This window comes from Streptomyces sp. NPDC030143 (assembly GCF_055573695.1).
Genome location: NZ_JBVIAY010000026.1, coordinates 1 through 57,671 on the forward strand (window position 1 = coordinate 1; position 57,671 = coordinate 57,671).

Here is a 57,671-nt window from a genome sequence, read left to right on the forward strand (position 1 = left end):
GAGCGGACGATCGCCTGGCTGCACGGCTTCCGCCGACTGCGCATCCGCTGGGAGAGACGCGACGACATCCACGAAGCGTTCCTCGGCCTCGCCACCTGTCTGATCACCCACCGCCACGTCCAACGCCTTTGTTAGGACCTCTTAGCCAAAGCCGCTCGACAGGTGGCGGACTCCGTTCCTTGCAACAGCAGCTGCGGTAGCCGCGGGTTACGGCAGCTGTTGCGGGCCCGGCCCTGCGGTGGGCGAGCGCCGCGTGCACCTCACCGAGTAGAACATCGGGCAATGCCGCTCCCTGGGCATGCTGGAGGATCTCTTCTGCGACGGCGGACAGCTTGATGTCGGTGCGCTGGGAAACCTCCCGCAGCACCGTGAAGCCGTCGTTCGGAGGGATCTGCCCCAAAGCCGGGCCAGTGCGTACGGATCCGGCGGCGCCGGAACACGCAGCCTGCGAGTCGGCGGCCGGGACGGGTTATGCCGCGCCGTGATCCTTCCCTGCCCGGACTTGCCGGAGGTCTTCGTGCCCGGGGCCTGGATGTGGGACGAGGGGCAGGTGACGCCTGCCTCGCGCATGACGTGGGAGATGTGCAGGCACAGGCTGCGGCGTGAAGGAAGCGTGACCGTCACGTGTAGGTGACATGTCCGGCGGCTGCCCGTCGGAGGGCGGCAGGCATGCAATCGCCGCGGCGGTGCAGGCGTGAAGCATGAGGTGTGTCATCTACGGTGAGTCATCGGGCGAGCAGGAGCAGGTGGACTGCCGTCAGGTTGACGGTGGCCGTGCGGCGGTGCTGGACAGTGTGAAGCGGGTGGCGGAACGCGAGTTCTGTTGGGTGCATCTGGATGATCCCGGCCCGGGTGAACTGGAAGAACTGGCGGTCCCTCTCGGGTTGCATCCGCTGGCGGTCGAGGACGCCGGCGAGGCGCACCAACGCCCCAAGCGGGAGCGGTACGGCGACGTGCTGGCGGTGGCGCTGAAGACGCTGTGGTACGTCAAGGACGGCTGCGAGGTGGAGACCGGCGAGGTGATGGTCTTCACCGGTCCACGGTTCGCCCTGACCGTCCGTCATGGCCCGGCCGATCACACCGTCGAGGCGGCCCGGCGGCTCGGTGAGGACCCGACAATGGTGCGGTTCGGGCCCGTCGCCGTGCTGCACGCCGTCCTGGACACGGTGGTCGACTCCTACACCGAGGCTGCCGTCCAGGTCCGTGCCGATCTGACCGCGCTGGAGCGGCGCGTGTTCTCCCCGGAGCGCGAGGACCTCACCGAGGAGATCTACTCCCTCAAACGCGAGGTCCTGGAATTTCGCGACGCCGTCCAGCCGTTGGTCCCGGTGGTGCAGGACTTCGCCGGCCCCCATGCCGGATGGCCTGAGGAGGTGCTGCCGTACTTCCGTGACGTCGCCGATCACCTGCATCGCACCGACACCGAGGTCCGCTCGCTCGACGAGCTGCTCAACTCCGCTCTCGACGCCCACCTCGCGCGGGTGGGGACCTGGCAGAACGACGACATGCGCCGCATCTCCGCCTGGGCCGCCATCCTGGCCACCCCGACCCTCGTCGCCGGGATCTACGGCATGAACTTCGCCCACATGCCGGAACTGAGCTGGATGTACGGATACCCGCTCGCCATCGCCGTCATGGCCGGCGCGGCCGTGCTGTTGCACCGGACCTTTCGCCGCAACGGCTGGCTGTGAACCCTGCGGCCGGGGCCGGACACGCGAGCTTGCCGCGGCCTCGAGTCAGCTCTGGGCGAGCTGATCGGCCAGGCGACGGGCCTGGACCAGGAGTGTGCCGTGTGTCGCCAGCGCCTCGGGAATCGTCCCCGACCGCCCCTGGCAGCCTCCGGTGCAGTTCGTCGAGTGAGCGGCGCAGATCTTGGACGACCTCGTGCAGCGCCTGGTCGGCAGTTTCGTCATGACCGGCTCCGGCGAACCGGGCCTGGCTGTAGAGATCGATGGCGCGTGCGGTGTGCCGCAGAAAGTCGGCGTAGGGACCGGTGACTTGCTTTCCGGGGCGGGCAATGATCACCCAAGAGCAGATCCCGACGGTGCTGGACCATCCCGTGTACGACTTCGAGGGCAACAAGGTCGGTGACGCCAAGCACGTGTTTTCTCGACGACGCCACCGGCCGCCCGGAGTGGGTGAGTGTCAAGACGGGCCTGTTCGGCACCAGTGAGTCGTTCGTGCCGATCAAGGACGCGTCCGTATCAGCAGTGCTGCAGGCATCACCGGAAGAGTTGTTGTCCTGACGGAAAAGGAGTGACCGAATTGCGTGAGCACGTGCTGTGGATGCTTGCTCTGCGGGGTGGGGCGGCGCTGACCTTCGCGACGCTGGCCTTGGCCTGGCCCGCGGTGACCGTGACGGCACTGGCGTTGCTCTTCGGACTCTTCGCACTCGTCGACGGCCTCACCCTCCTGGTCAGCGCCCTGCGCCAGAAGATCAGGCGGGGTCGTTGCCCGGCATACGCGGTCGAAGGCGCCTTGGGCATCACAGCGGGGCTGATCAGCTCGGGCTGGCCGGGCATCACCGCGCCCGCGATGGGCGTCCTGGCCGGAGCGTGGTGTGTGACCACCGGCATCGCCGAACTCTGGGCGGCCGGAGAACAGCATCGTGCACGGCGCCACGAAGCGGTGCTGCTCCCGGCATCGTTGACGACCGGGTCCGCCTCGGTTATCACAGGGATCCTGCTCTTGGCCCTTTCGGACGCTACCGCGATCGCCATCAGCCGGGTCACAGGCACTTACGCGCTCATCGTCGGGGCCATGGCGGCCTTCACCGCCTGGCGGCTGTACGGCTCTGCCGTCTCCCGGACGGCATCACGGCGCACGCGACCCGCCTGAAACGCCGCGCCACCATTCCTGCCCCGCGTCGCGACATCTGCGCGACCCACGCCCTACCGTGGGTTGTTCCTGATGCCCGTCCCCGGCTCATGAGTCGCCCTTTGCCCCAGCCGCAGGCTTCCGCGACCGTCCGCACCCTGCACACCCCCACAGCGGCTTCCGGCAATCATCCACAGGTGCGGGGGGTACTCGATTAGCTCGCGGTTCCGCCCAGGCAGCAGGCGCCTGGCTGGGCCCGGTTGTTGAGCGGCGAACCTCCGGGGCCTCAAGCGGTCTCCACCACACCCCATAATCGGACCCCCGCTGGATACACCGACCTGACCAGTTCTATGCCGAAGGTAGGGCACGCCATGACAGCGGTGACGACAGATGCGCTTGTCCCCACGCTTGAGGACGCCCGTGATGCCCACACTGCGCTCATCGACCGTCTCCGGGCCGATATCGCCGTCCACGCCGCAGGCCCTCGACGGGAGATTCTGGAACGCCATATCGACCACACGTACGACTGCGTCGCCCGCATCGACGGACACATGCGTGAACTTCGCCCCCGCCGCGCGCTGCGGGACACGGCCGACCGGGTCCGCTTCAACGCCCGGGCAACTGTTCGGACGGCTGGGCTGCCACTCAAGATCGGTACGGCGATCATGACCGCCCTGCTGCATCATCGCAACGGGCCCAGCCCGCGCCAGATACTGAGACACACCGAGAACGAATATTCGGTCACCGCCCGGGCCTTGGCGGCCTGCCGGGCCGGGGAGAGCATCGCCGAACAGGCGCATGACCAGGTCGCCGCCGACCTGCTCGCCACGCTGCGTCGCCAGGACGAGGAACTGCTCGCGACGCTCGAGGACAGCCTCGCCCTGCAGGCCCGGGCCACGACGGCCACCGGCAGCGGCTACCGTACGCAACCCGGTGACGACCAACCGCCGGATGCCGCCACAAGCTCCATGCGCTCTGCCGTCAAACGGGTCCGAAAAGCCGCCGAGGGTGGTGCGCGGCAGGCTGCGCGCACCACCAAAGGCGCGCTCCGCCACATGCCAGAGGACGACGAGGACGCCAGGGAAGAGGAGCCGCCGATCCTGTGGTACGAGCACTTCAACGTCGCCGACATCATCCAGCGCCTGCCCAGGCTCTCCCAGGCGCAACTGTCCGCGCTCGACGGCTACGAGCGCGCCCACGCCGGCCGGCCGGAGATCCTGAAAGCCATCGAGCGGCTACGCGGCAGCGAACCGTGGCCAGGGTACGACGCCATGATTTCCGACCAGATCACCGCCCGGCTTCAGACTGCCACCCCCGCCGAAGCCCGGCAGGTGCTGGACTACGAAAGGCGCCACCGCCGGCGCGGCACACTCATCGCCATCGCCAAGGCACGCAGCATCGCATGACAGGACCACTCTTGATCGGTCCTGTGCGCCGAACGCCGGGGTCAAGCAGCAGCGGGGCATGCTCATGAATGCGGCCACGAGCACGGTGTGGAAGGCATGACGGAGGACGCCCCCTACGCCGCGGTCCGGCGGGGCTTGCGCTGGGCGATGTCCAGCAGCTCGCGGTTTCGGCGCTTCTGGGCCTCGGTAAGCGGCCGGGCCTTCGGGCCGTGGCGATCCAGTCCTCAGCGCACGCCTTGTGAACGGGCTCCCCCGAGTGGGAGCGTATCGGCGTGGGCCTGTCGCACAGCACGCAGGGGCGGTCCTGCCGGCGGTCGAAGTGCTGGCTGTCTCGCCAGTCGAGGAGAGCCGGGAGCTGGGACCAAGCTCGGCTCGAACAGTGGCTTCTTGCCTCGCGGGCGGGTCACGGCCGGAAATCGGGCAGCTGCTGGAACAGCTGCGCCACCAGGTCCGGCGTGGGCTTCCAGGGCACGACGTGGCGTTCGACGCACACGGAGGCCGGTGGAGGGATGACCAGTGCGACCGTGGGCCCGCCGTGGCGGCGGGCGGTGGCGATCAGGTTGGCCCGTACGGCCTGCTCGCAGTTCGTGGCATTCCTGTCAGGTTCTTCCGTTCAGACCTGCTTGATGTCCGGGAACAGGCCGGGGCCGTCCCGGTTTGAGCACCGGAGGGCAGCTTGCTCTGGGCCCAGGACCGGGGCATGTAGGCAAGGCGTGCGGGCCCGGCGGTCGGTCGGCAAATGTGTCGCGTGGTGCTGAGGGAGTCGGGATACTCCCTCGGTGACCCTTACTGCTCTGCCTGAACCGCTTCGACCTCGTGCCCTGAGGCCCGGAGATCTCGTCGTTATCGCATCGCTGTCCGGGCCGCTCCATGCCGTGTACGAGCCCGACCTCGAGCAGGCGGTGGTCGTGCTCGAGCGGATGGGATTCCGTGTGCGTCGGGCACCGCTCCTCGAAGCAGGGCGGCACCGTTGGTGGAGCGCGGCTCGGCCGGTGGAGATCGCCGAAGAGCTCAACGCTCTTCTGCGGGATCCCGAGGTGCGCGCGATCATCGCGCATGACGGCGGCCAGACGGCGCTCGGATACCTCGATCTGATCGACTTCGAGGCGATCACTGCCGATCCAAAGCCGATCCTCGGCTTCAGCGACATCTCGCTGCTGCATCTGGTGCTCTACGCGCGCACGGGTCTGGTCGGCTTCCATACCGACCTGGCCACCCCTGGACTCGGCGGACACTGGCAGCGCACGACTGCGGCGCGCAGGGCGAAACTCGAGGAGCTCTACTCGACGCTTCTGACCGGTACCGAGCCGATCGGCGCGCTGCCGGCCACCCCGACGTGGGAGTGCTGGCGTGCCGGTCGCACCGAAGGCCGGCTGATCGGCGGAGTGATCAACCGCATCGTGCTGAACCAGGCGACGTCCTACGCACTGCCGCTCGAAGGGTTCGACGGCGCGGTGCTGTTCTGGGAGGAGGCGGGAGGCCTGGCAGCGTATGTGTGGAGCTATCTGCAGGTACTGCGGCACGCCGGCATCCTCGATCGGATCTCCGGCATGGTCGTGGGCATCCCGGACGGGATCGACGGACTCGACTCGCCCGACGCGTCCCCGACCCTGCGCGAGATCGTCCTCGACGTCCTCGGCGACCGTGACATCCCGGTCCTGGGCAACGTCGAGTTCGGCCACGCGGGCCCGAATCTGCCGATGCCCGTCGGGATCCGTGTTGCTCTCGACGCGCAGCAGCGGACGTTGTCGCTGCTCGAACCGGCGGTACGCCCGCTCACGTTGACCGGCCAACCGGGCGTCTGAGCAACGCGGATCAGCGACCCGACGGCTTCGGCAGCATCCAACCTCCGCGCGCCACATCCACTGCCCCGCCGCAAGACGCAGGGTGGGGCCACTTCACCTCGCCGCCACCCCCAAGTACGCGCTGCCCTAGCCATGTCAGGGGGTGGGAGGACGGAGGGGGACGACGTTGTTGGGTGCCGTGGCTGTTGTTGCGCCCGCTGTTGGGTGAGAACCGCGCCGGCAAGAGCAAGTCGGGTCACCTGCTGTCGGAGCCTCTCAATCTCGTCGTTCTTGTTCGCGATGGTCTTCTTGAGTCTGGTGACGGTTTCCCGAAGTCGTCTCCCGGGTTCCGGAGTCTGCGGGGTCTCGTTGCGGACGCGTTCATAGAACTCGTTCTTCAGATCGGCGTGCCGTTTCATGAGGGCCATGCGGTGGACGTCAGCCTCGGCGGCGAGGGCAACGATGGTGAGGCTGCCGTTGGAGGCGGTGGCCTGTCCGCTCATGAGCCGGTCCATGGCTTTGCGGATGCGGGTGCGCTCGTCTTGGTGCTGTTGGTTCATGTGAGGGCCTTTGCGGGCTGTGCGGTGGTGTCGTGGGTGTCGGCCGTCTCGCGGAGGCGGTTGGCGTTGGCGCGCAGGCGTTTGCCGACCGGTCCGGGGGAGTGGGCGGCGAGCTGGTCGAGTTCGTCGGCGCGTTCGCGGAGTTGTCGGGCGTGGGTGTCGGTGCGGACGGTGTTGCCGCAGCCGGGTCGGTAGTCGTACTGCCGTGGGGCGGTAGCGCCGGGTTCGGGTTCGCAGAGCGCGTTGTCCTGCTTGAAGGCGCAGATCAGGAACGCGTCGGGGTTGTCATAGAGCACGATGCCGTCGCGGGCGAGGAAGGTGCTGGCTTTCCTAGCGAACGTGCGGGGGACGCTGCGGCCCTCGAAGCGAGGGGTGTGAGCGGCGGCGGTCAGGGCCCGGCGGGCGGCGGGTCCTGAGACGTTCTCCGGCGGCGACTCGGTCGCGCAGCCGGGCTGCGGTGTCGGCGGCGGCGAGGGCCGTCTCGACGTCGAGGATGGCGTGGATGCCTTGGCGGCCGCGGGCGCCGTAGCTGCTGGAGGTGCGGGCGTCGAGGACGGTGCGCATGTGGCCGTACTGGATGGCGAGCGCGATCAGTCCTCCGGGGCGCCGCGCGATATGCCAGGCCAGAGATCTTCTGAACCGGTTCAGTCTGATCGCGCCGTGAGGGTCGTCGGGGATGGTCTCGCCGGGGAGGCCCTGCGTCTCGGCCTCTCGGTTCACCCAATTCACGAAGGACTCGATGCGCAAGGTCAGGGTGTCCTGTCTCAGTGCGCCTGCGTGTCCGTGGCGGGAGCGGAATTCGTGGTGGGCGGTGCTGAGGAGGAGCTCGCCGTCGGGGACCATGCGTTCCAGCACGCGGATGACGCGGACCACCGGTGTGATCGCGGCCCAGGGCACCTGGCCAACTTGTCCGTTTTATCACCTCGGGTATGGCACGGTTATCCGAGCCGAGACACAGCGTGCCGCCGCGTCACCCGATCTGTGTAGATGTCTGGCCAGATTCTCCCCGGTCTAGACGGGAGGAGGCCCGGAGAGGCGCACTGTCCGTGGAAACCCGGGAGAGATGTCCGGTCTGACGGTGGCGACCGTCACCTCCGCGCCCTGCTGCGCGGCGAGCGCGAGCACCTTCTCGGTGAACTCCTCGCTCGCGCCCTCAAGGGTGATCTTCACGGAGAACCGGGTGAGAATCCGCTGGAGGGTCCCGTCTGTGAACCATCACCTGATCGGCGGCCATCTCGAAGAAGCTCACTGATCTTGAAGCTCGCCACAGAACGATTCCCGAAGTCACGCCGAAACGACTCCCTCAGAAACCGACACAGCCATCGAAGCCTCTCCCGGCCTGGGTCTACCTCTTCTTCGGACGGGCAAGGGGGACGACGGTGCGGGCGCCGCGCAGAGTTGCGCGCACGCAGCGGCTGAGGGTGTCACCTGCTCCGAGCTCGATGAACAGCCGTTGGCCAACCGGCGCCAAGCGGCTCACGGTCTCGGCGAAGTACACGGGTTTGGTGATGAGATCGGCGAGGGCAAGGAGGAAGTCGTCAGCGTCGCTGCAGGGGCGGCGCTGGACGGGAGAGTGCACCGCGACGCTCAGCGGTCGCTGGCGTAGGCCCTTGGCGTTGTCGAGGAAGCGGCCGTGGATGTCCTGGAGGCTGGGGTGGTGGGCCGCGTAGGGGACGTCAAGTTCGAACAGCCGACGAGTGTCACCCAGGGTGCGAAGGGCGGCTATAGCGGCTCGGGGGCCGCTGACGATCGTCTCCTTCGGAGAGTTGACACAGGCTATCGCCAGGTCTTCGCGGCCGATGTCGGCGAGCATGGCCTGGGTGCGCCCCGCCTCGGCCAGGATCAGGACCATGGCGCCCTCGCCGATGACGGGTCGGTAGGCGTCATTCAATGCGCATACGAGGTGAGCTCCTTCTGCGACAGTGAACGCTCCGGCGGTCACGAAGGCCGAGAATTCACCGAGGCTGTGGCCCACGATCAGGTCTGGGGTAATTCCCGTGGCGGCGAGGGCGTGGGCCGTAGCGACGGAGGCCGCGAAATGGGCCAACTGCGAGGTGCCGTAGGGAAGCGGCGGCGCATCCTGGGGGCAACGGTCGGCCAGCAGCACGTCACGAACCGGTCCGTATCCGTGCGTCGATGCCACCTCGTCGACCTCATCAAGGATCCGGTCGGTCTCTTTCCGGGCCGCGGGAGGCACTCCGAGGTCGTCGTCGTACAGGCTTGCCAGGGCGCCGCAGGGGGAGAGGCCCTGTCCCGGAAACAGGAAGACCACGCCACCGCGCGGCATATCGGACGGGTGCGGCATCATCGTCTGTCACCGTTTCCCGCACTCGGAAGGACGGGCGCCGGGGTGGCGCGCTGCCAGGTCGCGGTAAGGACCGGGTAGCCGTCGGCGGGAAGCGTGGCGAGGCTGAGACGGCCTAACTCCAGGCGAGCCGTGCGGGGCAGTTCAGCGCCGCTGAACTCGGCGGGACTGCCGACCATCGAACGGTGAATCACCATGTCACCGAGCCACTGGTAGGTACCGGCATAGCCGATGTAGCCCTCCTGGCCGGCGAGTTGGGCCGAAACGTGACCATCCGGCGTGTAGATGAGCATGCCCTGGACATCGGTCCCCAACGGATGAGCAATGGCCCCGTGGACATCGGTCGCCGTGAACGACTTCAGTTGCCACGCACCGATGACGCTATCGACCTCAATCTTGGTCAGCGTATCCATGGCTGCTTTCCCCTTTCTTCGCAGTAAGCCCGACATGTCAGCATGGGAGTTCCACCCTCGCGATCGGACACTGTCCGTCTACGCCCCGAAGGTGTGGTGGTCGGCGCCTTTGCCGGGATCTCGAGTGGGGTCAGTCGTCCGCCTGCCTGGCGTCTGTGCAGGCATTGGCGCTGCAGAAGGCTGCAGAAACGAGACAATCTCCGCTGCGTGCGGTGCTGCGGTCCGCCGGGCCGATCTGTCGAACGAATTCACCCAGAAAGCAACAGAAGAACTCAGCAGAGGGCGCAAGCGTAGCAGGGATCCACTACTAGATGAACGATTTCAGGGTGGTAGCTATCGGAGGCGATCAGTGAGCTTTTCAGCGGGGCCACTGATCGGGTGACGCCGTCGGCGTCCGCAACGCACGAGGCTCCCGTGCCGTTGAGGGAGGTGCGACGTCTCAACTCACCGGCAGAGTAGCCTCGTTGGTCCCTATCCTGCCGCACTCGACCTGCCCCATGCCCTGGTCGAGTGGGTCACCATGCTCATCGTCATCCGCGAGGGTGGCCGCCGCTGCAAGCTCCCGCCGCACCAGCGTGCCCTCGCCGGCCTGGTGTACCTGCGCAGGAACGACACCCTCGCACAGATCGCAGCCGACTTCGGCATATCCGTCGGCACCGCTCACGCCCCCACCACAGCCGTCATCCCCGCATCGTGAGTCCGGGCAGATAGGCGACCGGGCAGCCCATGTCCCTCGCGACTGCCAGCGGCAGGGCGCCGATAGAGGTGGGCTGCGAGCTGGGTCTTGCCGACGCCGCCCATGCCGACCAGCACTGCGCTGCCGCCATCGGCCAGCGCCTGGCGCAGCTGGTGCGCGGTGGCGCGGTCTTGGAAGCAGTCCGAGGGCCGGGGCACCACCCCGACCTGGTGCGGCCAGCTGACCGGGGGACGCGGCGTCGCGTAGTAGGCGACCTTGCCGACGGCACCGATGGCCAGGCGGGACCCCTCGGCGTGGGCCGGTGGAGTTCGTATGTACCACCACGCGATGGTCGGTCGCCGACGGCTCGACCACGTTGGTCACCATCGGCGGCTGCTACGGCACTGCCCTCGCGTGTGCGCGGTTCGGTGATGACTGGGTCACGAGCGTGGACGTGGACGCCGACTTGGCGAAGCGGCGTTCCCCGCAGAGGAACGAGGTTGCCAGGTGTTCTGCCCTGGGCGGGTTCGCGCCGGGGACGGAGCAGGTCAAGGCGGCGACGTGGGCGGCGAACGAGCAGGCGTCGGCGACCTCTTCGAGGCTCAGCCGGTCGAGTCGCCCGCCGAGGTGCCCGAGGGCGGCGAGGCGGTGCAGCAGGCCGGCATTGAAGGAGTCTCCGGCGCCGACGGTGTCGACGATGTCGATGGCCGGGGTCGGGACGGTGACGCGGTGGCCGTCGAGGGAAGCGAGTGCGCCGCGTCCGCCGAGGGTGATGACGACGAGTCGTGCGCCGGCGGCGTGCCAGGTGTCGCAAGCCTCTTCAAGGCCGGCACCGGGGAGGAGCAGCGCGAGGTCGTCCTCGCTGAGGCGGAGGATGTCGGCGAGGGCGCACCAGCGAGGAAGCCGCTCTTGGTAGGCCGAGGGCGGTACGAGCAGGGGGCGGACGTTGGGGTCGACGGATACGGTGACGTGCTCGCGGGCAGTGGCGAGGTGCTCCTCGATGTGGCCGGCGCCGGGCTGGCGTACCAGGGCCAGGGATCCGGTGTGCAGGCAGACCGCGTCGTCCTGCTGGGTGGCGGCGAGTTCGTCGGCGGTCCACTGCCAGTCGGCGGCGCTGTCGGCGTAGAAGGTGTAGGTGGCCTGGCCGGTCTCGTCGAGGTCGGTGACGGCGAGAGTGCTGGGCTCGGGGGCGCTCACGCTGCCGGTCAGGTCGACGCCGGAGGCGCTGAGTCGGTCCCGGAAGAGGGTGCCGAAGACGTCGTTGGAGAACCGTCCGAGGAAGCGGGTGGGGGTGCCGAGCCTGGCAAGGGCGACGGCGGTGTTGGCCGGGCCACCACCGGGCAGGGCGCGCAGCGCGAGTTCGCCGAGGCCGGACCGGTCAGGGTCGGCGAAGGTGTCGGCGACGCACTCGCCAAGGACGGTGACACTGCTGGGGGACCTGTGTCGGGTCATGGTGACTGTCTGCCTTTCTGAGGGAGGTCGCGGGCTGCCGCTCCCGTGCGTGGGTCCGGCAGGTACGTCGAGGTCAACGGGTAGGTCTACGACGGTGCCGTCCTCACCCGCTCGGAGTGAGGACGGCGTTTTGAGGCAGGTAAGGGCAGGCAGCGCGTGTTACGCGTCCTGCCCTTGGCTCGCCAGCAGGGGTTCCTGACGGATTCCGCCCGGGGTCAGGTTCCATGCCTCGACGGTGAAGTCGCTGCGGCCGGTGCCTGCCGTGCGGGCCTGCAGCCGCCAGGGTCCGTCAGCGAGTGGATAGAACCTGAGGGTGAGGACCTGGCCGTCGCCGAGATGGACCTCGGCGATCGAACGGTCCACGATCACGCGTAGCTCCACGGGGGTGCCGGCCATCGCCGTTGGGCACGGGACGGCGTACGAGCCTCCTCGTGCCCTCGCGTCCAGTGACGCGTGGCTGCGGTCCACGGTGAGCTGGCCGGTGGTGGGATCGAGGCTGATGTCGAGGTACTCGGTGTCGTCCGCGGCGGTGACCAGGCGCAGACCGCTGGTGCCGGTGGTGTCCGGGGTCAGGACGGCGGTGAGGTCGAAGGTGCGGCTGATCTGGCCCAGTTCGGCCGTCCCGGACTGTGTGAGGTGCCCGGTGCGGTGCAGTACGCGTTCGCCGCGCAACGCGAGCAGTTCGCGAGCGGGGCGTTGGACGACCGTTCCGTCGGCGGTGAGGGTCACCTCGCGAGGGAGGGTGAGGGTGCCTGCCCAGCCTGCTTCATGCGCCCAGGCGTCGTCGCGGGCCTCCCACGCCCAGCCCCACAGCAGCCAGCGGTCCTCCCCGGGGGTCTTCAGCAGGGCGGGGGCGTAGAAGTCGGGGCCGTGATCCAGCGGCACCGGTGCCGCGGTCGCCGTGAAGCGTCCGTCCTGCTCGCGGCCGGTGTGGACGGTCGTGTGGCTGGGGCCGCCCTGCGGGGTCCAGTCGCTGATGATCAGGACGCCGCTGTCGCCGAAGGTAGCGTACTGGGGGCACTCCCATCCGACCGGGCCGGAGCCGGCCGCGGCGTCGCTGGCGTGGAAGGGGCCGCGGTACTCCCAGTGCTCCAGGTCGTCGGACTCGTACAGCTGCGCCGCGGCGCGGTTGTCGGCGAGGGCCGAGCCGACCAGCATCCGCCAGCGGCCATCCTGCTGCCAGACGTAGGGGTCCCGGTACATGGTGGTGTCTGCGGGCGGCTCGGGGATGAGCAGCTCCGGGCGCTTGACCCAGGTGATTCCGCCGTCGTACGACTCGGCGGTGGTCACCGGCTGCCACCAGCGATCGGTGCGGTGGGCGGAGTAGAAGGCCACCATGCGGCCGTCGTCGGAGACGGCGTTTCCGGAGAAGCAGCCGTCGGCGTCGTAGCCGCCGGGAGTGGGGGTGAGGGCCACCGGGAGAGGCTCCCAGTTGACCAGGTCAGGGCTGCGGTAGTGGCCCCAGTGCACGTTCGAATGCCGCGGGCCGTACGGGTTGTACTGGAAGAAGACGTGGTAGTGCCCGTCGTGGAAGACCAGCCCGTTGGGGTCGTTGATCCAGTTGCGCGGGGGGCGCAGATGCACGGCCGGAAGGTGGGGGTCAGCAGGCGGCGTGGACACACGGGGCCTTTCTCGGGGTGCGCGAAGCACAGGGGAAGAGGAGAAGTGGAGAAGCGGCGCGTGGCGCGGGCGTGCGGGCTCAGCCCTTCACGCCCGTCGACGCGATGCTGTTCACGAACGACCGCTGGAACGCCACGAACAGGGCGAGGATCGGCACGGTGATCATGGAGGAGTACGCCATGATCTCGCCCCAGCTCACTTTCAGCTGGAAGAAGTAGGAGATGCCCACCATCACCGGCCGCAGTTCCTCGCTCTGCACGACCATGAGCGGCCAGAGGTAGGAGTTCCAGGCGGGGAGGAAGGTGAGGATGGCGACGGTGGCGATGGCCGGGCCGGACAGCGGCATGACGATCCGGCGGTAGATGGTGAACCAGCCGGCGCCGTCCACGATCGCCGCCTCGTCGATCTCCTTGGGGATGCTCTGGAAGTACTGGTGGAAGAAGAAGACCGAGAAGGCGTTGGCGACGAACGGCAGGATCTGCACCTGGTAGGTGTCCATCCAGCCGGTGGTGAACTCCAGGTGGAAGCCGTTGACGCGGAGCAGCGGCAGTTGGTTGATCCACCACACCAACGGGACGGCGAAGGTCTCGAACGGCACGATGAGGGTCGCGATGACGGCGGTCAGCAGGGCCTTGCGGCCGGGCATCCGCATCCGGGACAGGGCGAAGGCGGCCATGCTGTTGACGAGGATGCCGAGCAGCACGGTGACGGACGAGATCAGCACGGAGTTCAGCAGGAACTGCGCCGCCGGAACCCGCTCGAACACGCCGGTGTAGTTGCCGAGTGACAGGGCGCCGACCGGCAGGAAGGCGCGCAGGGAGCCCATGTCGCCGAATATCTGGTCGTCCGGCTTGAACGACGAGACCACCATGAAGAGCAGGGGAAGCACGAAGACCAGGGCCAGGACGACGCGGCCGGCGTGACCGCCGAGGTGCTTGAGGAAGGAGGGCACGATCAGTCCTTCTCCCGGGTCAGGAAACGCTGGACGAGGGACACGGTCAGGACGAGCACGAAGAAGACCAGCGAGAGGGCCGCCGCGTACGCGGTCTGCTGCTGCTCGTAGCCGGTGCGCACTGCCTGGTAGACGACAGTGGTGGTGGAGTCGAGGGGGCCGCCCTTGGTCATCACGTTGATCTGGGTGAAGAGGCCGAACGCCTGGAGGGTGATGGTGACCAGCACGAACGTGCGGGTGGCGCGCAGGCCGGGCCAGGTGACATGGCGGAAGCGGTGCCAGCGGGTGGCTCCGTCGAGGTCGGCGGCCTCGTACAGCTCGGCGGGGATGGTCTGCAGCCCGGCCAGCCAGATGACCATGTGGAAGCCGACGCCCTGCCACACCGACATCAGGATGACGGCGGGCATGGCGGTGGCCGGGTCGCCCAGCCAGTCCCGGCCCTCGACATGGCCGAGGGTGAGCGCCGAGATGACGTGGTTCACCAGACCGTCCCCCCGGTAGAGGAAGGTCCACAGCAGGGACACGACCACCATCGAGGTGACGACCGGCAGGAAGTAGACGGTGCGGAAGAAGTTGACGCCCCGCACCTTCGCGTTCACCAGCAGCGCCAGCACCAGGGCGAGCCCGGCCTGGAGCGGGACGACGACGGCGGTGAAGTACGCCGTGTTGCGCAGGGACTTGAAGAAGACCGGGTCGTCGAGGAGCCGGGTGAAGTTGTCGAGGCCCACGAAGCGGGCCGGGGTGGGCGAGATGAGCCGCGCGTCGGTGAAGGCCAGGGCGAAGGTGAGGGCGAGCGGTACGACGACGAAGACGATCAGCAGCACCACGGCCGGAGTGGCCATGCCGAGGGCGGTGAGGCTCTCACGGCGACGGGCGTTGGTCGTTCGGGTTCGCCGGACCGTGCGCAGCCGGGCGAGGGCTGCGATCATGGTGGTCACGGTAGCTCCAGGGGGTACCGGTCCGGTTCGGGCGTGCGGGGAAGGCGCGGTCGGGGCCCGAACCGGACCGGAGCGGGTCAGCCGGCGTAGTCGTTGTTCGACTTCAGGTCGTTGTCGATGTCCTTCACGGCCTGGCCGAGAGCGTCCTTGGGGTCGGCCCCGGCCAGGATGTCCTGGGTCGCCTTCTCGAACTCGGTGGCGATGTACGGGTACGCCGGGGTGACCGGGCGCACCACCGCGAACTTCCGTGCGAACTGGACGAACACGTTGAACTCCCCGCCCGGCTGGTAGCCGTCCACCTGCTTCACGGCGGCTTCGGTGGCCGGGATGGTCCCGGTGACCTTGGCGTAGTCGACGAAGTACTTGGTCTGGCGGGAGAACTTCAGCCATGCCTCGGCGCCGGCCTTGTTGGAGCAGGTGGAGCTCATGCCCCACTGCCAGGAGGCCCCGCCGATCTTGGGCCCGTCGCCGAAGTCGACGGGCGGGATGATCGCCAGGTCGTCGCCGAGCTTCTCGGCGTTCTTGGCGGCGTTCCAGCTGCCGTCCCAGTGGAGGGCGCTCTTGCCGGTCAAAAAGTCCTTGTTCGGGTCGGCCCCGGACTTCTTCGACAGGTAGCCCTTGCTCACCAGCGAGCGGAACCAGGTGGCCCAGTCCACGGCGTTCTTGCCGTCGAGGGTGCCCGAGGCGGTCTTGTAGCCGTCGCGGTCGATCAGGTCGCCGCCGAAGCTCTGCAGTTGGGGTGAGTACGCGTACGGGTACCACTCGCCGATCTGGCCGGTGCCCATCTCCAGCGGGTACTCGAACCTGCCGCTCTTCTTCAGCTTGGCGAGCGCGGAGTCGAACTCGTCCTTCGTCCAGGGCTTGTCGATGGTCGGGATGCGGATGCCGTACTTGTTCAGCACCGACTTGCGGGCGAAGAAGGTGAGGGAGACGTCGTAGTGGCCGAACGCGTAGACCTTGTCCTTGTAGCGGCCGACGGTGCTGGGCAGCTGGTCGTCCAGCGGGACCTCGCTGCCGGAGACGTCGATCGGGGCGAGATAGCCGCCCCAGGCCCAGTTCGGCACGTTCGGGCCGTCCACGTCGAGCAGGCAGGGCAGCTTGCGGGCGGATGCGGCGCCCACCACGGACTTGTTGTAGTCGCCCTGCGGGAACGCCTGCAGCTTGACCTTGTACTTGCCCTGGGAGCTGTTGAAGTCCTTGATGATCTTGTTGACGAGGTCGAGTTCGGCCGAGTTGCCGGCGTTGTGCGTCCACAGGGTCAGCGTGTCGCCGTCGGCTCCGGACGTGTTGCTGCCGCCGCTCCCGGTCGCGCATCCGGCGACCAGCGCGGTCGCCGCCGTGACGGCTACACTCGCTACTGCGAGGCGCCTGGTTCTGAACACCACGAGGGTTCCTCCATCTCACTGAGACGGGTCTTGCCGGACCCGCCTTGGCGACCGGTTGCGACGGTCGCTGTTCTTGGTGGTCGTCCCGCCGCCCGGAGGGTCAGTACTTCTGGCGGCGGGACAACCGTCTTCTGGTGCCCGGTGTCAGCTCCCGGCGGGGGCGCCGATGGAGGCGCGTTCCCGCAGCGGCATGGGCACACGGTGGACGACTGCTTCGAGCGGCCCCCTGCGGAGAATCAGCTCCACGGCGAGCCGACCCAATCGGTAGTGCGGCAGCTTCAACGTGGTGAGCGCCGGGCGCAGTACGGACGCGATGTCCTGGTCGTCGAAGGAGACCACCGACACGTCGCCGGGCACGGACAGACCTGCCTCGCCGAGCGCCTGGTAGGCGCCGAGAGACACCCGATCGGCCAGGCACACCAGCGCCCGGGGACGGTGGCCCGCCGCGAGCAGCGCGGAGACCTCCCGGTAGCCGTCCGGCGTGTCCCAGTCGCACTCGATGACACCGTCCAGGCGCGCGCCGCCCTCCCGCAGAACCTCCTCCAGACCGCGCATGCGCTCGTTGCCGGCGATGATCCCCTCGGGCGTGGCCGGAACGGCCTGGTGCCCACCGATCGCCCAGATGTCCTCGCGGTGACCGGCCGCGAGCAGGGCACGGGCCGCATCCCGGCCCGCCTCCAGCTCGTCCGGGACGACCGACGGCGCGTCGAAGCCGGGGGCCAGGCAGTTCAGCAGGACCACCCGGCGCCCGAAGAGCTCTTTGGGCGGAGTGACGTACCGGGTGAACATGGAGGCGTAGATCACCGCGTCGACCTGGCGGTCCAGCAGCGCGTGGACCAGCGACGACTCAGCCTCGCGATCGCCGCCCGCCTCCGTGATGAACAGCAGGTTGTCCCGCTCCCGGGCGGCCTCCATCGCGCCGCGGATCACCTCGCCCGCGAAGGGCGTCGTGGTGATCCGGTCCGACACGAACCCGATGGTCTGCGTCGACTTCGTCCGCAGGCTGCGCGCGGTGACGTTGGGGCGGTAGCCCAGCTCCTTCGCGGCGTCCAGCACCTTCTGGCGGGAGGCATCGGAGATGCGCATGTCGGTGCGACCGGACAGGGCGAACGACGCGGTCGTCGGCGAGACGCCCGCCTTACGGGCGACATCGGCCATGGTCACACGACGTTCAGACACGCTGCTCGGCTCCGTTGTTAAATCGGATTAGCAAGTTGCGAAGAGATTGATGCGCCCGTGGCCGGATGTCAACACCGCAGACATCTCGAATGAGAAACGGGTGAGATATATGCATATTTGTCCGTCTCTCTTGTGTCCCCAGGGTAAAACGGTATGCATTAGCTCTTGCATTAGCAGGGGCGGAGCGCGAACGATGCCGAGCCATCTCGCTTAAACCGATTTGGCAGTGCGTCAGACCTGCCGCGCACCACCCAGGAGCCCGCCCATGAGGAGAAGAACAGCCCTCACCGTCGTGTCCGCCGCCATCGGCGGGGCCGTCGTACCGCTCTCGTTCGCTTCCGCTTCCGCCGCCGCAGAGAGCCGACGCGGACCCCAAAGCCCCACCGCCCGCTGGGACTTCGACGAGCGCGGCGGCACGGTCGCCCGCGAGGCGGTCTCGGGCTCCGCCGACCCCATCGACTACGTCTTCGCAGACGCCCGCTACAAGCCGGACACCGACCCCGTCCGGCGGCGTGGAGTGCGCGGCCGGGCGCTGTACTTCGACGGCTACTCCACCGTCGTCACCGCCAAGGGCCCCGGCAAGCTGGACCCCGCACAGGGCCTGGCCATCGACGCGTGGATCGCCCCCTACGCGTACGAGCACGGCATCGACGGCAAGCCCCAGGCCCTGGTCAACCAGCACAACCCGGACGCGAAGACCGGGTTCCTGCTCGGTCTGCGCCGCTTCGGGCAGATCGTCTTTCAACTCGGCTTCGGCACCGACCTGATCGAGGTCAAGGGAGCACCGGACCAGCCGGCCATCAAGGGCCGATGGACACACGTCGCCGCCAGCTACGACCCGGCCGCACACCAGCTGCGCCTCTACCGTGACGGCCGCCTCATCGGCACCGCCACCACTCCCGAAAAGGCCCCCCAACTGGCCCCTGAAGAGCAGCTGTTGATCGGCCGGCACAACCGGCCCACGCTGCTGAACGGCGAGTTCCACGCCAACATGTACATGGGCCTGATGGACAGCCTCGTCATCCGCCCCGGCACCCTGGACGACACCACCGCCCAGAAGGAGCACGCCGATAAGGTCGCCGCGCTGCCGGGTGGCCGCGTGCCCCGCCCGGACCTGACGCTGAACCGGTCCCGCTTCGACGGCGACCGGCACCGCCCCCAGTTCCACATGCTGCCGCCCTGGCACTGGATGAACGAGCCGCACGCGCCCGTCTACTTCAAGGGCAAGTACCACATCTTCTACCAGCACGATCCGCTCGGCCCGTTCTGGGGCCAGATCCACTGGGGACACGCCGTCAGCACCGACATGGTGCACTGGCGGGACATGCCCATAGCCCTCGCCCCGGCAGGGGACTCGGTCGGGCCGGACGGGATCTGGTCGGGTTCGGCGTACGTCGACGGCGACCGGGGGCCGGTGCTCTTCTTCACCGGCGGCGACGACCGGCTGCCCTACCGTCAGCGCACCGGGATGGCCGTCTCCGCGTACAAGACCGACCACGACACGGACCTGCCCACCTGGAACATGAAGTCCGAGCCGGTCACCGAAGCCCCGGCCGGCCTCCCCGCCGGCCCCGGCACCGCATGGGCGGAGAACTTCCGCGACCCGTTCGTCTGGGAGGAGGACGGCGTCTGGTACCAGCTGGTCGGCAGCGGCATCGTCGACTACAACGGCAGCCAGGTCACCAAGAAGCACGGCGGAACCGCGCTCGTCTACACCGCGCGCAGGCCCGAGGGGCCCTGGACCTACCGGGGCCCGTTGCACTGGAACGACCTCACTGACGTCCCCGAGCCCGGAGAGGTCTGGGAGCTGCCGGTGCTCCTCCCGCTCCCCGGTCCGAAGGGCAAGCGCACCGGCAAACACATCCTGCTGGTCAGCCCCTGGTGGGAGGCGTTCAACCCCAACGCCGTCAGGCACACCTACTACTGGATCGGCACCTTCGACAAGCGCGCGTTCCGCTTCGTGCCCGACCACGACAAGCCCCGAGAGTTCGACTTCGGCGAGCACTTCACCGGCCCGTCCGGCTTCGTCACCCCCGACGGCCGCTCGGTGCTCTTCAGCATCACCCAGGACCGCCGCAGCGAACAGCAGCACGCCCAGTCCGGCTGGGCGCACAACGCCGGCATGCCGGTCAGCGTGTCGCTGCGCCAGGACGGAACCCTCGGAGTCGAGCCCATCGAAGAGGCGGCCGGACTGCGGGGCCGGCGACTGGTCAAGATCCGCCAGGTCTCAGTGGTGGAGGCTGACCGCGAACTCGTCGGCGTCTTTGGCGACATGCTGGACATCGAGGCCGTCATCGAGCCCCGCGACGCCACGACCGTCACCCTGGCCGTCCGGGCGAGCGCCGACGGCAGTGAGCGGACTCTGCTCTCCTATGACACGAGCAAGCACCGCTTCTCCATCGACCGCGGCCGCTCCAGTCTCGACCCGGACGTGCGCAAGGGCGTCCACGGCGGCAGGGTCGAACTCGTCGGCGGGCAGCTGCGGTTGAGGGTCCTGATCGACCGTTCGATGCTGGAGGCGTACGTCAACGGCACCAACAGCATCACCAGCCGCGTCTACCCGACCCGGAAGGACGCCACCGGCCTGCGGCTGACCAGCGAGGGCGGCTCCGCCCGGGTCGTCTCCCTGGACGTCTGGCGCATGAACGGCGCCTACGACACGCCCGTCGCCCCCGCCGCATACGACCCGCCGCGCCCGACGAACGTCGGCGCCCTCCCCAACCACGACTTCGCCACCGGCGACCTCACCGGATGGACCGTCGTATCGGGCACCACTTTCGGCGCCTCCAACGTGACCACCCGTACCGACTGGGGCTGGGGCGGACCCTTCTACCAGGCCGAGACGGCGGACGACCCGACCGGCCACCACCTGTGGGGCTTCAACCCGGACGCGGGCGGCGACGACGCCACAGGTGTGCTCCGCTCCGCCACCGTCGTCCTCGGCGGAGACGGCGTGGTCGACCTGCTCGTGTCCGGCGGCAACGACCTCGACCGGCTCTACGCGGCTGTCGTCCGCGCAGACGACGGCAAGGTGCTGGCCAAGGAAACCGGGCGTGGTGCCGAACAGTACCGCCGTGTCGTCTTCGACCTGTCCGAGCACATCGGCGAACGGGTCTACGTCGAGGTCGTCGACAAGGCGACCGGCGGCTGGGGCCACATCAACGTCGACGACGTCAACGTGCCCGTCCAGCGCTCCTGACCACCTGCCCACCCACGTTCCACGCTCCCGGGGCCCTGTCGTGGGCCCGCGACCAGGAGAACGCACCGATCAGCCTGCTCAACACACCTCACCACATCACCGGAGGTATGCATGCGCACGCGTTCATCAGCGACATCCAGGACAGGGCCCCCGGGCAGCCTGCTACGCACACTGCTCGTCCTTGTGGCTTGTCTCGGCATGACAACGCCCCTCATGTCGGGACAGGCCGGCGCCAGCGAGAGCACCCTGTCCAACCCCGGCTTCGAGACGGGCGACCTGAGCGGCTGGAGCACCACAGGAGGCGCCTTCGACGGATCCGTCACCAACCAGCCGGGCTGGGGATGGGGCTGCTGCTTCAACCAGCAGGGCACCTATCACCTCTGGGGATTCGCGGGCGGCGGTGATGCCCCCATAGGCACCGTCACCTCCGAGCCGTTCACCCTGACCGGCACGGGAATGGTCAGTGTCCTGGTTTCCGGCGGCCGTAACGACGACCAGCTGTACGTGGCTCTGACGACCCTGGACGGCACCGTCCTGCACAAGGCCACCGGCACCGACGACGAGGCGTACCGCCGCGTCACCTGGGACGCGCGAGAGCACCTGGGCGAGCAGTTACGCATCACGGCGGTCGACCGGGCCACCGGCGGCTGGGGACACATCAACCTGGACGACGTGAGAGTCGGTCTGGACGAGGCTCCGGACCCGGGCCTCGAGGGGCTCGCCGCCTACTGGGACTTCGCCGAGGGCCAGGGCACCGCGACCACGGAGCGGATCAGCCGGAGCGCGGATCCCATCAGCTACGTCTTCAACAACGCGGTCCACAAGCCGAACAGCGACCCGCTGTGGCGTACCAAGCGGCCAGAGGACGGCGTTCTCTCCGGCGCCCTTCTCTTCGACGGCTACTCCACCTGGGTCACCCGCGCCGCATCACAGACCCAACTCCCCACGGACGGCATGACCGTCGGCGCCTGGGTCGCACCACGCGCCTTCGAATGGGGCGACGAAGGCAAGCCCTCGGCCGTCGTCAACCAGCAGGACAAGGCAGCACGCCGAGGATTCTCGCTCGGCGTCGGCCGGCACGGTGTGTGGCAGTTCGGCATCGGCACCGGTGACGCCTGGTACGAGACGGCGGTCCCCCAGGCGGCAGCTCTCGCCGCGGGCAAGTGGGCGCACATCGCGGCGGTCTTCGCTCCGCGCGAGGGCACCATCAGCCTCTACCTGAACGGCGAGCAGGTCGCCCGGACGGTCATCCCCACCACGGCCCGCCTGGCCAAGGCCGACGTTCCCCTGCTCATCGGCCGCCACAACCAGCCCGCCATCATCAACGGCACCTTTGCCGTGAACATGTTCAACGGCCTGGTCGACGAGGTGAAGGTCCACACGGGCGCGCTCACCTCCGGATCCGTGCGGGCCGGCCACGAGCACGACGTGCGGACATTCGCCGGCGGCAGCATCCCCGAGGCCCGTATGGCCATGGACCGCTCACGCTACGACGGCGACCGCTACCGCCCGGGCTACCACTTCTCGGCCCCCAACCACTGGATGAACGAGCCCCACGCCCCCATCCAGGTCAACGGCAAGTACCACCTCTTCTACCAGCACAACTCCCACGGTCCCTACTGGCACAACATCGGCTGGGGGCACGCGGTCAGCGAGGATCTGGTGCACTGGCGTGACCTGCCCGTCGCCCTGGCTCCCACCGCGGGGAGCGTGGCACCGGACGGCGTCTGGTCCGGCGACGCGACCCTCGACGAGAACGGCGTCCCGGTCCTGCTGTTCACGGCCGGCAACGATTCCCAGCGCCCCAATCAGGCGACCGGACTCGCCCGCCCCGTCGACCCCGGCGACCCGGACCTGGCCGAGTGGAAGATGCACCCGACCCTGGTGACCAGCCAAACCGCCGATCTGGACGTCGGTGCTGGACGAAAGGTCCGCTTCGGAGACTTCCGCGACCAGGACGTGTGGAAGGAAGGCGACACCTGGTTCCAGTTGGTCGGCTCGGGAGTCCAGACCACCTCAGGCCGAAGCGTCGGCGGGACGGCGCTCCTCTACACCTCCAAGAACCTCACCGACTGGACCTACTCGGGGCCTCTGATGGTCGGTGACGTGGCGGCCCACCCCAAGACCGGCCAGGTCTGGGAGCTCCCCACCTTCCTCCCCATCGGCAAGGACGACCAGGGACGCCAGCGACGGGCGCTGCTCGTCAACCCGTCCTTCCCCGACGGCCCCGCCGAGTACAGCAGCAAGTACACCTACTACTGGGTCGGCACCTGGGACGCCCAGGCCCGCCGATGGACACCCGACACCACCGAGCCCAGGCTGCTCGACTACGGCGATCACTTCACCGGGCCCAGTGGCACGGTCGACGACAAGGGGCGCTCCCTCGTCTTCAGCATCGCGCAGGACCGGCGCACGGAGCGCGCCCACTACGACGCCGGCTGGGCCCACAACGCCGGACTCCCCGTCCAACTGTCCATGCGACCTGACGGAGACCTGGGAGTCAGTCCTGTCGAGGAGGTCTCCCGGCTCCATGTAGGTGAACCACTACTGAACATCAACCAACCGACCTCCGTCGCCGACGCCAACGCGCGCCTGGCAGACATCAAGGGGGACATGCTCCACATCAAGCTGACTCTGGAGCGGGGCAGCGCCGACACCTTCGGACTCGATGTGCTGCGCAGCCCCGGGGGCGAAGAGAAGACCCGTCTGTTGTACGACGCCCCAGCCGGACATCTGGGCGTCGACCGAACACGATCCGGAAACAACTCCAGCGTCGACGCCAACCCGGGCATCCAGAAGGGTCCGTTGACGCTCTCCGACGGAGAGTTGTCACTGGATGTGTTCCTGGACCGCTCGATGATCGAGGCGTACGCGAACGCGCACAAGTCCATCACCACCCGCGCCTACCCCTTCCGGCAGGACTCTCTCGGCCTGCGGCTCTTCGGCGACGGCAGTGTCGTCAAGTCCATGACAGTTTGGAAGATGGGTAACCTGACCGACTGACTCAGCGCCGTCCCCGCCCGCCGGCACCATCGACCCGGTCGGCATGCCAGTCGTGCCGACCGGGTCGATGAGTGCTGGCTATCCGATACTCCCGCCGCTCGGGTCGTCGGCTCGCCAAAAAGCGGTTCCGGCGGTGTCAGATCCCATGCTCCGACCGTGAAGGCAGCGGAGGCCACCCCTGTGGCTCCCAACTGGACGCGCCAAGGGACGTCACCGGCGGGGGAGACACGCAGGGTGCGGCCGGAGGCGGTGAAGATCTCCGCGACCGGGTGGTAGAGCAGAATCCGCAGGGTCGCGTTGGGCCCCTCGGGCGGAAGGCGCCAGCTGCCGCCCTTCGCGCGGTGATCGAGGGAGGCGTGGTCGCGGTCGACGACCATTTCGCCGGTGACCAGGTGGTGGACGATGTCGAGGTACTCGGTGTCGTCCGGTGAGGTGAGCAGCCGCAGACGGCCGCCGCGCTCCAGGGGCTCGGTCAGGTCGGTGGCCCGGGACACCTCGCCGAGGTTCACCGGCTGTTCGGCGCTCGCCTTTCCCGTCGCGGCGATCCGTCGTTCGCCGCGGAAGGCGAACAACTCGCGGGCCGGTCGCTGGACCAGTGCGCCGTCCGCGCCGTGCTTGACGGCTCCTCCACCAAGACGAAACTCCGCTACACCGCCCAGAGCGCCCAATGGCAGGCGTACGACTACGCTCTCGTAGCCACCCCCTGAACAAGCCACACGAGCGCGGGCATGGACTGCACCAGAGTCTCCGTGCCCGCGCACTTTTTGCGCGAGCCTTCACGGGGCTTCTGGCCGCTGTGAGGCTTGATTGCCGGTGAAGCCGGCCAAGAGGGCGGATATGACGCGGTCCGTGGATGCGGCCATGTCGACCGAGTCGGGGGCGAGCAGCCACTGAATCTGGAGGCCGTCCATGACGGCGATGATCGCGTTGGCCGCGTCTTCGAGGTTCAGGTCGGGGCGTGTCTCGCCGAGTTCGTGCGCTTCGGCGAGGGCTTCGCAGACCATGGCACGCAGTCCCGCGTAGCGGTCACGGAAGTAGTCCTGCGCGGGGTGGCCTTCGGTGACGCTCTCCGCCGACAGGACGGAGTACAGCCGGACGATGCCCTCCCGTTCGGTGTTGCGGCGGGCCGTGTCGACCAGGTGGCGCAGGAAGGCCAGACCGCGGGGGCGGTCGGGGCCGAGCTGTTCGATGTCGGTGGCGTCGCGCAGGTCGAGGACGCTGGTGAGCAGCTGGGCCTTGGAGCGGAAGTAGTGCAGGACGCCGGCCTGGGTGACTCCCGCGCGGTCGGCGATCTCCTGCAGGGAGGCGTTGTTGTAGCCGCGGGCGGCGAAGGTGTCCATGGCGATCTGCAGGATCTCCTGCCGTCGCTGTTGGGCTTTGAGGCTCTTCCCCGTGCGGGGCTGCCGCTCGCCGGTCGGCCTGCTCTCGCTCACCGTGCGGAGTCTACGGGGCTGTCGATCAGTGGTCACCTTTCGATCAAACCCGAGAAAGAACTTACGCACAAGCACTTACCAAGTACTTAGTAAGTGTGCTTTCCTGCTCTCCGTTCCGCCCGCTTCGTGCCGCACCGCGGCCTGGAAGGACGAGCATGAGCCGCCCTGCCCTCCCCGATGACACCGAACTCCGCGACCGCGTCCGCGGCCTGGACCTGGACTCCAAGATCCGGCTGCTGACCGGCGCCGACCTGTGGAGACTCCCGGCCGAGCCCCGGCTGGGGCTTGCCGCGGTGACGATGTCCGACGGCCCGCAGGGCGTGCGCGGGACCGGCGACGACCCTGACGAGACCGGCCTCCTGGCCCCCGCGCCGAGTGGGCTCGCGGCGGCCTGGGACCCCGACCTCGCCGAGCGCCTGGGGAAGCTGTTCGCCGTCGAGGCCCGCCGCAAGGGCGTCGACATGGTGCTGGCCCCGGTGGTCAACCTCCAGCGCACCCCGGTCGCCGGACGCCACTTCGAGTACTTCTCCGAGGACCCGCTGCTCACCGGCACCCTGGCCGCCGCCGTCGTACGCGGCCTGCAGAGCCGGGGCGTGGGCGCGTGCCTGAAGCACTTCGTCGCCAACGACTCCGAGACCGACCGCACCCAGTACCGCGCCCGGCTGGACGAGCGGACGCTGCGGGAGGTCTACCTGGCACCCTTCGAGCAGGTCCTCGCCGAAGCCGCGCCGTGGAGTGTGATGGCCGCGTACTCGGGCCTGGACGACGGGACCGTCTCAGCGCCGATGACCGAGAACGCGCGGCTGCTGCGCGAGGTGCTGAAGGGCGAGTGGGCTTTCGCAGGACCTGTTGTCAGTGACTGGGCCGCGACCCGTTCCACCGTGGACTCCGCGGTCAGCGGTCTGGATCTCGTGATGCCCGGCCCCGACGGCCCGTGGGGTGATGCCCTCGCGGCGGCCGTGCGTGCAGGCGAGGTGGATGAGCAGCTTGTCGACGATAAGGTGCTTCGGCTGCTGCGCCTGGCCCGGCATGTCGGCCGGCTCGACGGGCCGGGTCCGGCCCACGTCTCGTCCGAGCCGGCTCCGGAGGAGTACCGGTTGCTGCGCGAGGTCGCCGCTCGCGGCACCGTGCTGCTCCGCAATGAGGCGGACCTGCTGCCGCTGGTACCGGACAGCATCCGCAGCGTCGCGCTGATCGGCCCCAACGCCGTCGCGCCCTACCTCCAGGGCGGCGGCAGCGCCTTCGTGCCGGCGGTGCGCACCGTGTCGTACGAGGAAGGGCTGCGCGACGCGCTCCCCGAGGATGTCCGGCTGACCGTGCACCGGGGCGGCGACGCACGCCTGAGCCTGCCGTACGCCTCCGCCGAACTGCTCACCGATCCCGAGACCGGCGCGACCGGTATACGCGCCGATCACCTGGACGCCGACGGCAACCGGATCGACGGCGAGGCCCGCGTCACCGGGGACTGGACCACGTACGACGGCTTCGGCCCGGCGACCCGCCGGGTGCTGCTGCGCACGGAGCTGACCCTCACCGAACCGGGGACGCACCGTCTGGAGTTCGGCTGCGCGGGACGCTTCAGCGTGAGCATCGACGGCGACGAGGTCCTGGCCGGGGACGACGACCGGGGTGTGGAGCTGGTGCTGGAGTCCAGCCACAACCATCCGCAGCAGCGGGGCATCGACGTCGAGGTCGGGCCGGGCGGGCGAAAGCTCACCCTCGCCCTGGACCTCACCGTCGTGGACGCCGGCGGCTACGGCCGCTTCGTCACCGCCCAGCTGCGGCACACTCCGCCGGGGACCACCCCGTACGAGGAGATCGCCGAAGCAGCCGCCGCCGCAGCAGCCGCCGATGTGGCCGTCGTCGTGGTGGGCACCAACGAGGAGGTCGAGTCGGAGGGCTGGGACCGCACGGGCCTGGACCTGCCCGGCCACCAGAACGACCTGGTCCGCAAGGTGATCGCCGCCAACCCGCGCACGATCGTGGTCGTCAACGCCGGCGCCCCCGTGCTGCTGCCCTGGGCCGACGAAGCACCCGCGCTGCTGTGGTCATGGCTGCCGGGTCAGGAGGCCGGGCACGCGCTTGCCGATGTGCTGCTGGGCTGTTCCGAGCCGTCGGGCCGCCTGCCCTGGACGCTGCCCGCCCGCGCTGAGGACGTTCCCGTCCCCGATGCCCGTCCCCGCGACGGCATCGTGAAATACACCGAGGGCGTCCACGTCGGCCACCGGGCCTGGGACCGCGCCGGACTCGTCCCCGCCTTCCCCTTTGGTCACGGCCTCGGCTGGACCCGATGGACGTACGAGTCCGTGTCCCTCTCCCCGACTCCCGTCTCCGCCGATCTGCCCAGCCCCGCGGGCGGAGACGGGCTCAAGTTGACCGTAGCACTGACCAACACCGGCCCCCGGGCCGGCCGTGAGGTCGTCCAGGTCTACTTGGAGCCGCCGCAGGACGGCACTGACCGGCCGGTCCGTCTGCTCGCCGGCTTCGCCACGGTCCGGGCGGAACCGGGCGCCCGCGTCACCGCCGAGGTACACGTGCCCGCCCGCGTCTTCCGGATCTGGGACGTCGAGGCGAGCGCGTGGCGCACGCCGCCCGGCCGCTACCGCCTGCACGTCGGACGCTCCAGCCGTGATCCGCATCTCACCGCCGAGGTGACCGTCGACGACGGCCGCCCGCACCCCGCAGTCTGACCCACCTCACGGTCAGCCCCTTTTGCCCCACTCACCCCCCCGCGCCCTGTTCAGTCGACCGCAAGGAGCCGCAACCATGCGCACCACTCGTCCCACCGCGAGAACCCTCCAGATCGCCTGCGCCACCGTGGCCGCCGCCCTGCTGGCCACCGGCTGCGGCCGCAGCGACGACTCCTCGGCCTCCGACAACGCCCCGGCGGAGATCAGCAGCGGCAAGGCCAAGGGCAAGATCGTCATGTGGTCCATGGGCGACAAGGCCGACAAGGACCTGCAGAGCCTGGCGAAGAAGTTCGAGCAGCAGAACCCGGATGTGACGGTCCAGATCACCCCGGTGCCGTGGGACGCCGCCCACGAGAAGCTCACCACTTCGATCGCCGGCGGCAACACCCCGGACATGTCCCTGATCGGCTCCACCTGGATGGCCGAGCTGGCTGCCATGAACGGCTTCCAGGCGACCCCGACCTCGTTCGAGTCGTCCGCGTTCTTCCCCGGCCAGTGGGACACCACCAAGTACAAGGACACCTCCTACGGTGTCCCCTTCACCGCCGACACCTCGGTGATCTACTACCGCACCGACATCACCACACAGGCCGGCATCAAGGGTGCCCCGGCCGGCGACTGGGACGGCTACCTGAAGGACCTCAAGGCCATCCAGGCCACCGCGGGCAAGCAGAACCCCAAGCTGCGCAACGCCACCCAGCTGCAGGTCGGCTTCAACTCCTGGCTGTTCTGGCTGCCGATGGTGTGGCAGCAGGGCGGTGACATCTACGACGCCGAAGTGAAGACGTTCACCTTCGACTCGCCCGCGGTCACCAAGGCCCTGGAGTACTACAGCGGCATCTTCAAGGACAAGCTGACGCCGAACGACAAGACCGACGCCCGTCAGAACCTCCAGAACGGGCTGATCGGCACCGTGCAGCAGGGCGCCAGCACCGGCGGCGACCTCCACAAGAACGCCCCCGAACTGGACAGCAAGTGGCAGACCATGCCGCTGCCGAAGGGCACACAGGCGGCCGGCCTGGCAGGCGGCAGTGACCTGGCGGTCTTCAAGGACGCCAAGAACGCCGACGCGGCCTGGAAGTTCGTCAAGTTCCTCACCGAGCCGAAGAACCTGGCCGAGTACGGAGAGGCCAGCGGCGCTCTGCCCGCGGCCGTCGAGTCCTGGTCGGAGGGTGACCTGGGCGAGGACCCGAAGATGGCCGCCTTCGAGAGCCAGCTGAAGGTCACCAAGGCTCCTCCGGCGATCACCACCTGGCAGCAGATCGCCGACGCCATCGACTCCGAGCTGGAAAAGCTCGCCTACGGCAAGGTCACCGTCGCCGAGGTGCAGAAGACCCTGCAGTCCAGGGCCACCAGCATCGGCACCGGCCGCTGACTCGCTGCCGCCCGTAAGCCTCGTACGGACCCGTAGCCCTCGCACGGCCTCGTGTCTTTCGTATCCCTCGTACGGATGGATGACCACCATGCCCACGGACGGATGACCACCATGTCCACGAACACCATCGCCGGGCAGGGCACCGAGGAGCGCGACACCGCCGGCAAACAGCCGGCGGTGCGCCGCCGCACCTCCTCACCGCGGCGCACCGCGCAGGGCCGCCAGGCCCGCGCCGCGTGGATCCTCGCCGCGCCGTTTCTTGCCCTGTTTCTCGCCTTCATGCTGCTGCCGGTCGTCTGGTCGACGCTGATGAGCCTGACCGACACCAAGAGCGCCGACCTGCGCACCCCGCTGAACGTGTCGTTCGTCGGCCTCGACAACTACATACGGCTCTTCCAGGACCCGCAGTTCTTCACCGCCCTGCGCAACACGGGCGTCTTCGTCCTGGTGGCCCTGCCCCTCACCCTGGCCGCCGGGCTCGCCGCGGCCGTCGCCCTCGACCGCGGCATCCGCCGCTTCCGTGCCGTCTTCCGGGTCGGGTTCTACCTGCCGGTGATCACCAGCATCGTCGCTGTCGCCGTGGTGTGGAAGACGCTCCTCGAACCTCAGGCGGGTCTGGTGAACACCGTCCTGGCCTGGTTCGGGATCGACGGTCCGGCCTGGCTGGCCGACACCCGGTTCGCCCTGCCCGTCATGATCCTCATGGCCGTGTGGCGCAACCTCGGCACCGTCATGATCATCATGCTGGCGGGGCTGCAGTCCGTGCCCCAGTCCCTGATTGAGGCCGCCGAACTCGACGGTGCCGGACCCTGGCAGCGGTTCTGGCGGGTCACCTTCCCCCTTCTGCGCCCCGCCCTGCTCCTCACCGCCGTCACCACCGGCATCGGCTACCTGCAGTTCTTCGACGAGCCGTTCGTCATGACCGACGGCGGACCGCTGGACTCCACCCTGTCGACCACGCTGTACGCCTACAAGCAGTTCGGCAACGGCAACTACGACGTCGCGTCGGCGGCCGGCTATGTCGTCTTCGTTCTCATCATCGCGCTGACCGTGCTGCAGTTCCGCGTGCTGCGCGACAAGGACTGATGCCCTATGAGCACCGCACCTCTCGCTCCCGCTGTACAGAAGTCCGTACGTCGTCGCCGTATCCGCCAGGAGTGGGGCCGTCCGTGGCTGTACCTGCCGCTCACGGGCCTCCTGCTGCTTATGGTCACGCCGTTCCTGTGGATGTTGTCCGGGTCGTTCAAGCCCGAGGCGGACATCCGCAAGATCCCGCCCGACCTGATCCCCACCAGGCCCACGCTCATCAACTTCCAGGAACTGTTCGACAGCCTGGACTTCACGAGGATGTTCGCCAACTCCGTGATCGTGGCCCTGGCCGTCACGGTGGGGAACCTGATCTTCTGCTCGATGCTCGGCTACGCCCTGGCAAAGCTGGAGTTCCGGGGACAACGGGCCGTGTTCACCGTGGTCATCGCGACCCTCATGGTTCCCGGCCTGGTCACCTTCGTACCGCTGTACGTCCTGGTGGCCAACATGCAGCTGACCGGCTCCTTGCTCGGGCTGATCCTGCCGTTCCTGGCCACCCCGTTCGGGGTGTTCCTGATGCGGCAGTTCATCTCCACCCTGCCGGACGAGCTGATCGACGCCGCGCGTGTCGACGGCTGCCGTGAACTGGCCGTCTTCTGGAAGATCATCCTGCCGCTGACCAAGCCGGCCCTCGCCACGCTGGGGATCATCACCTTCCTCGGCTCGTGGAACAACTTCCTGTGGCCGCTGGTCGTGGCCCAGAACGAGACCCAGTACACCCTCCCCGTCGGCCTCGCCCTGGCCAGCAGCGGACAGGACTTCACCCGCTTCGGCATCCTGCTCGCCGGCGCCGTTGTCGTCCTGCTCCCGGTGACCGTCGTCTTCCTGCTCTTCCAGCGCCACTTCGTCGCCGGCATCGCCACCACCGGCCTGAAGTGACCCCAGCTCCGGCGCCCTTACCCGGCCCCCACGCGCCGGTTTCGCACCATCCACGTCATGCACGCGCCCCGCCGTGCATGGCCGTCATGCCCGCAAGGAGCCGCACCATGAGAACCACCACCCGGCAATGGCGCCGGACCTCCCTGGCAGCCGCCGCGACTCTGCTCGCCACGCTCCCCGTCCTGCCGTCGGCCACACCAGCTTCCGCCGGCACCGCCGGCAAGGCGTCAATCTGGGTCACCAACCCGTCCACGAAGACGTACCTGTCCCAGCAGTCGCCGGTGACCTGGAAGACCGGACGCGCACCGTCCGGCTCGACCATCACGGTCGACACCACCCGCAAGTACCAGCCGATGACCGGCTTCGGGGCCTCGTTCACCGACTCCTCCGCCTGGCTGGTCGGCACCAAGCTCAGCGCCGCACAGCGGAACGCGCTGATGCGCGACCTGTTCAGCCGCCGCGACGGCATCGGCCTGAGCTTCCTGCGCCAGCCGATGGCCGCCACCGACTTCACCGTGAACGGCAACTACTCCTACGACGACATGCCCGCCGGCCAGGCAGACCCCACGCTGGCCAACTTCACGATCGACCACGACCGGGCGTACATCATCCCCCTGCTGAAGCAGGCCCGGCAGATCAACCCGCAGCTGACCCTCATGGCCACCCCGTGGAGCCCGCCGGGCTGGATGAAGACGAGCGACTCGATGAACGGCGGCAGGCTCAAGCCGGACGCCTACCAGCCGCTCGCCGACTACTTCGCCAAGTTCCTCAAGGGGTACGCGGCAGCCGGCGTCCCGGTCCGCTACGTCACCCCGCAGAACGAGCCGCTGCACGAACCATCGGCCTACCCGGGCATGTATCTGCCCGCCGACCAGGCCAAGACCTTCGTCACCGAGCACCTCGCTCCGACGCTGCGCAAACGGGGCCTGTCCACCGGCATCCTGGGCTACGACCACAACTGGGACGTCACCGGCTACCCCGGGTCCTTCTACGCCGACCCGGCAACCGCCCAGCAGGTCACCGGCACGGCCTGGCACTGCTACGCCGGGGACGAGACGGCGCAGACCGTCGTCCACAACGACTACCCCAACAAGCCCGCCTTCCAGAGCGAGTGCTCCGGCGGCAACTGGGAGGGCGACGAGAAGGGCGCCTTCGCCGGCGTCATGGACAACATCATCAACGGTCCGCGCAACTGGGCACAGAGCATCATCCGCTGGAACCTCGCCCTGGACTCCAGCGGCGGCCCCACCAACAACGGATGCCAGGGGTGCCGCCCCGTGGTGACCGTCTCCCCGAACACCGACGGCAAGTGGACCTACACGCCGACGGCCGATTACTGGGGCCTCGCCCAGGCCAGCAAGTTCGTCCAGCCCGGCGCCCGCCGGGTCGCCTCCAACACCTTGGGCAAGGGCAGCGTCGAAGATGTCGCCTTCACCAACCCCGACGGCTCCAACGCGCTGGTCACCTACAACTCCGGCAGCACGTCACGCACCTTCCACGTGGCCTGGGGCGACCGCCACTTCACCTACACCCTGGCCGCCGGAGCGGCCGCGACCTTCACCTGGACCGGGCCCCAGCACGGCACCACCGACCCGGCCGCCATCGACTCCGTCGATGTCCCCTTCACCAACACCGACGGCAGCCAGGCCCTGATCACCTACGACAGCAGCCTGCTCGCCCAGCAGCCCCAGGTACGCGTCGGCGACGAGTGGCTCGCCTACACCCTGCCCACCGGCGCCTCGCTCACCTCACCCACCGGCGAAAAGGCCCTATCTCGCGACGGCTGGCAGGCGACAGCCTCCGCGAGCAGCGCGGACGCCCCGCCCTCCAAGGCCATCGACGGCGACGCATCCACCCGCTGGAGCTCGGGCCACGGCATGCAACCCGGTGACTGGTTCCAGCTCGACCTCGGCTCCACCCAGACCTTCGACCAGCTCGTCCTGGACAGCACCGCCTCGTCCGGCGACTTCGCCCGCCAGTACGAGGTGTACACCTCCGACGACGGCACCACCTGGGGCGAGCCCATCGCCACCGGCCCCGGCAGCACTGTCACCCGCATCCAACTGCCCACCACCACCGCCCGCTACATCCGCGTGGTCAACAAGGCAGGCTCCGGCAGCTGGTGGTCCATCCACGACGTCTCCGTCTTCGCCCCCGACGGCAAGAACAGGGCGGCCACGGGCACGGACACCGGCCTCCAGCGCAAGAAAGCGACCCTGCCCGACGGCACCCGGCTGCAGGTGACGTACAACTCCGGGGGCTCAGCTGCCACGTTCGACGTCCCGTGGGGCGGCACGACCTACAGCTACCGACTGCCCGCCGGCGCCGCCGCCATCCTCACCACGCGGCCCGCCTGAGCCTGCGGAAACCGGCTGGTTGCAGCCCACACGACGAGGGCCCGCCCAGAGCGCATCTGCGCGGGCCCTCGCTTTTTGTCGCCCTCTGCTTGGCACTACTACGCGGAGGAAGACATGGATGGAGCTGACATCGACGAGAGCGTTGTCCGTGACCTTGTTCGGGACCAGCCCCCCGAAACACTGGCCAGACCTCGAGCTTCGGGTCTGGCGACGCGGTGACGAGTCGGCCGTGCGCCTGCCGATGACCGACCGCGTTTCCGCGCTTCTGGGCGGACAACCCGTTCCGATGGCTCCCCGAACTCACCGAGCGTCTGCCGCTGCCAGTACCGACATCTCCATCGGCCGGCGCCGGACCGAGATCTTCCAGGCAGACAGTTCAGCTGGGCCATGCCGCCGCATCCTTGAGTCCGCCGATGCCTCCGCCAGCGCATCGACGGCGTCTCAGTCGGCGAGTCAGCAGGAGCGGATGGGCTGGGATGCCCCCGGGGCAGGGTCCGGTGCTGTACACCGGACCCTGCAGCGAGCTGCTGAACCGTGATCAACCGACCAGCGTGAACGTCTGTGCCGCTGAATTGGTGCAGGGCTCTTGGGACATGCGGGCGCCGTTGGCGGTGGACGCGTTGTCGACGGTGAGGCACTTGCCGCTGTGGCGGGCCGTGAAGCGGTACTGCCCGCTCGTGCCGACGGACTCGGCGCGCCACTGCTGGTTGGTGCCGCCTTCGTAGCTCCACAGGTGCACCTTGGTGCCGTCGTCGGTGGCGCCGGGGCCGCCGTCGACGTCCCAGACCTTGGTGTTGTGCCGGTTGACGACCTGGTAGAAGCCTTCGCTGGTGGGGCGGAACTGCCAGGACTGGTTGGCTCCGGTGCCGCAGGCCCACTGCTGCAGCGCGGTGCCGTTGGCGGTGCCCCAGTCGGCAGCGTCGAGGCAGGCGCCGCTGCTGGTGTTGGCGACGCGGTACCAGGCGGCCGGGTCGATGGTGCCGGTGGGCGGATCAGTTGGCTCGCCTGTGCCGTTCCACACGAAGGTGGCGACGGCGCCTGCGGGCAGGCTGTAAGCGAGGGACTTGCCGCTGTCGGTGAGGGAGAACTGCTGCGCGCTGGTGGAGGTGTTGACGACGAAGGCGGCGCGGCTGCCGCCGGGGTTTTCGAAGGCCACGTTCTGAACGCCTCCGCTGCCCTGACTGGTGGAACCGATACGGGTGGCGCCGACCTTGAGGAACTTGGTGAGGTGACCGAGGACGTAGTACTCGGCGCCGGGGGTGACGTTGCCGCCCGCGATCTCGACGATGCCGTTGCAGCGGGTGCCGCAGTGGCCGTGGTGAGGGCCGCCGTTCGGGTCGAGGGCGAGGTTCCAGTTGACGACGGTCTCACCGCCGTTGCGCATGTTCTGCACGACCAAGTTCTCGGCGTGCCACCGGAGCGTGTCGCCGAAAGTCCTGGACGCATCCGCGCTGTCGGTGCCGGAGCACTCGGTGAAGAAGACGCGCTTGCCGGCGTTGACGATCTGCTGCTGCGCGGCGGGGGTGCCGCCGTAGCAGTGGAAGGCGGCGCCGATGACACGCTGGATGCCGGGCGTGCGGGAGAACACATTCAGCGGGTAGTTCGGGTGGTCCCAGTTGTGGTCGTACGCGAGGACGTTCGTCGGCAGCCCGTTGGCGCTCAAGGTGCGGTCGAGCACCTTCAAGAACTCGGCCTGCTCGGGGGAGGTCATCGACATGGACGGGTAGCTGGTGGCGAACTCGGGCTCGTTCTGGACCGTCAGGTCGGTGAGCGTGATGCCCTGCTGCTGGTACGCCTTGATGGACTTGACCAGGTAGTCGGCGTAGGACTGATAGTGCTCGGTCCTCAGGCTGCCGCCGCTGAGCGAATTGCCGGTCTTCATCCAGGCGGGCGGCGACCACGGGGAGCCCATGAAGCGGATCGCCGGGTTGATCGCGAGGGCCTGCTGGAGGACCGGGATGATCTCTGCCTGGTCCGGGGCGATGGAGAACTGCCCCTGGGTGTCCTCGTAGGTGTAGAAGCTGTTCGTGGCGTTGAAGTCGGTGCTTCCGAGAGGCTGGCGCAGGTAGTTCAGCCCGATGCCCTCGCTGCTCGAGAACAGCGACTTCATCAGGTCGGCGCGCTTGTCGGGGGGCAGGCCCTGGATGAGGTGGGCGGAGGCTTCGGTGACCGAGGCGCCGGCACCGGTGAACTGCTGGCCCTTGCTGGCGGTGTCGATGCGTATGTCGATGGCCTGCGGTGTGCTGGTGAACGGGACGCTGCCCTCAGCAGCCAGCTTCTTAGCTCCGTCCGGTGTGGTGACCCACACCTGCGCGGTGGGGTCGGCGGCCCGGGCGGAGCCGGCGCCGGCGACGCACATCCCGGTGACGGCCAGGACGAGGGCTGCGCCGGCGGCGCGAGCCCGAACTGCGGTTCTGGGTGATGACATGGTGCAGCTCTCCTTCGGTTCGACCTGACGGGAGGCGTAGAACACCGGCACACCCGGGTACGGATGGGCACTTCGGACGGGCCGGGGCTTTCGAAGGCAGTGCACACGGGGCTGACGTGCCCCGGGAGTGTTCATCGAGCGGCAGTGAGGCGACGACGGGGTGACACGGGAGGAGGACGAGGTGTGGAGTGTCCTCTTACTCGAGGCCGGTGGTTGCGATCCTGATCTGGCCGCTGCCGGAGAGCGGGAGAGGAAGGTGGGGCCGAGGGATGGTGATCTGCTCAGCCCATCGGCTCTCGTCGGTTATCTGGGCGGTAGGCGACCTTACGCCGACCGGCGCAGGAGCTTGGGGAAGACACGGATGGCATACGGATTCCTTCCAACCCATGACGGTGGAGTTTCGTCCCCGTGACGGCGACATGAAAGCACACTTACTAAGTACTTAGAAAGTGGCGTGAGTCACACAATCGCTTGCGGGTGATTACCAGTCAGCGCACACGTCCCGCACGCTCTCATCAGGCTTCCTCGCCCGGCCGTCGATTCCGTGACCGACCTGCGCACCGACTGCACGAAACGCAGGCCCCAAGATTCAGGCCGTGGACAACGGACACCAGCGAACCGTGTCCATAACTTCCGCTCGCACGCCCAGCCCGGCAGCAGATCGGGCGTGGGTACGGGCGTGCCCAGCATTGGCTCCGGTAGCGTCCACGTCACACCGGATCCCTTCCGCCGAGCGACGACGAAAACAACGGCGACGTCCTGTACGCGATCGAGAACGTGCGCAGCGGCAAGGTCCTGGAGTCCTCGGAGCGCAGGAGGTGGCCGGAGCAGTGGTCGCGCAGCGCGCCTACGAGGGTGACGACGCACATCACCAGCAATGGCGGCTGATCCGCGTGAGCTCGCTGACCGACACCCCGCGGGTGTACGAGATCGCGAACCACGTCCTGGCCGCGGGCACCGCGGCGTACATGGCGCTGACCCGCGAGCGCCGGGAGCTGATGCGCGAGTGGGTCGTCCCGCTGCACGAAGCCCTCCACCGGCCGCTCGGATACGCGGAGCAGACCGACCCGCGCCGCTACCTCCACATCCCGAAGAACTTCTCCGACATCAGCGACTGCCAACGGCGAGTCCGTGTCGCTCGTTGAGACGCAGTTCGGCCGCGTCACGTAGGTCTTTGGCCAACGGTTTGCCTCCGTTCGCCCTATAAGCGATGAAGGCGGAAGGAAGTCCTGGTGCGGAGCACGCTGGTGCTGGACGACCTACGGGTCCAGAAGATCAGACGCGCCGACGGCAGCTGGGCGTTCTCGATCCTCTGTCCGGACTACTCGGTCGACGAAGAAGCCGAAAGCTACCTGCGTCTCTACGAGGGATCGGGATCCCAGGAGACCTATGCCCACTACCTCGTAGACCACCTTCGGAGGCGCCTCCGCGAAGGGCTGACGGCGGAGACCACCAGGCTGACGGATCTCCACCGCTACCAGGGAGCGGTGGGTGCGCAAGTGCCGATGCCGTACGGGCGGCCGTGGCGGGTGCCGCCGAAGCGTCCGTACGGCACGTCGGCTCTGTCGATCTCGGCGACCGTTCTGAAGGGCTTCTACCTGCATCAGTGCGTGAGGCGGGGCATCAACGACGAGCTCCGAGAGGCGCTGGACGTCGGTCGGCTGCCCACTCAGGCGGACCGCAAAAGGGTCTTCCTGGGGCATGCGATCACCTCGGTGCCGACGAACCCACTGGCCCCACGGCAGGGCACGCGGCGCCGTTATCCGAAGACGCTGCCGGACGGTGCCAGGCCGGAGCTGGTGGAGTCGGTGAACACTGCCCGGGATGAAATGGTCGTGACCTGGCTGTCCGACACGACCCTGCGGATCGGCGGCCTGACCGGCCTGCACCTGGTCGATCTGCACCTGCGCGAGAACGCCGACTGCGGCGAGTGCAAGAGCCCACACGTCCACGTCTGCCACCGGCAGAACAACCCCAACCGGGCCAGGGCGCAGCGTAATGGTCACGGCACTGCGCCGGGAGGGCGCGGATCCGGTACGCAAGGGCCGGCCGTGGAGCCTGCCGCTGGAGGACCGGGTTCTGCTGGTCGCCGCGTACTGGCGCACGAACCTCACCCTGCGCCAGCTGGCCCCGTTGTTCGGGCTGTCCAAGTCGGCTGCGGACCGCATCATCGACCACCTCGGACCCTCGCTCGCGCTGCAGCAGCGCAAGCGGTTCCGCAAGGACACCGTGCTGATCGTGGACGGAACCCTGGTCCCCACCCGTGACCACAGCATTGCCGAGCAGTCGAAGAAGTACCGGTACTCCACCAACCATCAGGTCCTCATCGACGCCGACACCCGCCTCGTCGTCGCCGTCGGCCGGCCCCTGCCCGGAAACCGCAACGACTGCAAGGCATGGGAACTGTCCGGCGCCAAAGCCGCCGTCGGCAAGACCACGGTGATCGCCGACGGTGGCTACCGCGGCACCGGCCTGGTCATCCCGCACCGCCGAGAACGCGGCCAGGCCGACCTCCCGGACTGGAAGGAAGACCACAACCGTTCGCACCGCAACGTCCGCGCCCGCGTCGAGCACGCCTTCGCCTGCATGAAGAGCTGGAAGATCCTCCACGACTGCCGCCAACTGCCGCGCCCGGCCCGCGGTTAGCACTGCAACGGTGTTTGTTCTGAGTGCTGGGCGGTTTTCAGGGGCTGTGTCCGCGTCGTTTGTAGTGGCTGATGCGGGCCTGGTGCTGGCGTCGTCGTCGCCAGTGTGACCAGTGCAGGAGGTGCTCGGCGGGCACGGGCCGGCGGTCGGTGAGGCGGGTGATCAGGCGTCTGATCTCGGCGACGCTGTAGTGGATGAGGTGGGAGGATCCGTTTCTGCCTTCCTGGTGTCCGGTTCGCGGGCCCGCAGGACGGTCAGGCAGGCGTGGGCGGCCATGGCGAGGGTCATGTGGCCGTGCCAGCCGGGATAGCGGCGGACCTGGTAGTCGTCCAGGCCGCACTCCTGCTTCGCACTCTGGAAGCACTCCTCGATCGCCTACCTGCTGCCGGCGATACGGATCAGAGCGTCAAGGGTGGTGTCGGCTGGGCAGTAGGCGATGTAGTAGGAGATCTCGTCCGGTCGGCTGACGCTGCGGCGGGCCAGGACCCAGTGCCGGCGGTCGGGCCGGTGCCAGGGCCGCACCTCAACTCGAGCCCAGTCGTAGATGCGCCGGCCGTGGGCGCCGTCACCGCAGGACCGACGCTTCCACTTCTGTCTCGGCAGGCCGGGGAGCAGGTCGTGGACGGGGTGGTCGATGGCCCAGCGTGTGACGACGGTGTGACGGGTGGTGGCCATGACGTGGAAGACATCGGCCTGCTCCAGCTCGGACCGGGGCAGCCCTTGCTGAAGCCGTAGGCGGCATCCGCGGTCACCCACCCAAACGGGATCTTGTCCTTGATCGCCCGGCGGACCATCGCCTTGGCCATGGCCGCCTTCGTCTCAAGGCAACCGTGTCGTCGATGCCGGCCCGTCGGCACCGTTCGCGGTCGTCCGTCCAGGAGGTGGGCAGATACTGGCGGCGGTCGATCAATGTCCTGCCGCGAGCAGTTGCATTGCCGAGGAAGACGCCGATCTGGCAATTTTCCGTCCGTCCGGCCGTGCCGGAGTATTGCCGTTGCACCCCGGCCGAGCGCACGCCCTTTTTCAGGAAGCCGGTGTCGTCCACGATGAGAACCGCCTCCTGGTCTTCGAGGTTGTCGACCACGTACCGAGCACGTCGTCGAGAACCTCATCGGCGTCCCACTCGATCCGGTTCAGCATCCGATGGATACGCTCCGGGCCCGCGTGGCCGGCTTCCTCCGCCAGGGTCCAGCCGTTCTTACGCTGCAGCGGAGCGATCAGTCCCCGCATATAAGCCAGTGCCGACTGACGCGGCTCCTCCCTGTTGAACCGGTGCACGAACCGCTCGTGCACCGCGTTCAGTTCACTCGCCCACAACCTGACATCAGCAAGGTCCCCACCCATAACCGCACCAACGACCGAACTGGCCAGCAATCACGGCAAACACCGTTGCAGTACTAGCCCTCGCCCTCCTCCTGGTCTCTTTCAGCCGCAAGCAGGTCCAGCAGATGCTCGACAAGGCCGCGGACATGACCGAGGCGGTCGGCGGACGGCCGAGGCCGTATAGCGTCGTTGTGTAACGCGCCCGCAGCTACGCAGCGAGGGAGCAGCGCGCGCAGCGCTTCCGCTACGGGCGGGACGAAGGCGCTCAGGAGATGCGGGTTGAGCTGGAGCGAGAAGGACAGCATCAGCTGGCCCTGGTCCTCAGCCCCTTGGTGGCGCGGTATCCACCGCAACGCGACCGTCTGGCCAGGGCTCCGCTTTCCTGCCCGCCATCGTGCGGAGCACCAGCTACCGTGCCACGGCATACAGGAAACCGTCGTCGCTGCCCACGAACACCGCTCCTCGCGTTACGGCAGGGGAGGCGTGTATGCCACCTCCGGTTTCGAGGATCCAGTGTGGCTTGCCAGACGCCGCGTTCACGGCGTACGCCTGTCCTGCACCCCTGTCATTCACCCCTCCCACATAGACCATCCCGTCTGCGACGACCGGCTGCGACTCGATCGAGCCGTTCGACGTGAACGTCCAGCGAGGTTTGCCTGTCCTTACGCTGACCGCGTGCAGCGTGCCGTCGAAGTCGCCGACGTAAACGGTGCCGTCCGCAACGGCCGGGCTTGAGGACGACGCTCTCCCAATGCTGTGCGCCCACCGCTGCTGGCCGCTTGCCAGGTCGATTGCGCGCAGGTACCCGTCATGGGTGACGACGTAGACAGTGGAACCCGAAGCAACCGGATCCGACGCCGCGAGGCTGGCCTCGCGGGTGGCCCATCGCTGCCGTCCCGTGGCCGTGTCTACCGCGTAGGTGGTGCCTTTGCCGGTGAGAGGGCTCGCTGTCCCGTACTCCGTACTTGCGACGCACAGCGTGCCGCCTGCGAGTGCAGGGCGGCTGACGATGAAGTTACTGGGTCCGGTGGTGTCACCAAGCGGGAACGTCCAACGCTGCCGTCCCGTGGCCGCGTTCACCGCGTACAGCCTGCCACTGCTGTTGCTGACGTACACCGTGCCGCCGGCTACGACCGGCGTTGACACTGACGCCTTCCACCTTGCTCCGTCATGCAGGGGAGGGAGTTTGTCCGTGGCCAGGACCCAGCGTTGCCCGCCTGTGGCAGTATCCAGTGCATAGAGCGTGCCGTCGTTGCCGCCGATATAGAGCGTGCCGCCGGACGCCGTGGGCGACGACGTGCGGAAGGCTGTTCCTGTGGCCTTTGTGCGGAATGACCAGCGTGGCTTGCCGGTGTCCGCGTTCACCGCGTGGACGTGGCCACCGGCGCTCTGCACGAACACCGTGCCACCGGATACGGCGGGCGTGGCCACGGATCCACCGGTGGCGAAACGCCACAGTGGCCTGACGGGTGTGGCGCCTGGCGATTTTGTGTCTGGGCTGACGTGGCCGCCAGGCTTTTCGGTCTTGCTGTTCAGCAGAACGATGGCTGTGGCGACGGTGAGTGCGGCAGCGGTCCCGCCAAGCAGCACGCGCCGCCGGGTGACGGGGTGCTCCGGGGCTGGACTGCTTGTGGTGCTGTCAAGTTCTGCACCATGGAGATCCGGGGGCGCTGCCTGCGGGGAGGCCGGCCCGTGAAGCGGGTCGGACGCGTCATCGGCCACCGTGGCGGCTTCTGGAGGAGCGGGCGCCGTCCCGGCCGTGGGCGGGCCTGGCTCCGCGCGGTGGTGTGCAGGCCTCGTTGGCGGTGTCAGCGGTTGGGTGGGTAGGTCGCCGGCGGTGCTGGTGCGGATCGTGCGGGCGACGGGTTCTGGCAGCCATGAAGCTGGCACCGTGCCGGTGTGCCGGGGTGCGGAAGCGAGCTGAGCGAGCAGCTCTGGCACCGTGGGGCGGTGATCGGGCCGCTTTACGAGGCAGGCTGCGAGCAGCGCGTGCAGCTCCGGTGGTAGGCACGTGAGATCAGGGGACTCGTGCCGGACGCGGTAGTGCACGACATCGGGTGCGCCAGTGCCGAACGGTCCCATGCCCGTGGCTGCGTGAACGAGTACAGCACCAAGGGCGAAGACATCGGCGGCCGGGCCGATTCGGCGGCCGGCCAGATGCTCGGGCGCGGTGAAACCCGGAGACCCGATCACAGAGCCGGCGCCCGTCTGGGTGCTCGCGACGTTCGCGAGTGAAATACCAAAATCGATCACACGGGGCCCGTCCGCAGCCAGCAGGATGTTCGAGGGCTTCAGGTCCCGGTGAACCACCCCAGCTGCGTGGATCGCCTCCAATGCCTCCGCCAGCCCCGCGCCCAGTGCCCGCACACAGTGGACGGGCCAGGGACCATGCGCCGCCACCGCCTCGGACAACGGGATACCGGGCACGTAGACCGTAGCCAGCCACGGCGGATCGCCCTGCGGATCGGCGTCGATCACTCCGGCCGTGAAGGCACCGTTGACCCGCTGGGCGGCGGACACCTCCCGCGCGAAACGGCGCCGGAAGTCCCCGTCCTTCAGCCGATCAGGCCTCACCAGCTTGACGGCCACCGGACGGCCCCCAGGCGAGCGCCCAAGGTAGACCTGCCCCATGCCCCCAGCACCGATGCGGGCAACAATCCGGTACCGGCCGACCTGCTCCGGGTCCCCTTCCCTCAAGCCATCCAGCGTCATTGCCGCAGCCCCCCGTCATGCCCCGCAGCTCCAGCCCACCGCCGTCGATACAGCATCATCCCGGGTGCCCTCCAGCCGCGTCTCAGCGTTCAGAAAGCGGGAAGGTGCGGTTCCTCCGGCCAGGATTCTGGGTCACGCACGTACTCCGCCTCCGCCACTGCGGAGAGGATCCTCCAGGGAACTGCGGGGAGGTCTTCCGTGCACCCTGTTGACGCGCACTTCGCGCAGTCCCGGCCGTTTCATAGGTGACCGCTCATAAAACACCGCCCGGCCGGCAGGCCCGTCTCGGGGTCGGTCAAGAGGCTCGGGGTGGTGTGTCGTTCCGGTTCGTGAAACATCGTCGGGCGGCCACAACAGGGGCACTTCATCAGATAGAACAACGCGAACTCTCACGATCGTCGGAGTGGTGTGGGTAGACGCGGACGGCCCCATGGGGAAGGACCGTTCTTGTGCGGGGCTGTTCCAGGGAGATCCAGCCGGAGACCTCGGTCGGGGCGAACACCACGCCACCGCCGTCACACCGGCCGGGAAGAAGGCCTTCGACAAGCGCCTGCCCAACACCGAGCCCAAGCTCCGCGAGCTGTTCGCGAAACTCCAGGCCAAACACGGACGGTGCTGGTCGTGGTCGACCACCCGGCCCCCATCGGCGCCCTGCCGCTGGCACAAAGCTGCTGATCTGCGGGAATGGTCGGAAACCCGGGACTGGCTGACCATCTACTACCTGCCGCCCTACGCACCCGACCTCAACCCCATCGATGGGATCTGGTCACTCCTGCGACGCGGCTGACTCTCCAACGTAGCCTTCAGTACGCCGAACACCTCGTCCAGCGCATCCGACGCGGTCTACGGCACATCCAGTACCGCACCCAGCTCATAGAGGGCTGCCTCGCCGAGACCGGCCTGGCCAACAGACCCGCCTGACCAAACAGCACGACATCACGAGTGCCAGCTCAGTAACCATCGAGAGCAACGCCTACACAGAAGGGATACACACCATGTTTTCTTCCTCCGCTCCTCATGTGGCCCAGATACGCCGTCGGAACGTCGTCAGATTCGCGGCGGCAGCAGCAGGGTTATTGCTCGCGGGAGGCCCTGGTGTCGCACGGGCCAAGGCACGGACTGCAGATGGTGTCACCATACGGCTGCCCGCGCCGACGGGCCCGCACCCGATCGGGGTCACCTCTCTCTATCTAGTTGATCCTTCCCGACGCGACGCGTGGGATCACGCGATCCCTGTACGGGAGGTCGTGGTCACGGTGTTCTACCCAGCCCGTACCGTTCGCGGCTACCCGGTCGCACCGCAGATGACCCCCAGCGCCGCGGCGCTGTTCAGCAACATCGACACGCGTCTGCACGGCCTGCCCCTGTCCGGTGTGGACTGGGCGGCCACTGCGTCGCATGCCCATACCGGCGCGCCCGCCCAGCCCACACGACGACCGGTGCTCCTCTACAGCCCGGGCGGCGCCGACCCGCGCACCGTGGGCACCTCGGTCGCCCAGGAGCTGGCCAGTCACGGCTATGTGGTGGTCAGCGTGGATCATCCCGGCGACGCCAGCGAGGTCGAGTTCCCGCAAACCACGGCGTACCGGAGCCTGCCGTACCGCATAACGGTCTTCCGGGACGACCCTCGTAAGGACCCCCGCATTGCCCGCACCATGATCGACACCCGGATCGCTGACCTGCGCTTCGTTCTCGACGAACTGGCGGCCCTGGCATCCGGACGCAATCCGGATGCGGCAGGGCGCGCGTTGCCGGAAAACCTCGGTCGCGCCCTGGATTTGAGGCGGGTGGGCTGCTACGGCCACTCCGCCGGCGGCACCGCCGTGGCCCAGGCCATGTACGAGGAGCCCCGTATCAGTGCGGCGGTCAACCTGGAGGGTTTTCTGAACTATCCGCCGGACGGCCCCCATCAGCAAGGGGAGCTGTACCCGGTCGCCCGCTACGGCGTGGGCCGGCCGCTGATGCTCCTGGGGACTGATGGATTCATCGGCTCGGATGAAGCGAAAAGGGAGTTGGATTCCTCGTGGTCGGCCATGATGGCCCACGGGTGCACCCTCCGACAGCAGGTCGACCACGCCACGCACTGGGTGTTCACCGACTACGCCGCCATCGCACCGCAATTGCAGGCGGCGGGGCTGATGACGGCCGAGGCCAGGCTCGCGCTGGTCGGCACGATCGACCCCGCCGTATCGGTGCCGACAGTGCGGCGCCACCTACGATCGTTCTTCGCCCGGAACCTGCCCCGATGACCCGTCGGCGATCAAGAGCGGACCCCCACGAAAGCTGCCCCGCCTGCGGGAGCGGGCCCAGCAGTCCTCATTGCCACTTGGACGTCGTCTCATTTGGCGAGTCTGCGGTAGCAGATGAGGCTGCAGGCGATGGCGGTGAAGGCCAGGAAGTGCCCGGCCTTGCGTTCGTAGCGGCGGTGCAGACGGCGGCAGCCGCCCAGCCAGGACATCGTGCGCTCGATCGTCCAGCGATGCCGGCCAAGCCGGGTGGAGGGCTCGATGCCCTTGCGGGCGATGCGGTGCCGGATGCCTCGCTTGCGCAGCCATCGGCGCAGGTGGTCGTAGTCGTAGCCCCGGCCGCATGCAGCTTGGCGGGCCGTCGTCTGCGCGGGCCGCGGCGGGAGCGGATCGGCGGGATGCCGCGCACGAGCGGCTCGAGTGCCTGGCTGTCGTGCAGGTTCGCCCCGGAGATCCCGATCGAGAGGGGTAAACCGGTCCGCCCGGTGATCAAGTGGATCTTCGAGCCCTTCTTGCCCCGGTCGACAGGATTCGGACCTGTCAGGTCCCCCCCTTTCAGGGCCCGCATGTTCACCGAGCCGATCGCGCAGCGCGACCAGTCCAGCTCTCCGCGCGAACCCAGCTCGTCGAGGATGAGGCGGTGGAGCTTCGCCCAGACCCGGGCGGCACTCCACTCGGTGAAGCGCCGGTGCGCGGTCGGTCCCGAGGGGCCGAAGACCGGCGGCAATTGCCGCCAGGTGCAGCCCGTCGTGGCCACGAAGATGATCGCGGCCAGCACCTCGCGATCCCCGTACCGGCGCCGGCCGCCGCCCTGCGGCCGCGATGGAGCAGGTGGGACCACCCGTGAAACAGCTCCCACAACCCGTCCGGCACCAAGCGGGTGCGACCATCGTGCTCATTCACACCAGCCGTCCGCTCCGTCACCAGGTGTCATCCTGGCAGGTGGACGGCCCGGCAGACCAGATGCCGTCAAGGGAATTCACCGTCGCCCGCCGCCCTTTGCCTGCCGCAGAGTGTCCTCCCGCACACATAGACCCATCCGCGCGGGTCGAGCCCGCACCTACTGACGTCTACCGCCGGGCCGGCGCGCAGACGAGCACGATCACCCGAAGGTGTACCACACGAACGCGGCCAGCCTCAGACAGCACTTCATCAGCCCTTTACGACAAAGATCACGCCAGCCTGGCCCAACGCTGAACGCCATGAACACGCGGGGGCGATACTCGGTCTGCCGCCTGACCACACATGATCACGGCATGAGCGGGGGAGATACCGCGCTGGATAAAGAGGGGGAGCCAGTGGCCGCGACGGAACGGGACCTGCACGAGCAACACCGGGCCATGACCTCGGACCTGGCCGCCCGGCACGCCCGCGTCCAAGAACTCGATTTCGCCGACCCGGAGTTCGACGGCCAGTACACCGCCATGATGCAAGGAGCCGAGGAACTCCTCGCGTTCGAGCAGACGCTGCCGACGCGGCTGGCCGAGCCGCAGCGGCTGCGGAGCGCGAAGATCGTGCGCTGGTCGTGGCGAGGTCAGACCGCAGTGTCCATCGCGCTCATCACCGCAGTCGTCGTCCTCGACCGCACTGCCTGGTGGCTTCTGCTGCTCATACCCCACTTGCTGGCCACGCTGCTGGGGTGGTCGATCAAGGTGACCGTGCAGCAGCACAAGCAGCAACGCGTGATCGCCTTCGCTCTGCACGCCCTGTGCGTTCTCGTGATCCTTGTCGCCCTGGGAGTGCTTGCCGCCTGGTGGTGGATCATCGCCGTCCTCATCGGCTGGGCCTTGATCGGCGGAGCCTCTGCATTTGCTCCACAGCAGGGGGCGAGGAAGTGACCGAGGACCTCGACCGCCGCCTGCGGGATACCGACCGCCGCCTCCGCGATCTTGACCAGCGAATCGACGACCTCGATAGCGGCCACCAGAGCCTGAAGAGCAAGTTCGGCTATACCGAGGACCTCGACTACGAGCTGCGCGACATCCGCAGCGACATCTCCGGGTGCGACGACAAGATCGACAAGGTTGAAGAGGAGCTGGGCGACCGCATCGGAGACACAGAGCAGGCCATCAAACGCCTCACGCAGCACGTGCGGCTGCTCGACGGCCAGCTCAAGTTGTCCGGAGGAGTGCCCGCCGCGGATCTGGACACCTATGCCAAAGACCAGCACGCCCTCGCCCGCACCATGCTGAAGGGCTGGAACGCCCGTAGCCTGCTCCTGGGCGACCACGACCGCCACACCCACCAGGTGCGCGTCCGGCACCACCGGGAAACAGCCGAGAGGCACCGGACAGCGCTCGTAGCAGTCGTCGACGCTATCGGCGCCTTCACAGCCAGCCGCTACGGCACCACCGGTCATTCCGAGGCCGCGGATCGGCTCCGCACCGCAATCGCCGACGAGGCAAGACTTCGCCAGGACCTTGCGCGACAGGCCCCACATGCCGAGGAGTCCGCGACCGCCCTGGCGGACGACGCCTCGACCCGCGCGGACAAACAGCCTGCGATGTCGGCCGGCGACCGCGCTGAAAAGCGCCTCACGATGGCTTTGCGCAGCCGCCTGGCCGACGCCGTCAGCAGCCGCGCACTGCTGCCCGCCTGGTTCGTCACCGTCCTCGGAGCAGCACCACCCGCCCGAGCAACGGACCAGTGGCTGGAGATTGCCACGCGCGTCCTGCTCTACCGCCTCACCTACGACATCACCGACCAGGTCGTCGCCCTCGGCCCCGAGCCCTCTGACGCCGACCGGCATCGCCGCAGCTGGTACGAACAGCTACGCAAAGACCTACGGCGCTGGTGAACAGCTTTCCTGCCCCCACGCCCCGAAGGGTGACCATGCTCCGCGACGCCACCCACTCCCACCTCTCCGGCCACTTCGACCGCTGGATCGGCCCGCTATACGGCGTTTGGCCCGATGGCCACGACGACTGGTGCACCCGCTCAAGCGGATCGGCGACCTCGGCAAGGGCCGCTTCGCACAGCGCCTCGCCGCGCACATTGCCCGGGTCGACCTGGACGCCCGGATCCGGTCCGAAGCCCAGATCGCGGACGATGTCCCGCTGGACGAGCAGGCCCTGCACCGCCTGGGCACGGCTTCCTACCTCTTCCTGGCCATGGAACGCATCGGCCGCGCGGCCCGCGGAACGCCACTGCTCACCGGCCACGCGGCAGCGGGCAGGGCAGCGATGCAGGTCAGTGTGCGCAGCGCGGACACCACCGGCGGCAACGGCGCGGCGAAGTAGGCTCCAGGGCGCGGATGGTCGGGATCGGTGGGGCATCGTCGCGTCGTTCCCAGCGGATCCGCAGGCGGCGGAAGCCCGTGCAGTCAGGCGATCGTCCGCTCGACCACCCAGACGACACCTGGCGATCCACGGCCGATCATGTCCTCACCGGCACGCACCGCATGCTCGCAGCGGACCGCTCGGCGACGTTCTGGGCTTCGCGGCTGGTGGAGCTTGCGGCACAGTGCCGCGCACTGCTCGTCCTCGCCGAGCACCGTGCCAGTGGTGCTGCCCGAGCCAGTGTCCTGGCCGCCCTCCAACCAGGCCTGGGGGGCAGGACACTGGCTCGGGCACCCGGCGGACACGGCCCCCGGCCCGGACTCGGACCCGTACACGGCCTCTCCGGCCGGTCGGCCGCCGCCGTGGCTCAGGAGTAGGTCATCGGGCAGCCGTAACGCAGGGAGTACTGCGCAGCGCGCAGGTAGAGCGCCACGTAGAGGGCCGTGTCCAGGTCGTCGGCCCACGGTCCCGGCCGCACCCGGGCGGTCCGCTCCGCCCCGCCCTCCAGGAACCACAGGCTCAGTGCGAGGTTCTCGCCCGGCGGTATCGCGTCCACGGGCAGTCCGACGGCATCGGTCAGCCGCTCGGCCAGGGCGAGCACCCGCGGGGCCCCGGCGACCGCTGTCTTCTCGCCGGAGTACGCGGTGCCGACGGTGGCTCGGGCGAGCCGTGGCGGATCACGGACACCACGAGCCCGCGCGCGATCGGCCGCACCCAGGCTCAGCAGCGGGGCTGGGCAGCGGGGGACCGGTTCGGCTTCGCCGTCCTTGAGGCACCTGGCCGACAAGGAAGAGCGGATCGAGGCGGAGATCGCCGCCTTGGAGGCCCAGGTCCAGGCCCGCCGTCGGAGGGGCCGCCGAGGCGGCCGCCCGCCCGGTTTCGATGCTCAGGCAACACCCGTCTGCGCGCGGGGCTGCCGTCCTCGTGGGCCGTCGCGGCGTGCCGGCAGCCGGGCCGCCGGGCTGGCGATGGTTTTCAAGCTGGTCGAGTCAGCCCGGGCCCGCTGGGCCGACCTACTCGAAAACTCGGACGTGACATGGGTCTGTGCTTCAAGCGCCTCAATGAGCCGTAGCGGCGGGTGCGGTCGTGGCTCAAGTAGCTTCAAGGGGGTGAGTGCGCCCTGACCGGCGGGGCCTGCCGACGCGGAGCTGTCGGCCCTCCTCGACTGGAGCGTGCTGGTGCTGTTCGCGCTGGAAAAGCGAGGTCCAGGCGTGCGACGGCGTCGATGCTGTAGAGGCGGTAGCCGGCCGGGCTGCGGTCCGTCGGCGCCACGTACGGACATTGAGGGCGTACACCCCCAGCCGGGCCCCGTACTGCTCCTCCAGCCCGCGAAGACCGGTGACACCGTCCGAGGCGCGGGCGGGCGCGGTCGCGAGCAGGGCCGTGGCGGTGGCCGTACCGGCCACAAGCAGCGTGCTGCGTCCAGGCGATACCCACGCTGTTGTTGGTGCCGTAGGAACCACCACCCGTAGAACGCGGAGCCCGTGGCCGCTCCCTGACGACGGGTGGCCATCTGGAGCGTAAGGCAATGCCCGGCTCACCACCCCGCCACTCGATCACTCCGACCGCTCGACGAGCCCATCGTCGACGCCGCAGGGGGCGTAAGCACCCTCTGGTCCAGGAGCTCGTTGCCGGGCAGGCCGCGACAGCGGGGAGCCTGCTGTGACCGCACAACTCGCCCTCGGTACCTACCGGTGCCAGGCGATCCCGGAGGCGGCCGTCCGCGCGGCCGCCTCCGGCGCGCAGTGGGTCGACACCGCCCCCAACTACGCCACCGGCCGCGCGCAGACCCTGCTGGCCCCGGCCCTGGCCGCCCACCCGCTGCTGAACGTCTCCACCAAGACGGGGTACTTCACCGCGGCCACCGGCACCGACGCCGTGAACGACGGCGTCCTCAACCAGGACCAGGCCGCCGCCGGGCACAGCCTCGCCCCCGACTACATACGCTGGCAGACCGGCCGCAACCGCGCCCAGCTCGGGCGCGACCGCCTGGACCTGGTCCTGCTGCACAAGCCCGAGCGCGCCCACCCCGGCGACCGCTCCGCCCTGCACCGCGCGATCCGTGACGCCTTCGCCGCCCTGGAGGAAGCCGCGGCGGCCGGGCACGTGACCGGCTACGGGATCGCCACGTGGGCGGGCCTGGAGGAGGAAGCGTTCACGGTGGGAGAGCTGCTCGCCCTGGCCGCCGAAGCGGCTGGCGGACAGCACCACCTGGCCGCCGTCCAGCTGCCGGTCAGCCTGGTGATGATGAGGCCGATCGTGCAGGCCCTTCACGGCCGTGGCCCGCTCCTGGCCGCCGCCGGGGCGGGACTGCGGGTGATGGCGTCGGCCCCGTTGCACGGCGGGGAGCTCTCCGCCATGGTCGACCAGGAGCTCGCCGACCTCATCCGGCCGGGCCTGACCCCCGCACAGGCGTGCGTCCTCGCCGTCGCGTCATGCCCAGGAGTGACAGACGTCCTTCTCGCCGCCTCCGGTGCGCCACACTGGATGGGAGGCGGCCGACGCCGTCGCCCAACCCTCCCTGACCGCCGCCCAGTTGCGGGAGATCACCGGTGTACTCGCCTCCCCCTGACCCAGACACCGAACAGCGCATGCGCGCCCACTACGCGCACACCGCGAAGGCCCTCGACGTCCAGGTGGAACCGGGCGCGGTGTTCTGGGGGTGGGCGGGGCGCACCCTGGGTGCCCCGGGCCCGCACCGCTACGGGCGTGCCCGCCTGGCTGCGCCTGGTGTCGGCCCCGGAGGACAAGGTGTCGGGGGACGGCGCCCTCGATGCCCAGCACGCCTTCGGCGACCTCGACGGCCACCGGCCCGCCCTCCTGGCCGTCCACGACGCCGTCGACGACGGCATCGCCTACCGGGCCCGGAGCTGTCGGTCCGCGTCGATGACTCGGTCCTGTCCGACGACCCGGTCCTCCAGTACGAGGGCCAGCTGCCGGACTCCTGGTGGAACGACCTCGCAGGGACGCTGGAGAAAGTGGCGGCCACAGGCACCGGCCGCGTCGCCGTACGTCAGCAGTACATGGAGCGGGCCATCCCCGAGTTCGTCGGCATCCCGGCCCCGGCCGTCTCCTGCTGGACCACAGCCCACGCGGATGTTCACTGGACGAACCTCACCTCGCCACTGCGCCTGATGGACTGGGAAGGATGGGGACAGGCCCCGGAGGGATTCGACGCCGCCACTCTCTACGCCTACTCGCTGCTCCAGCCGGACACTGCCGCCCGCGTCCGCGTCGCCTTCGCCATCCTGGGCAGTCCGGCCGGCCTTGCCGCCGAAGCAACCGTGTGCGCCCAGCTGCTCCAGACCGTGGCCCGCGGAGACAACATGGTCCTCGTAGGACCGCTTCGGAACTGGGCTGAGGAACTCCGCCGCCGCTGAGCCCGCGTGGTCGCCCCGACCATGAGGCCGACCACGCTGGGTGCGACCCCCGACCACGGCGCCGGACGGGGCGTGTCCGAAGTGACACGCAATTCGAACAAGTGATCTAATGCCGGTATGGACGTGACCGACTTCCCCGACGACCTGGTGCAGACGCAAGCAGCCTGGAACGCCACCTACGAAGCGCTCGCCGCACCCCGCCCCCGCGACACCACCGCCCTGCGCCGCCGCCTGCTGCGCCTGTCCGTACGGCTGTGGTGGCACCCCTACTGGGAGACCGCCCCCTCGGCGCCGACGGCACGCTCCGAGCTGCACCACCTCGCCCGCGCCCACGGAGCTGTCCGAGCCGCGTGACCGTCTCCCCGGTCGCCCAGGAGCACGAGGTTGCGCCAAGGGTTGCGCCTATCTGTTGCGCTGGATGTCGCGCCAAGGGTTGCGCTAGGTGTTCTGTCCACGGAGGTTGGTGACGGAGGTCTCGGCTGGGGGATCTTGAAATGGGTGAGGGCCTTCTGGCCTGGTGTGGATTGCGACATCTGCACCGGCGACCAGAGAGGCCCTCGTGCCCCACCGTAATGCACCCCTGACCGAGACCGGCCGTCTGCGGTTGGCCCGTTGCATCGTCGACGACGACTGGACGCTTCGCCGGGCCGCGGAACGCTTCCAGGTCTCCGTGACCACGGCCCAGCGGTGGGCCGACCGCTACCGCACGCTCGGCGAGGCCGGTATGGCCGACCGCTCCAGCCGTCCCCGCAACAGCCCACGGCGCGTCCCGGTCCGAACCGAGCGGCGAATTATCAAGGTCCGCATTCTGCGCAGGTGGGCGCCGGGGCCACGTCGAGGCGCGGCTGCGGCAGGACGGGTTTTCGCTGAGTGACGCGTTGTGGGAGGTCCTGGCTCAGGTGGGCGGGAACGTCGCGGAGTTGCGGCGCAGGATGCTTCGGGCCCAGGACTTCACCGGCGATCTCGGGGTGGGAGCGCATGCGCGCCAGGTGGGCGGGCAGCGAGGCCCATGGAGACGGGGAAGCAACAGAAGGCGCAGTACGACTTCGGCCAATGCACGCCGAACCGCGCCAGCAGGTAGTCCTTGCACTGCCGCCGGTGCCGACCCCAGTCGACGAGCGGGTGGACACCGGTGCGCCCGGGGATCTTCGAGGCGGCCGCGTCACCTGAGCAGCGCCCGGGCTCGTCGGCGTTGAAGCGCATGATCTGCCGGAACGGGCGCCCGCCCATCACGGCACGAGCCACCGGTCACCTACCTCACCCTTGGCGCGCAGGCTGCTTCTCTGCACTAAGTCAAATGGGTGTGGCTCCTTTGGAGGGGCGAGCGTACCCAGGTGCGTTCCGCTCTTCCCTGGGCCCGGCGGTCAGCGGTAGTAGGGCTCGACCGCGGCCCGTACCTCGTCGAGCAGCGCGGGGCCGACCTGCGGCACGGGTGGTCGGCTGCTGCCCGGCCTGATGTCCAGGAGCTGTTCGTTGGACAGGGCGAACACCACTCGTCGCAGTCCTGCCCATTGGATGACGGCATTGCACATCCCGCACGGCTGGCAGCTGGTGTACATGGTGGTGCCTGCTGCCGTCTGCGCGTCGAGTTCTCTTGCGGCCCACCTCGCCAATTTGAGTTCCGGGTGTGCGGTGACGTCGTTGTCGGTGAGGGTGGTGTTGTGCTCCTCGGCCAGGATCGTCCCGTCCGGTCCTGCCAGCAGGGATCCAAAGGGCGGGTTGCCGCTCGTGCGTGCCTTGGCTGCGAGAGAGATGGCCTGTCGGAGGAGGGTGTGGTCGTCGGGTGTGGTCATGACTGCTCCCTCGTGGTGCGGGATGGGGTGTTGGGCGGGAGAAGGTGCGCGGCCACGGTGGCGAGGGCTTGCCAGGCCGCCTGCGGGTGACATGTCGCGTGGGGGTCGCCCTGGTAGGTGTCGAGGACGACGGACTTGGCGCCCACCAGCCGCAGTTGGTCGAGGTCGTCCATGATCTGGTCGATGGTGCCCTCACCGGCGAGCCGTCCCGCTCCGTCGACCGGTTCCTTGGTGAGTCGCAGGGCGATGCGGGGAGCCAGGGCGGGCACGGGCAAGTGTTGCTCGTCCGCGTACGTCTGCAGCCTGCCTGCGGCTTCGCGCAGCCACGGCATGGTGGGGTGCAGCGGATGCCATGCGTCTCCGAGTCGTACGGCCCGGCGCAGCCCCGCGTCGCTGTTGCCGCCGACCCACACCGGGATCCGGCGGTCTCCGTATGAGGCGGTGTCCCTCCAGGCGGCCCGGATGTCCCGCAGGTGGCTGTCGGTCAGCTGTCCGCGCTGTGAGAACGGGATGTCGAGGGCGGTGAACTCCTGCCGCGCCCAGCCCACTCCCACGCCGAGGATCAGCCGGCCGCCGCTCAGCTCATTCAGACTGGCCGCCATTCGGGCGGTGAGCAGCGGGTGCCGGTAGGGAGCGATGAGGACTGTCGTGCCGAGCTGGATACGGGTGGTGAGGCCGGCCAGCCAGGACAAGGTGGTGAAGGGCTCGTAGAAGGGGGCCGGGTAGCGCTCGGCGACATCCGGCGTAATGGCTATGTGGTCCGAGATCATCAGTAGGTCGAAGCCCAGGCCCTCCACGGTCTGGGCCCAGCTTCGCAACACTCCGGGGTCGGTGCCCGGGCCGAAATTGGGGACGTTCACTCCGATCTTCATAGGGCCCAACCCTAGGCAGGGCGTATGGGTCGCCAGAAGGGATTCCCGCCTGTTCAGAGGCGGTTCGGCCGTGGATCCGCCGGTAGAATGGGCGTATGACCGAGAGTCTCGACGTGACGGACTGGGCGATCCTGGCAGAAGTCCAACGGGACGGCCGGATCCCGTTCACCGAGCTGGCGCGGCGGGTGAACCTGAGCGCGTCGGCGACCAAGGAGCGGGTGCGTCGGCTCGAGGAGGCCGGGGTGATCACTGGGTACCGGGCGGAGGTGAACCCGGAGCGGACCGGTTACCCGGTGATGGCGGTGGTCCGGCTCAAGTACCCGGGGCCGGGGACCCGGCACCAGCCGCTGCGCCGGCTGCTGGAGGAGCGCTCGGAGATCCTGGAGTGCCTTCGCACCACCGGAGACGACTGCTACGTCATGAAGGTGGTGGCCACGTCGATGGCCCACCTGGAGGAGATCGTTGACGAGCTGGCCGAGTTCGGGAGCACCACCACCAACCTCGTTCTCAGCCCGACGCTCCCGTTGCGCGGTCCGGGGGTGCTTCGGGTGCACACCGTCAGGTAGACGCTGACGTTGCGCGGATGCCACACCATCGCCGGGGCCCGGCCTGGCGTCCAGCAGCAGCGACCATCAACTGCCCGTCATCCGCTGTCACATGCGGATGGGGCCGAGGTCGGCGGCGGTCTGGGCCAGTGCGTGGAGGGTGGGGCTGTCGTCGGTGGATCGCCACGTGAGGGCGTAGTGGATGGTGGGGGCGTCGTGAACGGGGAGGAAGACGATGCCGGGGGGACTGTTGTAGCGGGCGGCGATCTCGCCCAGCGGGTGGACGCACTGTCCGGAGGCGACCAGGGAGAGAACCTCGTGGAAAGTACGCGCGGCGGGCCCGCGCGGGATACGGCGGCCGAGCGGCGTACGCGTGGGGACCATGGCCGCGATCCAGTACTCGGGGGCGGCGGGGCCGAAGTCGACGACATGGTTGTCGCCGAGGTCTTCCAGGGACGCGGTGCCGCGCTCGGCCAGCGGATGGTCTGCCGCCACGGCGAGCACGCGGCCTCCGGTCAGCACGGTCGGGCCGACCGTGAGGTCCGGTTCGGCCACCGGAAGCCAGAGCACGTGCGCGTCGTGCTCTCCGGTGCGCAGCGCGGTGAACGGGTCGCTGCCGTTGATCTCGCCGAACTGGACATCGCTGCCGGGGTGGCGGGAGCGGAAGGCCTCGATGAGGGGGCGCAGTTCGTGGCCGGCATGGCCGAACACACCCAGGCGCAGAGTCTGCCTCGTCCCCGAGCCGGACGCTTCGGCGCGGGCGAGCCCTTCCCGGAGTAGGTCGACGGCTTGCTGGAGGTCCTCGCGCAGACGCCGGCCGACCGGGGTCAGGGCGACGCGCCGGCTGGTGCGGTCGAACAGGACGACGCCGAGGCGCCGTTCCTGCTTGGCGATGGCCTGACTGACGCGGGCCTGGGACACATGAAGCCGCTCCGCGGTGCGTCCGAAGTGCAGCTCCTCGGCCAAGGTCAGGAAGATCTCGATGTCACGCAGCTCCATGCATAACCCCCACCCATGCATAACCGCCACATTATGAATAGCCCAAGGAACCTTACATTGTTCCGCTGTTCGCCCGCGCCGATGCTGGATCCATCACCACCGGACAGGCGGCACCCGCCTGACGCACACATGGATGGGGAGGGAAACCGATGGGCGACATGCGGGCCATCGCCGATCGCGTCGAGATAGAGGCGCTGCGAGCCGAGCTCACGGACGCGGTGATGATGCGTGACTTCGAACGCGCCGTCTCGCTGTTCACGCCCGAGGGCGCCATGCGCTGGCCGCACATCGACAAGGAGTTCGTCGGCCGCGAGCAGATCCGCGCGGGGATCGAGTGGGGCCAGTCGCTCTGGGAGTTCTTCGTGCAGAACGTCCACCCGGGCGTCATCCGGCTGGACGGCGACACTGCGGCCGGCCGGGCGTACATCCAGGAGTTCGGACGGATGCGCGACGGCAACTCGCACCTGAACTACGCCCTGTACCAAGACCGTTACGAGCGAACCGTCGACGGCTGGAAGTTCAGCGAACGCATCTACGAGGTCCGGTACCTGGACTCCACCCCGCTCCGCGGCTCGGCGCCGCAGCGCCTCGGTCTCAGCTGATCCGTCCCGCACGCCGTCACGGTGTGCGAAGTCGACATCTTGCGCGCCAAGTCGACCTCTTGCGTGCGCGAATTCCTGAAACGCGAATTCCTATACAGCGGAGGAAAGAAACCATGGCTGAGAACACCGAAGTCGTCGTGATCGGCGGCGGATACGCCGGGGTCATGGCGGCCAACCGGCTGACACAGCGCGACGACGTGACCGTGACGCTGATCAACGCCCGCCCGGACTTCGTCGAGCGGATCCGACTGCACCAGCTGGCGGGCGGAACGCACAAGGCCGTCAACGACTACCGGAAGGTCCTGGGCGAGCGCGTCCGACTGGTGGTCGACACCGTGACCCGGATCGACGCGACGAGGCGCCGGGTGGAGCTGGAGAGCGGCGACACGGCCGGCTACGACTACCTGATCTACGCGGTGGGCAGCGGCAGCGCCGATCCGGGCGTACCCGGAGCCGCCGAGTTCGCCCACCCGATCGCCACGTTCGAGGAGGCCCGGCGCCTGCGGTCGGTCCTCGACGCCGCTCCCGCCACGGCCCCTGTGACGGTGGTCGGAGCCGGTCCGACCGGCATCGAGACCGCCGCCGAACTGGCGGAGGCGGGCCGCACCGTGACCCTGGTCTGCGGCGGGCTGCTCGGCCCCTACCTGCACCCGAACGGCCGCCGCTCGCTCGCCAAGCGGCTGGCCGGCCTCGGGGTGACGGTGTCGCAGGGCCCCGGCACGAAGGTCACGGAGGTGACCGGCGACAGCGTGCGGCTCGGCGACGGCCGTGAGCTGTCGAGCGAGGTCACCATCTGGACCGCCGGGTTCGGCGTGCCGGACCTGGCCGCCCGCAGCGGGCTCAGCACCGACACTCTGGGCCGCCTGCTCACCGACGAGACCCTGACGAGCATCGACGACGAGCGGATCGTCGCCGCCGGTGACTCGGCGGCACCGTCGGACATGCCGTTCCGGATGAGCTGCCAGGCCGCCGGCCCGCTGGGCGCACACGCCGCCGACACGGTGCTCAGCCGCATCATGAGCAAGCGGCCCGCACCGATCGACCTGGGGTTCGCCGGCCAGTGCATCAGCCTGGGGCGCCGTGCGGGCATGTTCCAGTTCGCCCACAAGGACGACACCGCCAAGCGGCTCCACCTCGGCGGCCGAACAGGCGCGAAGGTGAAGGAACTCGTGTGCAAGCTCACCGTCAAGCAGCTGGTGAACGAGGCACGCAAGCCCGGCTCCCACACCTGGGCCAGGGGCGAGCAGGGCCGCCGACTGCTGCGGGCCCAGCGCCGCCAGACGGCGGCCACCGCCGAGCAGTCCGCCTGAACCGCGCACCGGCAGCCGACGTAGG

Annotated in this window: 42 protein-coding genes and 9 pseudogenes; 29 read left to right on the forward strand and 22 right to left on the reverse strand. The window is 68.8% G+C overall.

Annotation, left to right across the window (positions count from 1 at the left end):
* Both ACZ4YY_RS31675 and ACZ4YY_RS31680 read left to right on the forward strand, forming a co-directional pair.
* Window positions 1-135 (forward strand): annotated as a pseudogene (locus tag ACZ4YY_RS31675) (IS5/IS1182 family transposase); the annotation flags it as partial.
* 566 nt (window positions 136-701) lie between these two features.
* Window positions 702-1,691, forward strand: a complete 990-nt coding sequence (locus ACZ4YY_RS31680; RefSeq protein WP_468298178.1) for a magnesium and cobalt transport protein CorA — start codon at window positions 702-704, stop codon at window positions 1,689-1,691.
* 45 nt (window positions 1,692-1,736) lie between these two features.
* Here ACZ4YY_RS31680 and ACZ4YY_RS31685 read toward each other — a convergent pair whose 3' ends face one another.
* Entirely contained in the window at window positions 1,737-1,913 is a 177-nt protein-coding gene (locus ACZ4YY_RS31685; protein ID WP_468298180.1) for a hypothetical protein, read from the reverse strand.
* A gap of 104 nt (window positions 1,914-2,017) precedes the next feature.
* Between ACZ4YY_RS31685 and ACZ4YY_RS31690 the strand changes: the two are divergent.
* From ACZ4YY_RS31690 to ACZ4YY_RS31705, 4 genes and pseudogenes are all read left to right on the forward strand, one after another.
* Window positions 2,018-2,204 (forward strand): annotated as a pseudogene (locus tag ACZ4YY_RS31690) (PRC-barrel domain-containing protein); the annotation flags it as partial.
* A 52-nt stretch (window positions 2,205-2,256) separates the two neighbouring features.
* On the forward strand, window positions 2,257-2,838 hold the full coding sequence (locus ACZ4YY_RS31695) for an HdeD family acid-resistance protein (protein WP_468298182.1): 582 nt from the start codon (window positions 2,257-2,259) through the stop codon (window positions 2,836-2,838).
* 350 nt (window positions 2,839-3,188) lie between these two features.
* The gene (locus ACZ4YY_RS31700; RefSeq protein ID WP_468298184.1) at window positions 3,189-4,223 is read left to right on the forward strand and encodes a hypothetical protein; all 1,035 of its coding nucleotides are present in this window, start codon (window positions 3,189-3,191) and stop codon (window positions 4,221-4,223) included.
* 779 nt (window positions 4,224-5,002) lie between these two features.
* Window positions 5,003-6,028 carry a S66 peptidase family protein gene (locus ACZ4YY_RS31705; RefSeq protein ID WP_468298185.1) on the forward strand — a complete coding sequence of 342 codons (1,026 nt, stop codon included), beginning with the start codon at window positions 5,003-5,005 and terminating at the stop codon, window positions 6,026-6,028.
* Window positions 6,029-6,563: 535 nt separating this feature from the next.
* Here the strand turns inward: ACZ4YY_RS31705 and ACZ4YY_RS31710 are convergent.
* The 5 genes from ACZ4YY_RS31710 to ACZ4YY_RS31730 form a co-directional block, all read right to left on the reverse strand.
* The gene (locus ACZ4YY_RS31710; RefSeq protein ID WP_468298187.1) at window positions 6,564-6,863 is read right to left on the reverse strand and encodes a DUF6381 family protein; all 300 of its coding nucleotides are present in this window, start codon (window positions 6,861-6,863) and stop codon (window positions 6,564-6,566) included.
* 34 nt (window positions 6,864-6,897) lie between these two features.
* Complete coding sequence (locus ACZ4YY_RS31715) at window positions 6,898-7,464, reverse strand: hypothetical protein (protein WP_468298188.1); 567 nt, start codon at window positions 7,462-7,464, stop codon at window positions 6,898-6,900.
* A 114-nt stretch (window positions 7,465-7,578) separates the two neighbouring features.
* On the reverse strand, window positions 7,579-7,737 hold the full coding sequence (locus tag ACZ4YY_RS31720; protein WP_468298190.1) for a hypothetical protein: 159 nt from the start codon (window positions 7,735-7,737) through the stop codon (window positions 7,579-7,581).
* Between the two features lie 175 nt (window positions 7,738-7,912).
* Window positions 7,913-8,875, reverse strand: coding sequence for an acyltransferase domain-containing protein (locus ACZ4YY_RS31725; protein WP_468298192.1), 963 nt, complete (start codon window positions 8,873-8,875; stop codon window positions 7,913-7,915).
* Window positions 8,872-9,285, reverse strand: coding sequence for a lipocalin-like domain-containing protein (locus ACZ4YY_RS31730; RefSeq protein ID WP_468298194.1), 414 nt, complete (start codon window positions 9,283-9,285; stop codon window positions 8,872-8,874). Before ACZ4YY_RS31730 ends, ACZ4YY_RS31725 begins: the two co-directional genes overlap by 4 nt.
* A gap of 520 nt (window positions 9,286-9,805) precedes the next feature.
* On the opposite strand from ACZ4YY_RS31730, the pseudogene ACZ4YY_RS31735 reads away from it, so the two are divergent.
* Window positions 9,806-9,967: pseudogene (locus ACZ4YY_RS31735) on the forward strand (helix-turn-helix domain-containing protein); the annotation flags it as partial.
* 390 nt (window positions 9,968-10,357) lie between these two features.
* Here the strand turns inward: ACZ4YY_RS31735 and ACZ4YY_RS31740 are convergent.
* The 6 genes from ACZ4YY_RS31740 to ACZ4YY_RS31765 all read right to left on the reverse strand — a co-directional run bounded on the left by ACZ4YY_RS31740 (window position 10,358) and on the right by ACZ4YY_RS31765 (window position 17,487).
* On the reverse strand, window positions 10,358-11,413 hold the full coding sequence (locus ACZ4YY_RS31740; RefSeq protein ID WP_468298196.1) for a carbohydrate kinase family protein: 1,056 nt from the start codon (window positions 11,411-11,413) through the stop codon (window positions 10,358-10,360).
* Between the two features lie 159 nt (window positions 11,414-11,572).
* A complete protein-coding gene (locus tag ACZ4YY_RS31745; protein WP_468298198.1) occupies window positions 11,573-12,997 on the reverse strand; it encodes a glycoside hydrolase family 32 protein in 1,425 nt (474 codons plus the stop codon).
* Window positions 12,998-13,112: 115 nt separating this feature from the next.
* Window positions 13,113-13,985, reverse strand: coding sequence for a carbohydrate ABC transporter permease (locus ACZ4YY_RS31750; RefSeq protein WP_468298200.1), 873 nt, complete (start codon window positions 13,983-13,985; stop codon window positions 13,113-13,115).
* Between the two features lie 2 nt (window positions 13,986-13,987).
* Entirely contained in the window at window positions 13,988-14,914 is a 927-nt protein-coding gene (locus tag ACZ4YY_RS31755) for a carbohydrate ABC transporter permease (RefSeq protein ID WP_468298202.1), read from the reverse strand.
* Window positions 14,915-15,000: 86 nt separating this feature from the next.
* Complete coding sequence (locus tag ACZ4YY_RS31760; RefSeq protein WP_468298204.1) at window positions 15,001-16,305, reverse strand: ABC transporter substrate-binding protein; 1,305 nt, start codon at window positions 16,303-16,305, stop codon at window positions 15,001-15,003.
* 147 nt (window positions 16,306-16,452) lie between these two features.
* Window positions 16,453-17,487, reverse strand: coding sequence for a LacI family DNA-binding transcriptional regulator (locus ACZ4YY_RS31765; RefSeq protein ID WP_468298206.1), 1,035 nt, complete (start codon window positions 17,485-17,487; stop codon window positions 16,453-16,455).
* A 265-nt stretch (window positions 17,488-17,752) separates the two neighbouring features.
* On the opposite strand from ACZ4YY_RS31765, the gene ACZ4YY_RS31770 reads away from it, so the two are divergent.
* Window positions 17,753-20,686, forward strand: a complete 2,934-nt coding sequence (locus ACZ4YY_RS31770; RefSeq protein WP_468298207.1) for a glycoside hydrolase family 32 protein — start codon at window positions 17,753-17,755, stop codon at window positions 20,684-20,686.
* 213 nt (window positions 20,687-20,899) lie between these two features.
* Complete coding sequence (locus ACZ4YY_RS31775) at window positions 20,900-23,689, forward strand: GH32 C-terminal domain-containing protein (RefSeq protein WP_468298209.1); 2,790 nt, start codon at window positions 20,900-20,902, stop codon at window positions 23,687-23,689.
* Here ACZ4YY_RS31775 and ACZ4YY_RS31780 read toward each other — a convergent pair.
* Both ACZ4YY_RS31780 and ACZ4YY_RS31785 read right to left on the reverse strand, forming a co-directional pair.
* Complete coding sequence (locus ACZ4YY_RS31780; protein ID WP_468298292.1) at window positions 23,590-24,198, reverse strand: GH32 C-terminal domain-containing protein; 609 nt, start codon at window positions 24,196-24,198, stop codon at window positions 23,590-23,592. The genes ACZ4YY_RS31775 and ACZ4YY_RS31780 overlap by 100 nt on opposite strands.
* Window positions 24,199-24,465: 267 nt before the next feature.
* Window positions 24,466-25,035, reverse strand: a complete 570-nt coding sequence (locus ACZ4YY_RS31785; protein ID WP_468298294.1) for a TetR family transcriptional regulator — start codon at window positions 25,033-25,035, stop codon at window positions 24,466-24,468.
* A gap of 242 nt (window positions 25,036-25,277) precedes the next feature.
* On the opposite strand from ACZ4YY_RS31785, the gene ACZ4YY_RS31790 reads away from it, so the two are divergent.
* The 5 genes from ACZ4YY_RS31790 (at window position 25,278) to ACZ4YY_RS31810 (ending at window position 33,512) form a co-directional block, all read left to right on the forward strand.
* A complete protein-coding gene (locus ACZ4YY_RS31790; RefSeq protein WP_468298211.1) occupies window positions 25,278-27,812 on the forward strand; it encodes a beta-glucosidase in 2,535 nt (844 codons plus the stop codon).
* A gap of 76 nt (window positions 27,813-27,888) precedes the next feature.
* Window positions 27,889-29,187, forward strand: a complete 1,299-nt coding sequence (locus ACZ4YY_RS31795; RefSeq protein WP_468298212.1) for an extracellular solute-binding protein — start codon at window positions 27,889-27,891, stop codon at window positions 29,185-29,187.
* A 102-nt stretch (window positions 29,188-29,289) separates the two neighbouring features.
* Window positions 29,290-30,273 carry a carbohydrate ABC transporter permease gene (locus tag ACZ4YY_RS31800; RefSeq protein ID WP_468298296.1) on the forward strand — a complete coding sequence of 328 codons (984 nt, stop codon included), beginning with the start codon at window positions 29,290-29,292 and terminating at the stop codon, window positions 30,271-30,273.
* A 6-nt stretch (window positions 30,274-30,279) separates the two neighbouring features.
* A complete protein-coding gene (locus tag ACZ4YY_RS31805) occupies window positions 30,280-31,155 on the forward strand; it encodes a carbohydrate ABC transporter permease (RefSeq protein ID WP_468298214.1) in 876 nt (291 codons plus the stop codon).
* 107 nt (window positions 31,156-31,262) lie between these two features.
* Window positions 31,263-33,512 (forward strand): discoidin domain-containing protein, encoded by a 2,250-nt coding sequence (locus ACZ4YY_RS31810; protein ID WP_468298216.1) that lies wholly within the window; start codon window positions 31,263-31,265, stop codon window positions 33,510-33,512.
* 538 nt (window positions 33,513-34,050) lie between these two features.
* Here ACZ4YY_RS31810 and ACZ4YY_RS31815 read toward each other — a convergent pair.
* Window positions 34,051-35,940, reverse strand: a complete 1,890-nt coding sequence (locus tag ACZ4YY_RS31815) for an RICIN domain-containing protein (protein ID WP_468298218.1) — start codon at window positions 35,938-35,940, stop codon at window positions 34,051-34,053.
* Between the two features lie 818 nt (window positions 35,941-36,758).
* Here ACZ4YY_RS31815 and ACZ4YY_RS31820 point away from each other — a divergent pair.
* Both ACZ4YY_RS31820 and ACZ4YY_RS31825 read left to right on the forward strand, forming a co-directional pair.
* A complete protein-coding gene (locus tag ACZ4YY_RS31820) occupies window positions 36,759-37,085 on the forward strand; it encodes a hypothetical protein (RefSeq protein ID WP_468298220.1) in 327 nt (108 codons plus the stop codon).
* Between the two features lie 853 nt (window positions 37,086-37,938).
* A pseudogene (locus ACZ4YY_RS31825) lies at window positions 37,939-38,559 on the forward strand (transposase); the annotation flags it as partial.
* A 189-nt stretch (window positions 38,560-38,748) separates the two neighbouring features.
* On the opposite strand, the pseudogene ACZ4YY_RS31830 reads toward ACZ4YY_RS31825, so the two are convergent.
* Both ACZ4YY_RS31830 and ACZ4YY_RS31835 read right to left on the reverse strand, forming a co-directional pair.
* Window positions 38,749-39,930, reverse strand: a pseudogene (locus ACZ4YY_RS31830) (IS701 family transposase).
* A gap of 387 nt (window positions 39,931-40,317) precedes the next feature.
* Window positions 40,318-42,621, reverse strand: coding sequence for an outer membrane protein assembly factor BamB family protein (locus ACZ4YY_RS31835; protein WP_468298222.1), 2,304 nt, complete (start codon window positions 42,619-42,621; stop codon window positions 40,318-40,320).
* Between the two features lie 430 nt (window positions 42,622-43,051).
* Between ACZ4YY_RS31835 and ACZ4YY_RS31840 the strand changes: the two are divergent.
* From ACZ4YY_RS31840 to ACZ4YY_RS31850, 3 genes and pseudogenes are all read left to right on the forward strand, one after another.
* Window positions 43,052-43,281, forward strand: a pseudogene (locus ACZ4YY_RS31840) (IS110 family transposase); the annotation flags it as partial.
* A gap of 1 nt (window position 43,282) precedes the next feature.
* Window positions 43,283-43,542, forward strand: a pseudogene (locus ACZ4YY_RS31845) (transposase); the annotation flags it as partial.
* Window positions 43,543-43,868: 326 nt separating this feature from the next.
* Window positions 43,869-44,870: an alpha/beta hydrolase gene (locus ACZ4YY_RS31850; protein ID WP_468298224.1), complete on the forward strand. Its 1,002-nt coding sequence runs from the start codon at window positions 43,869-43,871 to the stop codon at window positions 44,868-44,870.
* Window positions 44,871-44,959: 89 nt separating this feature from the next.
* Here the strand turns inward: ACZ4YY_RS31850 and ACZ4YY_RS31855 are convergent.
* A pseudogene (locus tag ACZ4YY_RS31855) lies at window positions 44,960-45,770 on the reverse strand (IS5 family transposase).
* A 395-nt stretch (window positions 45,771-46,165) separates the two neighbouring features.
* On the opposite strand from ACZ4YY_RS31855, the gene ACZ4YY_RS31860 reads away from it, so the two are divergent.
* The 3 genes from ACZ4YY_RS31860 (at window position 46,166) to ACZ4YY_RS31870 (ending at window position 48,106) form a co-directional block, all read left to right on the forward strand.
* Complete coding sequence (locus ACZ4YY_RS31860; protein WP_468298226.1) at window positions 46,166-46,705, forward strand: hypothetical protein; 540 nt, start codon at window positions 46,166-46,168, stop codon at window positions 46,703-46,705.
* Entirely contained in the window at window positions 46,702-47,664 is a 963-nt protein-coding gene (locus tag ACZ4YY_RS31865; protein WP_468298228.1) for a hypothetical protein, read from the forward strand. The genes ACZ4YY_RS31860 and ACZ4YY_RS31865 overlap by 4 nt, the downstream gene beginning before the upstream one ends.
* Window positions 47,665-47,770: 106 nt before the next feature.
* Window positions 47,771-48,106, forward strand: a complete 336-nt coding sequence (locus ACZ4YY_RS31870; RefSeq protein WP_468298230.1) for a hypothetical protein — start codon at window positions 47,771-47,773, stop codon at window positions 48,104-48,106.
* A 406-nt stretch (window positions 48,107-48,512) separates the two neighbouring features.
* On the opposite strand, the gene ACZ4YY_RS31875 is transcribed toward ACZ4YY_RS31870, so the two are convergent.
* Window positions 48,513-48,932: a hypothetical protein gene (locus tag ACZ4YY_RS31875; RefSeq protein ID WP_468298232.1), complete on the reverse strand. Its 420-nt coding sequence runs from the start codon at window positions 48,930-48,932 to the stop codon at window positions 48,513-48,515.
* A gap of 875 nt (window positions 48,933-49,807) precedes the next feature.
* On the opposite strand from ACZ4YY_RS31875, the gene ACZ4YY_RS31880 reads away from it, so the two are divergent.
* From ACZ4YY_RS31880 to ACZ4YY_RS31895, 4 genes and pseudogenes are all read left to right on the forward strand, one after another.
* Complete coding sequence (locus ACZ4YY_RS31880) at window positions 49,808-51,280, forward strand: aldo/keto reductase (RefSeq protein ID WP_468298234.1); 1,473 nt, start codon at window positions 49,808-49,810, stop codon at window positions 51,278-51,280.
* Complete coding sequence (locus ACZ4YY_RS31885) at window positions 51,280-51,525, forward strand: hypothetical protein (protein ID WP_468298235.1); 246 nt, start codon at window positions 51,280-51,282, stop codon at window positions 51,523-51,525. Before ACZ4YY_RS31880 ends, ACZ4YY_RS31885 begins: the two co-directional genes overlap by 1 nt.
* Before the next feature lie 117 nt (window positions 51,526-51,642).
* Entirely contained in the window at window positions 51,643-51,879 is a 237-nt protein-coding gene (locus tag ACZ4YY_RS31890; RefSeq protein ID WP_468298237.1) for a hypothetical protein, read from the forward strand.
* Between the two features lie 205 nt (window positions 51,880-52,084).
* Window positions 52,085-52,351: pseudogene (locus ACZ4YY_RS31895) on the forward strand (leucine zipper domain-containing protein); the annotation flags it as partial.
* A gap of 538 nt (window positions 52,352-52,889) precedes the next feature.
* On the opposite strand, the gene ACZ4YY_RS31900 reads toward ACZ4YY_RS31895, so the two are convergent.
* Both ACZ4YY_RS31900 and ACZ4YY_RS31905 read right to left on the reverse strand, forming a co-directional pair.
* Window positions 52,890-53,318: a nucleoside deaminase gene (locus ACZ4YY_RS31900; RefSeq protein ID WP_468298239.1), complete on the reverse strand. Its 429-nt coding sequence runs from the start codon at window positions 53,316-53,318 to the stop codon at window positions 52,890-52,892.
* Window positions 53,315-54,190 carry a TIGR03619 family F420-dependent LLM class oxidoreductase gene (locus ACZ4YY_RS31905; RefSeq protein WP_468298241.1) on the reverse strand — a complete coding sequence of 292 codons (876 nt, stop codon included), beginning with the start codon at window positions 54,188-54,190 and terminating at the stop codon, window positions 53,315-53,317. The genes ACZ4YY_RS31900 and ACZ4YY_RS31905 overlap by 4 nt, the downstream gene beginning before the upstream one ends.
* A 95-nt stretch (window positions 54,191-54,285) precedes the next feature.
* Here ACZ4YY_RS31905 and ACZ4YY_RS31910 point away from each other — a divergent pair, with 95 nt between their 5' ends.
* Complete coding sequence (locus ACZ4YY_RS31910; protein WP_468298243.1) at window positions 54,286-54,756, forward strand: Lrp/AsnC family transcriptional regulator; 471 nt, start codon at window positions 54,286-54,288, stop codon at window positions 54,754-54,756.
* Window positions 54,757-54,843: 87 nt separating this feature from the next.
* Here ACZ4YY_RS31910 and ACZ4YY_RS31915 read toward each other — a convergent pair whose 3' ends face one another.
* Window positions 54,844-55,734, reverse strand: coding sequence for a LysR family transcriptional regulator (locus ACZ4YY_RS31915; RefSeq protein WP_468298245.1), 891 nt, complete (start codon window positions 55,732-55,734; stop codon window positions 54,844-54,846).
* A 149-nt stretch (window positions 55,735-55,883) separates the two neighbouring features.
* Between ACZ4YY_RS31915 and ACZ4YY_RS31920 the strand changes: the two genes are divergently transcribed.
* Window positions 55,884-56,336 carry a nuclear transport factor 2 family protein gene (locus ACZ4YY_RS31920; RefSeq protein ID WP_468298247.1) on the forward strand — a complete coding sequence of 151 codons (453 nt, stop codon included), beginning with the start codon at window positions 55,884-55,886 and terminating at the stop codon, window positions 56,334-56,336.
* Window positions 56,337-56,449: 113 nt separating this feature from the next.
* Complete coding sequence (locus ACZ4YY_RS31925; protein WP_468298249.1) at window positions 56,450-57,646, forward strand: NAD(P)/FAD-dependent oxidoreductase; 1,197 nt, start codon at window positions 56,450-56,452, stop codon at window positions 57,644-57,646.
* Window positions 57,647-57,671 lie beyond the last annotated feature (25 nt).

Excerpts from the sequence above, each read along its gene's own strand:
- ACZ4YY_RS31805 (WP_468298214.1), top strand. The coding sequence starts at position 30,280 with ATGAGCACCGCACCTCTCGCTCCCGCTGTACAGAAGTCCGTACGTCGT.
- ACZ4YY_RS31815 (WP_468298218.1), bottom strand. The coding sequence starts at position 35,940 with ATGTCATCACCCAGAACCGCAGTTCGGGCTCGCGCCGCCGGCGCAGCC.
- ACZ4YY_RS31890 (WP_468298237.1), top strand. The coding sequence starts at position 51,643 with ATGGACGTGACCGACTTCCCCGACGACCTGGTGCAGACGCAAGCAGCC.
- ACZ4YY_RS31915 (WP_468298245.1), bottom strand. The coding sequence starts at position 55,734 with ATGGAGCTGCGTGACATCGAGATCTTCCTGACCTTGGCCGAGGAGCTG.
- ACZ4YY_RS31905 (WP_468298241.1), bottom strand. The coding sequence starts at position 54,190 with ATGAAGATCGGAGTGAACGTCCCCAATTTCGGCCCGGGCACCGACCCC.
- ACZ4YY_RS31800 (WP_468298296.1), top strand. The coding sequence starts at position 29,290 with ATGACCACCATGTCCACGAACACCATCGCCGGGCAGGGCACCGAGGAG.
- ACZ4YY_RS31685 (WP_468298180.1), bottom strand. The coding sequence starts at position 1,913 with ATGACGAAACTGCCGACCAGGCGCTGCACGAGGTCGTCCAAGATCTGC.
- ACZ4YY_RS31835 (WP_468298222.1), bottom strand. The coding sequence starts at position 42,621 with ATGACGCTGGATGGCTTGAGGGAAGGGGACCCGGAGCAGGTCGGCCGG.
- ACZ4YY_RS31725 (WP_468298192.1), bottom strand. The coding sequence starts at position 8,875 with ATGATGCCGCACCCGTCCGATATGCCGCGCGGTGGCGTGGTCTTCCTG.
- ACZ4YY_RS31925 (WP_468298249.1), top strand. The coding sequence starts at position 56,450 with ATGGCTGAGAACACCGAAGTCGTCGTGATCGGCGGCGGATACGCCGGG.
- ACZ4YY_RS31700 (WP_468298184.1), top strand. The coding sequence starts at position 3,189 with ATGACAGCGGTGACGACAGATGCGCTTGTCCCCACGCTTGAGGACGCC.
- ACZ4YY_RS31775 (WP_468298209.1), top strand. The coding sequence starts at position 20,900 with ATGTCGGGACAGGCCGGCGCCAGCGAGAGCACCCTGTCCAACCCCGGC.
- ACZ4YY_RS31740 (WP_468298196.1), bottom strand. The coding sequence starts at position 11,413 with ATGACCCGACACAGGTCCCCCAGCAGTGTCACCGTCCTTGGCGAGTGC.
- ACZ4YY_RS31730 (WP_468298194.1), bottom strand. The coding sequence starts at position 9,285 with ATGGATACGCTGACCAAGATTGAGGTCGATAGCGTCATCGGTGCGTGG.
- ACZ4YY_RS31790 (WP_468298211.1), top strand. The coding sequence starts at position 25,278 with ATGAGCCGCCCTGCCCTCCCCGATGACACCGAACTCCGCGACCGCGTC.
- ACZ4YY_RS31795 (WP_468298212.1), top strand. The coding sequence starts at position 27,889 with ATGCGCACCACTCGTCCCACCGCGAGAACCCTCCAGATCGCCTGCGCC.
- ACZ4YY_RS31910 (WP_468298243.1), top strand. The coding sequence starts at position 54,286 with ATGACCGAGAGTCTCGACGTGACGGACTGGGCGATCCTGGCAGAAGTC.
- ACZ4YY_RS31920 (WP_468298247.1), top strand. The coding sequence starts at position 55,884 with ATGGGCGACATGCGGGCCATCGCCGATCGCGTCGAGATAGAGGCGCTG.
- ACZ4YY_RS31680 (WP_468298178.1), top strand. The coding sequence starts at position 702 with ATGAGGTGTGTCATCTACGGTGAGTCATCGGGCGAGCAGGAGCAGGTG.
- ACZ4YY_RS31810 (WP_468298216.1), top strand. The coding sequence starts at position 31,263 with ATGAGAACCACCACCCGGCAATGGCGCCGGACCTCCCTGGCAGCCGCC.
- ACZ4YY_RS31770 (WP_468298207.1), top strand. The coding sequence starts at position 17,753 with ATGAGGAGAAGAACAGCCCTCACCGTCGTGTCCGCCGCCATCGGCGGG.
- ACZ4YY_RS31900 (WP_468298239.1), bottom strand. The coding sequence starts at position 53,318 with ATGACCACACCCGACGACCACACCCTCCTCCGACAGGCCATCTCTCTC.
- ACZ4YY_RS31755 (WP_468298202.1), bottom strand. The coding sequence starts at position 14,914 with ATGATCGCAGCCCTCGCCCGGCTGCGCACGGTCCGGCGAACCCGAACG.
- ACZ4YY_RS31885 (WP_468298235.1), top strand. The coding sequence starts at position 51,280 with ATGGACTGGGAAGGATGGGGACAGGCCCCGGAGGGATTCGACGCCGCC.